The following is a 54,876-nucleotide window of genomic DNA, read 5'->3' as shown; positions in this document are numbered from 1 at the left end:
ATGATGGTGCGGAGCTTTTCTTCCGAGGACCTGTCGCCGCCGTTGACGTCCGGGTGGTGGATTTTCACCAGGTTCTTGTAGGCGTGCTTGATGTCGTCGGATTTGGCGTGGCCGGGAAAGCCCAGCTGCTCGAAGGCGCGCCGGTCGTTCTCGTTGAGCGGCTTCACGCGCTCGGCTGCGGGGCGCTGGGCCTGGCGGTGGCGATAGCGGGCAAAGACCCCGAAGGGATCGCCATATTTGTCGCCGGGGCGGGTGCTGTTCTGCCGGCCGGCGGCGCGGGCGGCGCCGGGATTGCCGGTGGCAAAGCTCGACCGCGACTCCGCCTTGGGCGGGGTGGTCAGGGCCTCGTCCAATTCTTCCTGGCTCATGCCGGCGAAGAAATTGAAGGCCTTGTTATAGTGGCGAACGTGCTCGAGGCAGAAATGGTGATACTGCCCTTCGCTGCGCGGTCCTTTCGGCGCGCGGTATTCGCCGGCCTCTTCGCAGCCTTCCCATTCGCAGGAAAATTCGGCCGGCTCGGGCTTTTCTTCCCGGCGCGGTCGGATGCGGATTGAATCGAAAAGCTTGGATTGCTGTTTCATAGCACCTAGTTAAGTCTTCAAATCTTCAAGCGGAGCCCGCCCCATGTCCGTCAGGGACACCATGATCGCAAAGCTCACCGAGCGGTTCTCGCCTCTCCATCTCGAGGTGATCGACGAATCGAACAAGCATCGAGGCCATGCCGGATGGCGCGAAGGGGGCGAGACCCATTTCCGAGTTAGAATCGCGACCCGCGATTTTGACGGCTTGAGCCGCGTGGCGCAACACCGCGCGGTATTCGAAACGCTGGACGCGGAACTGAAGGACCGTGTCCATGCGCTCAATATCGAGGTTTTGCCGGCTAGTTGAGCCTATCCAAACACTCGGTGTCATTCCCGCGAAAGCGGGAATCTCCGTTTCCAAACAGGGATTCCCGCTTTCGCGGGAATGACACCGTGGATGGGATATGTCTTACCCCCGCATCTCCTCCAAAAATGCCGAAACCTTGGCGGGATCGACATTTTTTTCGATGAAAGCCTGGCCGATGCCGCGGGTGAGAATGAAGGTTAGCGCGCCGCGCGAGACTTTTTTGTCCTGCGCGATGGCGGCCATCAGGGTTTCGGTGGAGCCCAAACTTCCGGGAATGTCAGCCAATGTGGTGGGCAGACCCGATTTTCGCAAGTGCGCGGCGATGCGGCCGGAATCCTGGCCTGGCGCGAGGCCGAGGCGGTTGGAGAAGGTATGGGCGAGAACCATGCCGATGGACACGCCTTCGCCGTGGAGCAAGCGGTCGGAATAGCCGGTGTCCTTTTCGAGCGCGTGCCCAAAGGTGTGGCCGAGATTGAGAAGGGCGCGGACGCCGATTTCCTTCTCATCCTCGATGACCACCCGCGCCTTGTGGGCGCAGCAGCGGGCGATGGCTTCGCCGCGAGCGGGGCCGCCGGCAAAAATTTCGGCGTGATTGGCTTCGAGCCATTCGAAGAAATCTGGATCATCAATGAGGCCATATTTGACGACTTCGGCATAGCCGGCGGCGAACTGGCGCGGGGGCAGGGTGTCGAGGGCCGAGAGATCGGCCAGCACCAGTTTTGGCTGGTGGAAGGCGCCGACGAGATTCTTGCCGTGAGGGGAATTGATGCCGGTCTTGCCGCCGACCGAAGAGTCGACTTGCGCGAGGAGCGAGGTCGGGATCTGCACGAAATCCATGCCGCGGCGGGTGATCGAAGCGGCAAAGCCGGCGAGGTCGCCGATGACGCCGCCGCCGAGCGCGATGACGAGGTCGTTGCGCTCCAGTTTCGCCGCGAGAAGGCCTTCGACCACCGTCCGCAGGTGTTCCCAGCTTTTTGTGCTTTCGCCCGAGGGCAGGGTGATGGTCGAAAAAGTGAGCCCCGAAAATTCGAGGCTCGCCACGAGACGCGGTAGTTGCGCTTTGGCGACTTCGGTATCGGTGACGATACCAAAGCGGCGGCCGGGGAATTTTTCAGCGAGGATCGCGCCGGCATCGTCGATCAGATTGGGACCGATGAGAATGTCATAGGCGCGCTCGCCGAGGGCAACGTGCACTGTGTGGGAAATGTCGGCCATTGACGAAAACTTTCAGCGCAGGTGATGCAGAAGGGCGGAGATGACGTCAGCGGCCACGCTGTCTTGCGGCACGTCGCGGCTCAAAACCGTGATATCGGCCTCGGCATAGATGGGATAGCGGTCCGCGATCAGCTTTTCCAGCGTACCCTTGGGATCGGCGGTCTTGAGCAGGGGCCGATTGGATCGGCGCGAAACGCGTTCGAACAGTACATCGAGATCAGCCTTGAGCCAGACCGAGACGGCGCCGGATTTGACCAGGGCTCTGGTCTCGGGATTAACGAAAGCGCCGCCGCCCGTCGCGAGGACGATGTCGTTTTCCTTGAGCAGCCGCGAAATGACGCGCATTTCGCCGGCGCGGAATTCGGGCTCGCCGCGCTGGGCAAAGATTTCCGGAATGGTCATCTGCGCTGCCTTTTCGATCTCCTCGTCGCTATCGAGGAACCGCCGGCCGAGGCGCGCTGCCAGGCGTCGGCCGACCGTAGTCTTACCCGCGCCCATCATGCCCACGAGAATGAGCGGCCTGCCATTGAGCCTCTCGATGAGGGCCTTGGCGCGCGCCGATCGCGCGGGACTATCCGTTTTGCTCAAGAAAGGCGCCCTCCGAACTTAAGGCCGCTTGAAGCGATACGGCCCAAAGCTGTCAAGCGCAACGCGATTTTGCCTACCGGATGGAAACCTTTCTGTGGCAAAGTTTGATGCGAAAACGCCGGAAAGCTCATGCCGACACTCTTTCGCCTGCTGATCACCCTCCTGTTCCTGGCTGGCCTCGTCTATGCGGGGATGTTTGCGCTCGTCTCCTTCGTCGAGCCCAATCCCAAGGATGTCACCCAGCGCATCCCGACGCGCGAACTCCTAGGCGAAGCTGCGCCGACCCGACCGGTCGGCATGCCGACGCCCAATGTGACCAGCGCTCCAGCGACGCCGGGCCAATGAGCCATCTCGTCGGCGCATTTTTGGAAATGATGAGCGCCGAACGCGGCGCCGCGGCAAACACGATATCAGCCTATCGGCGCGATCTTACAAACTATGCCGGCTTTGTGGCGGGCAAAAAGCAGACCCTCCTCGATTGTCCGCGCGAGACGGTGAATGCCTATCTCGATGGGCTCAAGGCCGAGGGGCTTTCGGCTTCGTCGAGCGCGCGGCATCTTTCCGCGATACGGCAATTTCACAAGTTTCTGTGTGCGGACGGCATGCGAGGGGACGATCCAACGCGCATTGTGGCCAGCCCCAAAACGCGGCGGCCGCTGCCAAAAGTGCTGTCTGTTGCCGATGTCGGCAAATTGCTGGCCCTCGCAGAAGAGGAAGCGAACCAGGACGCGACGCCTGCAAAACAGGAAGCAGCGCTTCGGCTCTATTGCCTTTTGGAACTGCTTTATGCGACCGGCTTGCGCGTCTCCGAACTTGTCGCCTTGAAGCGCGCTGCAGTGATGCGGGAAGGCAGCTTCATTACCGTTACCGGCAAGGGCAACAAGGATCGGATCGTGCCGATGAACGACCGGGCACGTGATGCGGTGCGCAAATGGGCCGAGACCCTGCCCAAGGATGCCAAATGGCTGTTTCCAGCCAAAGGGGAAAGCGGACACCTGGAGCGGCAGGTTTTTGGTCGCGACCTCAAGGCGCTGGCCGGACGAGCGGGCATTTCATCGGACCGCGTCGCTCCCCACGTTCTGCGCCATGCCTTTGCCAGCCATCTGCTCGCCGGTGGCGCGGACTTGCGCGTGGTGCAAATGCTGCTCGGGCATTCCGATATTTCGACGACGCAGATCTACACCCATGTGCTCGACGAAAAATTGCGCAATCTCGTGGAAACACACCATCCGCTGGCCGGTGGATAGGGTCGGGCCGGTGAGAACGGGTGGAAATCCCACGCATTTCCTTTCCAAAACTTGACTCGGCATTGAACCATCGCCACTTTCCGGCCACTTTAGGGCGCAAGAGCCGTGGCCTAGAACAATCCGGGTCCATAACAACGACCCTTACTGGCGGGTGGGATGCTGTCTTATCTCGATTTTGAAAAGCCGGTCGCCGATCTCGAAGCGAAGATCGCCGAACTGAAATCCCTCGCCGCGACCGATCAGGCCGTGTCCATCGACGAGGAAGTGAACCGGCTTTCTGCCCGCGCCGAAGAGGCGCTGGTGGAAATCTACAAAAGGCTCACGCCCTGGCAGAAGACGCAGGTGGCGCGCCATCCGCAGCGTCCGCATTTTTCCGATTATGTATCGACGCTGATCACCGAATGGACCCCGCTTGCCGGCGACCGCAAGTTCGGCGAAGACGCCGCCCTGCAGGCCGGCTTCGGCCGCTTCAATGGGCAGTCCGTGGCCATCCTTGGCCAGGAAAAGGGCAATTCCACCGAGACGCGCCTCAAGCACAATTTCGGCATGGCCAATCCCGAAGGCTATCGCAAGGCCGTCCGCATCATGGACATGGCCGACCGGTTCAATATTCCGGTCATTTCCTTTGTCGATACGGCCGGCGCCTATCCCGGCATCGGCGCGGAAGAGCGCGGCCAGGCCGAGGCCATTGCCCGGTCGACCGAAAAGGGACTCGAGCTCGGCGTGCCCAACATCGCCATCATCATCGGCGAAGGCGGCTCGGGTGGCGCTATCGCCATTGCCACGGCCAATCGCGTGCTGATGCTCGAAAACGCCATCTATTCGGTGATTTCGCCCGAGGCCGGCGCCTCGATCCTTTTCCGCGACGCCGCCAAGGCGCAGGACATGGCGACGGCCCAAAAAATCACGGCGCAGGACCTGCTCTCGTTCAAGGTGATCGACGGCATCATTCCCGAACCGACCGGCGGCGCGCATCGCCACCATGGTCAGGTGATGGATTCGACCCGCGTCGCCATTTCCGACTTTTTGGCCGAATTTGCCGGCAAGTCGCGCCTCGAAACGCGCGAACACCGCCGCGAAAAATTCCTGGCGATCGGCACCAATATCTAGGTCGAGGCTTTTTCGGGCCAAAAGATCAGAACGCGGCTTGTGCAAACAGGCCGCGTTTTTTCTCGTCCAAGCGTCGGGACAAAGATGTGCAAACCTGGCGACAACAAAAAACCCGGCACGAGGGCCGGGTTTTCCAATTCTGTCGCAGATCGCTCTTAGAGGCCGAGGCCCTTGAAACGTTCCTTGAAGCGGCTGACGCGGCCGCCGCGGTCCATCAGCTGGCCCGTGCCGCCGGTCCATGCGGGATGGGTCTTGGGATCGATGTCCAGCTGCAGCGTGTCGCCTTCCTTGCCATAGGTGGAACGGGTGACATAGCTGGTGCCATCGGTCATGACGACGTTGATGGTGTGGTAGTCAGGATGGATGTCGGCCTTCATGGTCTTCGCCTCAAATCAAACGGGCGCCGAGGCGCCCGGAGAGCTGGAAACTTGTTGTTGGCGGCTTCTTACATAATGGAGCCTCAATAGGCAAGGGCGGGGGAGCGGCAATTTTACCCGTTTCCCGGCTGTTGCTCCTATGAAGAGGGGAGCCTATATCCAACCAGCCGTCTTCAGGCGGCTTTGCGCAATCGGAATGCGGCCCCCAATATGACCGATCAAGCCGCCCCGGCGGAAAACACCACCGACAAGGTGATCTCCGTCGCCAAGCTGCAGCGCCGCTTTTCGCCGCTGCGCGCGCTCCTGCCATTCGTGCTCGCCTATCCGGTGCGCCTGACCCTGACGGTGCTGTTCCTCCTCATTTCTACCATTACCTCGCTCGCCATCCCCGCCATGCTCGGTGGCGTGGTCGATCAGGGTTTTGTGGCGCAGAACCTCGACAAGGTGAGCCAATACGGCCTTCTTATAATCGCCATTGCCGCGGTGATGGCCGTGGCGAGCGGGGCGCGCTTCTATTTCATCTCCGTCATCGGCGAACGCGTCCTCGCCGACCTGCGGCAGGCGGCATTCAGCCATCTCCTTCGCCTTGATGCGCGCTATTTCGATACAACGCGCGTCGGCGAGTTGACGAGCCGCCTCAATAATGACGTTGCCATCATCCGCAGCGCCGTGGGGTCGAGCTTCTCGCTGGCGCTGCGCTCCATGGTCACCATTATCGGCGCGTTGATCATGATGATCCTGACGAGCCCGATCCTGACCCTGGCCGTGGTCATCGCCGCGCCGCTCATCCTGATCCCGGTCGTGGGCTATTCGCGGCGCCTGCGCGGCATGTCGAGCAAGACCCAGGATGCGCTGGCGGAACTCTCCGCCATGGCGACGGAAATGCTCGGTGCAACCCGAACGGTAAAAGCCTTTACCCAGGAAACGGTGCAGACCGAGATTTACGATAGCCGCAGCGAAGAGAGCTATCGGGCCGAAGTGCGCCGGCTTGGCGCGCGTGCCATCCTCGTTGCGCTGGTGATCTTTCTTGGCACCGCCGCGCTTGTCGGCCTTGTCTGGTGGGGCGCCAGCGCCGTCTTCGAAGGGTCGGTCACCGCGGGGCAGCTTGCGCAGTTCATGATCTACGCTCTGATGGCTTCCGGCGCCCTCACCAATGTCTCCGAAGTCATGGGCGCCTTGCAGACCGTTGCCGGCTGCACCGAACGCCTTATGGAAATCCTCGCCACCAAGGCCACGATCGAAGACCCCGAGAACCCCGTCGCCCTGCCCGTGCCGTCGCTCGGGACCGTTGCCTTCGAGAATGTCGCCTTTCGCTACGATCCGACCCAGCCCGGCCGCGTGCTCGACGGCGTGAGTTTTTCCGTCGCCAAGGGCGAGACCGTGGCGCTGGTCGGCCCCTCGGGCTCGGGCAAGTCGACCACACTTTCGCTGTTGCAGCGCTTCTACGACGTTACCGGCGGCACCATTCGCGTTGATGGCGTCGATATTCGTGACACGAGGCTTTTCGATCTGCGGCAGCGCTTTGCCTATGTCGAACAGGAGCCGACCATTTTTGCCGGCACGATCGCGGAAAACATCCGTTTCGGCAAACCCGGTGCGACCGACGCCGAAGTGGAAGCGGCGGCCAAGGCGGCGCTGGTCCATGATTTTGTCGTCGACCTACCCTCGGGCTATGACACGATCGTGGGCGAGCGCGGCGTCATGCTTTCGGGCGGCCAGAAGCAGCGTCTCGCCATTGCCCGCGCCATTCTGAAAAATGCGCCGATCCTCTTGCTCGACGAAGCGACGTCCGCCCTCGACGCGCAGAGCGAGCGGCTGGTGCAAATGGCGCTTGAACATCTGATGCAGGGGCGCACGACGCTGGTCATCGCCCATCGTCTCGCCACCATCCGCGACGCCAACAAGATCCTCGTGATGGAAGCGGGCAAGATCATCGACCAGGGCACGCATCAGGAACTGGTGGCCAAGGGCGGTCGCTATGCGGAACTGGCGAAGCTGCAGTTCCGCGGGGATGGCTGGCAGTAAGGCCTGTTATCCACGGTGTCATTCCCGCGAAAGCGGGAATCTCTGTTTGCGAAGACGCTGGCCCGAAGCCTCGCACGGCTCGACCCGTGATTTCCTCAAATCGCTCCACTGGAGCGATTTGACCCGCTGAAGCGGATCGGAAATCACCCTTCTGTCAGCTTGAACTCGATCCGTCGATTACGCCGGAACGCCTCTTCCGTCGTGCCCGGATCAAGCGGGGCAAATTCGCCAAAGCCTGCCGCAACGAGCCGGGCCGGGGCAACGCCCTTGCCGACGAGATATTGCGCCACCGAAATGGCGCGTGCCGCCGAGAGCTCCCAGTTGGACGGGAAACGGGCATTGGAAATCGGGCGGCTATCGGTATGGCCGTCGATGCGCAGCACCCAGTTGATGTCAGCGGGAATTTCCGCCTCAAGCTGCAGGATGGCCTCGGCCAGGGCGTCGAGCTGCGGTGAAGCCGCTGCCGTCAGGTCGGCTTGGCCGGGATCGAACAGCACTTCGGACTGGAAGACGAAGCGATCGCCGACGACGCGCACATCGGCGCGGCCTTCGAGAATCTGCCGCAGGCGGCCGAAGAAGTCGGACCGGTAGCGCGACAGGTCCTGCACGCGCTGGGCCAGCGCCAGATTGAGACGACGGCCAAGATCGGCGATCTGGGTGCGCGATTCCGTGTCTCGCGTCTCCGAGGCTTCCAGTGCCGATTCCAGGGCTGCAATCTGCGTTCTCAGGGCTGCAAGCTGCTGGTTGAGCAGTGCCACCTGCGCATTGGCTTCGTCGGAGAGCTTTTCGGCGCTGATGAGATCTTCCTGGAGGCCGGCAATCGTCTGGTCGCGATCGCCCAGGCCTGCACCGATGCCGGAAAGCTGGCTGGTCAGGCTCTGGTTCTGTGCGTCGGCCGTGGCGAGCGTGGCGGTCAGCGTTGCAAGTTGCGAGGTCAGATCGTCGGAATTGGCGCGTTCGAGCTGCAACAGCTCGGTCAGTTCGGCGATCTGGCTATTGAGCCGGGATAGTGCGGTGTCCCGGCCCTGGATTTCCTGCCCCAGGAAAAACTGGGTGAGCATGAAAAGGCTCAAAAGAAAGATGATGACGAGCAGTAGGCTCGACAGGGCGTCGACGAAGCCCGGCCAGTAATTGGCCTCTACCCTGCGGCGTGAGCGGCTCGATGCCATGGCCTAGTCCCGGCGTCCGGTATTGTCGGTCTCGTTGAGCATGGCCTCGATGAGGTCGCGCAGTTTTCGATTTGTCTCGCTCTGCTCGGTAATATAGGCGCGCAGGTCTTCCTGCTCGGTGCGGATGTGCTTGACGAGACCGTCGATGCCGCGTGCGAGTTCCGCCATGGCGCGAATGGCGTTCTGGGAGGAATTCTGGTTCTGCATCGAGGCCCCGATGCTGTCGATCATGGCCTGCATGTCGGGGCCGCCGGCATTGGCCTGCATGGCGCTGACCGGGTGGTCGAGCTCGGTCATGGAGGTCATCCAGTCTTCGAGATCGGTATAAAAGGCGTTCTGCGCCTGGCTCGTCTGCAGGTCGAGGAAGCCCAGGATCAGCGAACCGGCAAGACCAAAGAGCGAGGACGAGAAGGCGGTGCCCATGCCCGCCAGCGGGGCGGCAAGGCCTTCCTTGAGATTGGTGAAAAGCGAGGCGCTATCGGCCGAGGTCACATCGAGTGCGTTGATGACGCCGGCCACCGAGCCCACGGTTTCGAGGAGACCATAGAAGGTACCCATGAGGCCGAGGAATACGAGCAGGCCCGTCAGGTAGCGCGAGGTGTCCTTGGCTTCGTCGAGGCGATTGCCGACCGAGTCGAGGATCGAACGCATGGAAGTTGGCGTGATCACCGCTTCACCGATGCGCTCGCGCAAAAGCCCGGCGACGGGGGCCAAGAGGACGGGCGGCCGCACCTGGGTCGAATTGCCGTCCTGGAGCGAATTGACCCACTTCACCTCCGGAAACAGCCGGAAAAGCTGCCGGAACGAGAGGAAAATGCCGATGAACAGGGCAAAGAAGATCATCGAATTGATGAACGGGTTCGCCCAGAAGAAGGTCACGATATTGGTGAACAGGATCGCGGCGACGAGAGCGACCAGCACCAGGAAAATGACGATTTTGACGAGGTAAACGGTGGGACTGGCGAGGTGATAGGGATCGTAACCTTGCGTCATCGTGCCTGACCTTTGCCCCGCGCACAGCAAATCAACTGCGCCGAAGAGTAGTGGCGGCAGAATGGCGTGACAATGGAAAAGGTTAACGGCAGAGCGTCATGAAGCGGCTTTGCTGCACACCCCAAGCCGCCGCGTTATTCTCGCGAAAGCGGGAATCTCCCTGCCCGGAAACAGAGATCCCCGCTTTCGCGGGGATGACATCGGGTTTTTCAACGCTTTCGGCAGTCCTCGGTACATACCCCTTGCCGTGGCGAGGGAATGCGTTGGACTTACTGAACCGAGCGAAGCTGCTTGAACAAAGCCCCATGCAGGGTCTCGTTGCCGGCGACGATCTGGCCGTTCCAGACCGAACCGGGCTGACCGGCATAGTCGGTGACAAGGCCACCGGCTTCCTTGACCATAAGCAGGCCCGGGGCCACGTCCCATGGCTTCAAACCAGCTTCCCAGAGGGCGTCGAAGCGGCCGGAGGCGAGCCAGGCCATGTCAACTGCGATCGAGCCCGAGCGGCGAATGCCGGCAACGGCTGGATTGATATGGCTCAGCTGGCGCAATTGCAGCCCGTCATTGGACGTGCCCTGGGTCTTGATGCCGGTGGCGACAACGGCGTCCGAAAGGTGCCGGCGTTCGGCAACGCGCAGGCGCTTGCGGTCGGCGAGCCAGGCGCCGCCGCCCTTTTCGGCGGTATAGAGTTCGTCCAGGATCGGATTGTAGATCACCGAGGCGACGATCTCGTCGCCGCGCTGCAGCGCAATGGCCACGGCAAAGAGCGGGATCGAGTGGAGGAAATTGGTGGTGCCGTCGAGCGGGTCGACGATCCAGGTGTGCTGGCCGTCCGTCCCTGCGACTTCGCCGCCTTCTTCCATCAGGAAGGCATAGGTCGGGCGCGCCTTGCGCAGTTCGTCGTAGACGATCTGTTCGGCGCGCAAGTCGGCCTTGGAGACGAAATCGGCCGGCCCCTTGCGGGAAACCTGCAGGTTTTCCACCTCGTTGAAATCGCGCGACAGCGACTTGCCGGCCTTGATGGCGGCATTGACCATGACGGTGAGAAGGGCGGAACGCGCCATTGTGTACTCGCTTGGCTCAAGCGGTTCATTGAGCGCCGCCGGGATTTTCGTCCCGACGCGGCGCAAGTGGGGCCAGTGCCCTGCCGCTTTAATTGAAAGTTTGGCGGGCTTATTGCCTCAGAACTTGGCTGGGTTCAAGGGTCTTGCGCCGGCTCGGTGGTCGCCGGCTCAGCCGGTTCGGTCTCGGCCGGCATGGCGGCAGGCGCCGGAGCGGGCGGCTTGGCATTGGTCACGCCATTGGGCAGCACGACGCGGCTCGGGGCATTTTCCATGTCGGTTGGCGCCGGAAGGGGCGGGCCAAAGACCTTTGGCGTCGTTGGAATTTCGGCGACGGTTTCGATGCTGGGTGGGGTCGAAGGCCAGAAGCGGGCGCGCTCTTCGGCCCGTGCCAAAGCATCAGGGGGAATGGAAACCAGCAATCGGTCGAGCGAGGGATCGGAAAGCCCCTGACGCCGGGCCAGCGCCCGCCACATGGCTGCGGTTTCGAGGTCGAGCGCTGTGCCCTCGCCCACGGCCATGAGTTTTGCGAGGCGGTTCTGCGCCACGGGATTGCCGCCTTCGGCGGCCTGCTCATACCAACCCGCCGCAGCTTCGACATTTCGCTCGATGCCCTGTCCGAGATAGAGCAGGGTGGCGTAGTCGATCTGGGCGGCGGTCAGGCCCTGTTCGGCGGCAAGGCCAATATAGCGGGCGCCTTCGGCCGCATCGGGGGCGACGCCGGCGCCTTCGATCAGCATCGAGCCATAGTCATATTGGGCTTCGGCAAGCTCAGCGTCGGCAGCTTCCTTCATCAGTTCGGCCGCCGTGGTCAGGCTCGGATCGGCGTAGATGCCTTCGACATGGAGCAGAGCCAGATTGTATTTGGCCGGCGCATAGCCCTTGTCGGCGGCCTCGCGGAACAGTTCGGCAGCCTTTGCGCGGTCCTGCGTCACGCCGGAGCCGTCCTGATAGAACATGCCCAGTTCAAAGATCGCCAGTCGGTCGCCATTTTTGGCGGCAAGCTGATACCAGCCGGCGGCGCGCTCGGTATTTTGCGCCACGCCCAGACCCTTGGCGTAAATCTCGGCGATCAGCGTCTGGGCGGCCGCGTCGCCCTGTTCGGCGCGCGGCAAGGCGAGTTCGAGCGCGGTCAGGAAATACCCGCGTTGAAAGGCGCCAAAGGCGTAGTCGGCGGGCGTCGTCTCGCCAAAAATGGAATTGGAAATGTTCGAGGCTTCTTCCGCATCCGCCTGCGAGCGGTTTTGGGCGAAAACCGGGACGGCAAGGGCCGTGGCAAGGGTCAGCGCCAGCAGCGGCGCGCGCCAAGTCATGCTTTGGCCTTTTCGGCTTTGGCAAAGGCGGCGAGCGAAGCCGCCGGATCTGCCTTGGTCCAGACGCAATCGGAGAGCGCGAGGAATTCGGCTCCCGTCTCGTCTTCGGCATCAGGAGCCGCCGATGGATTGGAATGCACGGCCGGCACTTCAAACGTCTCGACCCACCACTGCGCCAGTTCTGCCGCCTGCGGATCCACGGCGCCGCCGAGCGGGCCGAACATCACATAGTCGACATCGAGCTCGCCAAAGCTCATCGCATCATGGCGCGAGCGCACATTGCCCACCCCGACAATGCCGTCGGGCTTGAGTGCCGAAACCGCGGTACGAATGGCCTTGGTGCCGCCCGTCGTCACATGCACGCCATCGGCGCCGATCGCGCGAGCGAGGGCCACATCGTCTTCGACGAGCACAGCGGCGCCGGCTGCCTGGCCGATCTGTACCAGCCGTTCAGCCAATTCGGCATAGGCGGCGTCATCGAGCGAACCGCGGCGCACCAAGAGGGCGGCGATTTCAGGGCCCGTCAGCACGCTCATCAACTGGCGCGGAAACTGCGCAAGATCCGGATCGGCTGGAGTGATGAGATAGAGCTGAGGGGCCATGGAGGTTCCGGAGATGACGCTGCGTGTCCGTAAGGTGCCATTTTGGCAAGAAAGGGACAGATTTGTCCAACAAGAGGACAGGCTTGTCCAATAGGGCAAGGCGGGAGGGGTGGCAATGTGGGCCACCAAAAGGCCAAAAGAAAAGGCGCGCTCCGGGAGAAGAGCGCGCCAGTCGTGACGTTGGGACGTCAAAAGTGAGTTCAAGCGGCCCGGTCGAGCTCGTTGGTCCATTCGCCGAGGGCGGCGAGTGAGTTCATATGGGCCCGGTGGGCAAAGGCAGCCTGAGCCGCTGGGAAGTTTTCGCGGCGGCCGGCCCAGGTGCGCAGAGCCACGTTCTGCAGGGCGCGACCATAGGAGAAGGTCATCGGCCAGGGCTTGAACGGAATGCGGTTCATGGCCGAGAGATGGGCGGTGGCTTCTTCGTCGGTCTGGCCGCCCGAAAGGAAGGCAATGCCCGGCACGGCGGCGGGAACATGTTCCTTCAAAACTTCAACGGTGCGCTTGGCCACTTCCTCGACCGATGGCCGGTCGCGCGAATTGACGCCGGGCAGCACCATGTTGGGCTTGAGCAGCATGCCCGAGAGGTCGACACCGGCAAGGCGAAGTTCCTTAAAGGTGTTTTCGAGGACTTCCCCTGTCACCTGGGCGCAGCGTTCGAGCGAGTGGTTGCCGGGATCGCCATCGCCGACGACTTCGGGCTCGACCACCGGCACGATGCCGGCTTCCTGGCAAAGGATGGCATAGCGGGCCAAAGCATGGGCATTGGCGCGAATATTGTTGCGGGTCGGGGCCACGTCATTGATGGTGATGACGGCACGCCATTTGGCAAAGCCGGCGCCAAGCTCGGCATAGCGCGTCAGGCGCTGGCGCAGGCCATCGAGACCCTCGGTGATCTTTTCGCCGTTATCGCCGGGCATGGGAAAGGCGCCGCGGTCGACCTTGATGCCGGGAATGGTGTCGACATCGGCGAGAATGGCGCGGAACGGCGTGCCGTCGGCAGCCGATTGTTCCAGCGTCTCTTCGGTCAGGATGACGCCCGAGATATAGTTGCGCATCGCATCGGTCGAGCGGAACAGCATCTCGCGATAATCACGCCGGAGGTCGAGGGAATTGGGCAGGTTGATCTTGGCGAAGCGCTTGGCAATCGTGCCTTCGGATTCGTCCGCGGCGAGAATGCCCTGGCCTTGTGTCATCAGCTTCTGAGCGATGGCATTGAGCGACTTGGTCATCTTCTGTCTGGCGCCTTGGTGTGGGAACGGAGTGCCAGAAGCTTAGACTTTCGCATGGCCCCGTCGATTAGACCTTGGGTTATCAGACGAAAGGATAGTCTTGTATGGTAGATTTTTTGGAACTTGGCAGCATGGTTCTTTCATCGTAATAAAACGATGAAGCTGAGTTCTTCGGCGCAATTCTCCCTAGCAATGGATAACAGATGAGCACGCAACCCCACGTGACCTTCCATGATGGCCGTTCCATCCCCCAGATCGGCCTTGGCGTCTGGCAGACACCCAATGACGTCGCCGTCACCGCCGTCGATGCAGCCCTCAAGGCCGGCTATCGCCATATCGATACCGCCGCAGTCTATCAGAACGAAGAAGGCGTGGGGCGGGGTATTGCCAGGTCGGGCGTCGCCCGCGGCGATATCTTCCTCACCACAAAAGTGTGGAACGACGACCAGGGTTTTGACGAAACGCTCCGCGCCATGGATGCCAGTTTGCAGCGTCTCGGCACCGACTATGTCGATCTCTATCTGATCCACTGGCCCTCGGCTTTTCGCGGCAAATATGTGGAAACCTGGAAGGCGCTGATCCGCCTCAAGGAAGAAGGCAAGGCCCGTTCCATCGGCGTCTCCAATTTTGAAGGCACCTATATCGACGACCTCGCCGACGCGACCGGCGTGCTGCCCGTCATCAATCAGGTCCAGCTCCATCCCCGCTTCCAGCAGCGCAAGCTGCGCGCGGCCTATGAGCCGAAGAAGATCATCACCGAAAGCTGGAGCCCGCTCGGCCAGGGGACGCTGCTCGCCGATCCGGCGATATCGGCCATCGCCCAGCGCCACGGCAAGAGCCCGGCCCAGGTCATCATCCGCTGGCACATCGAAGAGGGTCTCGTGGTCATTCCGAAGTCGGTAACCCCGAGCCGCATCGTCGAGAATTTCGATGTTTTCGATTTTTCGCTTGATGCCGAGGATAAGGCGGCGATCAACGGGCTGGATAGCACTGGCGGCCGTATCGGGTCGGATCCGGTGAGGGCGCAGTTTTGAGCTGACCTCTCCACGATCTGCCTTCTCCCCTTGCGGGAGAAGGTGCCCGAAGGGCGGATGAGGGGTATGCGATGGCCCAAAACGCTCCTCTGCGGAGGATAGAACCCCTCACCCTGATTTTCTGCTGAACGCAGAAAATCTGTCCCTCTCCCGCAAGGGGCGAGGGTGGCGCCGGTGGTGGGAATATGTCCGTGCGCTTACCCCTGGAGCGTCGCCGTCTCGTCCAGCACGCCGGCAATCGACTCGATCACCCTGCTCGCCTCATCGAGCTTCCCCGCGAAAGCCTTTTCCGTCGCTTCCAGTTCATCGGCAATCTGATGCCCGGCCTGGGTGAGGTTCTCGACCTCGGCTTCGAGCGCCGCAATCTTCCGCTGTGCCTCGGTCAGTTCGTCAAGCACAGCGATCCCGGCCATCACCGTCAGCCGGTTGTCGCCAATTTCGCCCACGGCGCCCTTGAGGCCTTCGACCTGGGCATTGAACCGTTCGGCCAAGGCAATGAGGTGCCCCTGCTGGCCCTCCTCGCAGGCCATGCGATATTTGCGTCCGTTGATTTCGACATTGACCTCTGGCATCGGCTACTCCGTTTTCGCCAAGACAGAACGCACGGTTTCCATGGCCTCAACAAGGCGGCGGGAAACTTCGTGGGCGCTGTCGTCGAGCCGCTTGGCGCGGGCGGAGGTCTTGTCGAGCTCGGTCGCCAGCCGCGCGCGTTCCTGCACCAGGCGCTGCGTATCGACCTCGATGCGTTTGAGCCGCTGCAGGCGGCCGGTCATATCAGACAGGCTTTGATCGAGCCGCGCCATGGCATTGTCGAAGCGCTTTGCCGCTGCGGCGAGGCCGTCTTCATCCTGTCCGTCACTCATTGGCCGCAACTACCCCTAACGCAACGTCGATTCAAGCCGACAGACCCTGCCCCAAGCCCGGCCCCATTGCAATCACAGACCGGCAAATCACAAGCAAAACTGGACGCCTCGGGCCTTGGGCGACATTGACAGGCAGGCCGAACCTGTTATGCCTCAACCCGCCTTTGGGAGGAGAGCCACGAGGCCTCTTATCCCCTTACTCCCTGCCTTCTTCAGCATTAGAGAGCGGCCCGCCAGATGACGAACACAGCCCAGCAGAACGAATTGGCCAATGCGATCCGGTCCCTTTCCATGGACGCGGTCGAAAAAGCCAATTCCGGTCACCCCGGCCTGCCCATGGGCTGCGCCGATATCGCCACCGTGCTCTTCACCAAGGTGATGAAGTTCGATCCCGCCGACAGCCACTGGGCCGATCGCGACCGCTTCATCCTCTCGGCCGGCCATGGCTCGATGCTGCTTTATTCCTCGCTCTACCTGCTCGGCTATCCCGACATGAGCATCGAGGACATCAAGAATTTCCGCCAGCTCGGTTCCAAGACCGCCGGCCACCCCGAATTCGGCCATGCCGAAGGCATTGAAACCACTACCGGCCCGCTCGGCCAGGGTCTGGCCAATTCGGTCGGCTTTGCCGTTGCCGAAGCCAAGCTCGCTGCCGAATTCGGCTCCGACATCGTCGATCACCACACCTGGGTGCTTGCCGGCGATGGTTGCCTCATGGAAGGCATTTCCCAGGAAGCGATTTCGCTCGCCGGCCACCTCAAGCTCAACAAGCTCGTCGTGATCTGGGACAACAACAACATCACCATCGACGGCAAGGTCTCCAATGCCGACTCGACCGACCAGATCGCCCGCTTCAAGGCCGTCGGCTGGAACACGATCGAAGTCGACGGCCACGATCAGGACGCCATCGAAAAGGCTCTCAACGACGCCAAGAAGTCGACCGACAAGCCGACCTTGATCGCTGCCAAGACCACGATCGGTTTCGGCGCCCCGAAGAAGGCCGGCACGGAAAAGGTGCACGGCGCTCCGCTTGGCGCGGAAGAACTGGCCGGCGCCAAGGCTGCGCTCGGTATCGATTACCCGGCTTTCGAAATCCCGGCTCACATTCTCAACGCCTGGCGCGCCGCCGCCACCCGTTCGCAGAATGTTCGTGGCGAATGGGAGGCCCGCCTTGCGGCCAATGCCAACAAGGCCGAATTCACCCGCCGCATGTCCGGCAAGCTGCCGGCTGACTTTGCTGCCGTCATGGCCGCCTACAAGGAAAAGCTCGTCGCCGACAAGCCCAAGGTCGCAACGCGCAAGTCGAGCCAGATGGCCCTCGAAGTCATCAACAAGAACGTGCCGGAAACCCTGGCCGGTTCTGCCGACTTGACCCACTCGAACCTGACCAATACGCCCGAGACGCTGCCCTTCCAGGCCGACAATCGTCTTGGCCGCTATATGATGTATGGCATTCGCGAGCACGAAATGGGCGCCGCCATGAATGGCGTGGCGCTCCATGGCGGTCTCATCCCCTATGGCGGCACATTTATGGTCTTCACCGACTATGCCCGCCCCGCCATCCGCCTCTCGGCCCTGATGGAACAGCGCGTCATCTATGTCATGACCCACGACTCCATTGGCCTTGGCGAAGACGGCCCGACCCACCAGCCGGTGGAACACCTCTCCGCGCTCCGCGCCATTCCAAACCTCTTGGTCTTCCGTCCGGCCGATGCGGTTGAAACTGCCGAATGCTGGGAACTGGCGATGACCTCGGAAAAGGCGCCGTCGATCCTTGCGCTCTCGCGCCAGAACCTGCCGGCCGTCCGCACCGAAAACTCAGCCGAGAATAAGTCGGCCAAGGGCGCCTATTCGCTGATCGGCCCGGCTGACGCCGATGCCATCATCTTCGCCACCGGTTCGGAAGTCGCCATTGCCGTCGAAGCCCAGAAGACCCTCACCGAGCAGGGCATCAAGGCCCGCGTCGTTTCGGTGCCGTCCATGGAGCTCTTCGCCAAGCAGTCCGACGCCTATAAGGCCGAAGTGCTCGGCACGGCCAAGGCCCGCGTTGCCGTCGAAGCCGGTATCGAAATGAGCTGGAACAAGCTCCTTGGCGACAAGGGTCGTTTCGTCGGCATGCACTCGTTCGGCGCTTCCGGTCCGATCGATGCGCTCTATGCCCACTTTGGGATTACGTCCAAGGCCGTTGTTGAAGCCGTCACCGCACAGTTGTAAGAGAGCCGCGCCTCCCTTTCTCTTTCTCCCCCTCCAGGAGCGTTAAAACATGGCAGTTCGCGTCGCCATCAATGGTTTTGGCCGTATTGGCCGTAATGTCCTGCGTGCCATCATCGAGTCCGGCCGCACCGATATCGAAGTCGTTGCCATCAACGACCTCGGCCCGGTCGAGACCAATGCGCATCTCCTGCGCTTCGATTCCGTCCATGGCCGCTTCCCGCATACCGTGACGGTATCAGGTGACACCATCGATGTCGGCCGCGGCCCGATCAAGGTGACCGCCGAGCGTGACCCGGCAAACCTGCCGCATGCCGCCATGGGCGTCGACATCGCGCTCGAATGCACCGGCATCTTCACCTCGAAGGAAAAGGCCTCGGCTCACCTCAAGGCCGGCGCCAAGAAGGTGATCATCTCCGCTCCCGGCGATGGCGCGGACAAGACCATCGTCTACGGCATCAACCACGCTTCCCTCACCAAGGAAGACGTCGTCATCTCGAACGCCTCGTGCACGACCAATTGCCTCGCGCCGCTGGCCTATGTGCTGCACAAGGAATTCGGCATCGAGAAGGGGATGATGACCACCATCCACTCCTATACCGGTGACCAGCCGACCCTCGACACCATGCACAAGGATCTCTATCGCGGCCGCGCTGCAGCCCTCTCGCAGATCCCGACCTCGACAGGCGCTGCCAAGGCCATTGGCCTGGTGCTGCCCGAACTCAAGGGCAAGCTCGACGGCGTCTCGATCCGCGTGCCGACCCCGAACGTCTCCTGCGTCGACTTCAAGTTCATTGCCAAGCGCAATGTGACCGCCGACGAAATCAATGCCGCCGTCAAGAAGTACGCCAATGGCGAACTCAAGAACGTGCTCGGCTTCACCGACCAGCCGAACGTCTCGATCGATTTCAACCACGATCCGCATTCTTCGACCGTGGCGCTCGATCAGACCAAGGTTATGGACGGCAATTTCGTGTCGGTCCTCTCCTGGTATGACAACGAATGGGGCTTTTCGAACCGCATGGCCGACACGGCCGTGGCGCTGGGCAAGACGCTCTAAGCGTTTTTCGCCAACTGGAATTGAAGAGGGCGCCGCGAAGCGCCCTTTTTGTTTTGGGCTTTTGGCCACTGTCACCGCATCTGGTTTTCCAGCCACGATGTCATTCCCGCGAAAGCGGGAATCCCTGTTTGAAACGGAGATCCCCGCTTTCGCGGGGATGACACGGTGAAAGTCGAAATGGCGTTGCAAGGGCGACCATTTGGCCAATCGTCTTGTTGCCACGCTCTTGGCATAAGCATCGGGAAAACCATCCCCGTCCGGGCTTTGCCATGCGTTTTGTTTCTGCCCTCGTTCTTGTCGCCGCCATCCTGACAGCACCTGTTTTCGCCGCCGAAGATGCTGAAACCGGCCTTGCGGTGACCTTGCCGGATACGTTCGTGGTCGAGGAGGCATCATCCCCGCCGCCCTATAATGTCACTTTCGGTGTCAAATCCGCCTCGGACGATCCGGCGCCGCTGACTGGCGAAAAATACCTCTGCCAAGTCAGCTTCCAGTCCGTGCCGGGCAATGCCGGGCTGACAATGGAAAAAATCAACGAGCAGATCGGCTCGCCCGGCTGGATCGCCATGGCCAAGGACGGCATGTCGGCGATTTTCGATTTCGTGTCCGACGCCTCATTCGAACTCGACGGCTATAAGGGTCACGAATTCATCGGCAAGCCCAAGCAGAAGAATGCCGAGCATGTCCGGCTGGTGCTCTCCATGGTCGAAACCGCTAGGGGCCGCACCGCCATTTCCTGCGTCACCGACGCGGATCGGCTGGATGCGGTGCTCCCCAGCTTCCACACCATCCGAGACGGCGTCACCCCGCCGGTCTGATTTCTCAGACCTCTCCCCCATCGTCACCACCGGGTTTGTCTCGGTGGTGCCAAGCCATCCGCAGGATGGCGGGGGCGGAGGCGAGATGGATTGCCGGGACAAGCCCGGCAATGACGAAGACTGAGGGTTTGCGGCTTCAATCGTCCGCCCCTCACTTGCTTTCCCCGCTCGCATTTGCTGCAAATGCGATGCGTGTCGGGAGAAGCGTTTTGAGCCTCAATCAGTCCTATCGGTGGCGTGGTCTTGACCTCAAGACCCTGGAACATTGCCACGTCATGGCCAATGGCCGCGACACGCGCATCCGCGGCGCCATCATCGGCGACGACTTCGGGCTGTTTTACCGCATAAAACTCGACGAGAACGGCCATACTCGCACACTGAAAATCGAGCGAGCCGACGGCAAGGCGCTGGAGCTCTTTTGCGATGGGCAAGGCGGCTGGTCGGATGACCGCGCCGAGCCGATCTCGGGCCTAAAAGGCTGTGTCGATGTCGATATCTGGCCGACGCCGATGACCAATTCCCTGCCGATCTGGCGGACAGAGTGGCAGGACGGAAAACCGCAGAAGTTTGCCATGGTCTGGATCGATGCGACGACCATGGAGGTGCGCCGCGCTGAGCAGGTCTATACGCGGATCGATGAAGGGCACCTTCGGTTTCAGTCGGACGATTTTGAAGCCGTGCTGGCGGTGGATGGCGATGGGCTCGTGACGGACTATCCCGGGTTGTTCGCGCGGGACTGAGCTTGCCGACACCCCCTCCCACCCTCCCCCATCAAGGGGGAGGTGCCCCATCGAGTGTTTGGCACAATCTCCCCAAAACCACAGTCCCTTCACCTCCCCCTAGATGGGGGAGGCCGGGAGGGGGTGGGCAGCGCGCGCCGACCTAGCTCATCCGCACCACCATCCCCGCCGTTCGCGCCCTTGCTTCCGGCGTCCCCAAGCAATTGCTCACGCTCTCATATCCCGGCGAACCCGCCACAGCCAAAACCTCAAACGGCACGCTGTGATTGGGCGGACAGAAAAGGATCGCGTGTCCGGCGCTGACCGCATCGAGGTCCAGCACCGCACTCGACCGCGTCATAACCACCAGCGGCGCATCGCCCTCGCTCCGCCGCCGCAGCCAGCCGCCAAGCGCCAGTTGTGTTGCTTCATCCAGGCCGTCTTCGACGAGATCGATCACCCGTGGTCGATCCTCCGAAACCATCCCAGCCACCACGGCTCTCAACGCGGGACTGTCCACGGCCCCATCCTCCAGCAGCCATTCGAGTGCGCGCAAGGCGGCAGCCGGGATTTCACTGGGTTCGCCGCGATCGAGCCCCACGAACCCGCCGCCCAGCGTCTCGGCCAGTGCTATGGCAAGCCGCGTCTTGCCGCTGCCCAGTGGCCCCACGAGATAGGTCACCGGCGCGAGGCGCTTCAATTCAAACAGTTCGCCATTCCATGGCCATGGCAGGGTCAGCGACAGGGCCGGCGGGCTAGCTATCAGATCGGCGAGATCAGGCGCCCGCCCGCCGCTGAGATCATTGCGCCAGATGCGCACCCGCTCGATGGCCTCCAGGAGGCCCGTTAAGTTGCCCTCAAGTCGGCTCTGGTGTTCGGCAAGGGCTTTGTCGAGGTCGTGGCTTTTGCCCGCAAGCACGGCCGCAATCTGCGATAGGCTCAACCCAAGCGTCCGCAGCGCTACGATTTGTCTGATCCCGGCCATCTGCTTCGGACCATAATGCCGCCAGCCATTGGCATTGCGGATGGGCGTGATAAGGCCACGCTGCTCGTAGAGCCTTAAGGCCTTGGCCGAAATGCCGAGCGCACGGGCGGCTTCGGCGGGCGAGAGAACCTGTTCGGGATGGGTCAAGGGGAATCACCTCCGGTTTTGACCCCGCCACAAATCAGGGTGGCCCCAGGGGACAGGTCAAGCCCCGTCAACGCCCTGTCACCAAACCACCCTATTTTCGCAGATGTCAGCAAGGCTTGGAGCGAATCATGTTCCATCTCACCCGTCGCTTTCATTCGGCCCTGCCACTGGCCTGGCTTCTCGCCGGGCTTTTGGACAGTCTCATCCTCCTCGCGCTCCCTGCCGGTGTGATGCTGGCCTATCTCCTGCGGCGCCACCGGCGCATCATCGGGCTTGTCGGCACCGCGCCCTGGGCGAGCCTCGGCTTTGCCCGTCATGTCATGGTCGATGATCTCGTTCGCCTCGCCGCCTGGACGGCGCTGAGCCCGCTGGTCTTCCTTTTCGGCCGGCAACTGCGTCTGGTTCTTATTGGGAGCTGACGAGAATCTTCGTCTCAGCGCTTTTCCGATCCCTCTGCCTCTGATAGGCCAAGGCCCAAGTTTCGTATCTCTTCGGAGCCTGGCCATGACCGCGCAATTCAAGACTCTCGACGAACTCGACCTCAACGGCAAGGTCGTGCTCCTCAGGGCCGACCTCAATGTTCCCGTGGCCGATGGCAAGGTGACCGATGCGACGCGCATCGAGCGTCTCCTGCCCACCATCCGCGAAATCATGCGTCACGACGGCAAGGTCGTGCTGCTCTCCCATTTCGGCCGGCCCAAGGGGAAGGTTGATCCCGAATTCTCGCTCGAGCAGGTGTGCTCGGCGGTTGCCGATATCACCGGCCATCCCGTCGGTTTCGTCGCTACCGACTGGGTCGATGTTTCGGGCGCCAAGCAGGCGATTGCCGAGGCTCCTGCCGATGCGATCCTTGTGCTCGAAAACACCCGTTTCCATCCGGGCGAAGAAGCCAATGACGCCGAGCTTGCCAAGCGCATGGCGAGCCTGGGCGATGTCTATGTGAACGACGCCTTCTCCGCCGCGCACCGTGCCCACGCATCGACCGAAGCCCTGGCTCACCTTCTCCCCGCCGCAGCCGGCCTTGCCATGCAGGGCGAGCTCGAAGCGCTCGAAAAGGGCCTTGGCAAGCCAAAGAAGCCGGTCGTCGCCATTGTCGGCGGCGCCAAGGTTTCTTCGAAGATCGACCTTCTCGAAAACCTCGTCACTAAGGTGGACGGCCTCGTCATCGGCGGCGGCATGGCCAATACGTTCCTCTTCGCCCAGGGTTTTGGTGTCGGCAAGTCGCTCTGCGAGAAGGATCTTGCTGATACCGCCCGCCGCATCATGGACAAGGCCGACAAGGCTAATTGCGCCATCATCCTGCCGGTCGATGCCGTGGTTTCCTGGCATTTCAAGGCCAATTCGCCGACCCGCCTTTATGGCGTCGACGCCGTCGATCCCGATGGCATGATTTTGGATATCGGCCCCTCCTCGATCGAGCGCATCAATGGCGCCATCGACGATGCCCACACCGTCATCTGGAATGGCCCGGTCGGCGCCTTCGAAATGGAGCCTTTTGACGCGGGCACCGTGGCCATTGCCAAGCACGTCGCCAAGCGCACCCATGACGGCCACCTGATCTCGGTTGCCGGTGGCGGCGATACGGTCAGCGCGCTGGCCCATGCCGGCGTCAAGGATGCCCTGACCTATGTGTCGACCGCCGGCGGCGCCTTCCTCGAATGGATGGAAGGCAAGCCCCTCCCGGGCGTCGAGGCGCTGAAGAAGTAAAGTTTCCGATTTCGGAAACTTTCTCTTGCTTCACATCAGGCCGCCAGATAGTTTCTTTTTAGTGAAACTGTCTGGCGGCCTTTCATGTCTCTGACGCTCTATCTCCATCCGCTCGCCTCCTTCTGCCACAAGGTGATGATTGCGCTCGAAGAGGCGCAATTGCCCTATAGCCCGGTCATCGTCGATTTTGGCGATCCTGCCTCCGCGCGGCAGGTGTCTGACCATTGGCCCGTCGGCAAAATCCCGCTGCTCCACGATGGGGCAGGCGGCCGACATGTGGCCGAAACCACCATCATTCTCGAATACCTCGCCCAGCGTCATCCGAGCATGGCAAAACTCTGGCCGACCGATGCGGAGACGCTCCTCGAAGCGCGGCTCTGGGATCGGTTTTTCGATCTCTACGTGCAGCAACCGATGCAGAAGATCGTCATCGACCGCATTCGTCCGCCCGGCGCCAATGACCCGCATGGCGTCGCAGAGGCGCGCGAAAATCTGCACACCGCCTATGGCATGATCGAAGAGCACATGACCGATCGTGAATGGGCCGTGGGCACCGCGTTTTCCATCGCCGATTGTGCCGCCTTTCCGGGCCTCTTCTTCGCCGGCGTGGTGGAACCGTTCCCTGCCTCGGCCACGGCGCTCAGCGCCTATTTCGAGCGGCTCTTGGCTCGCCCGTCTGTTGCTTCCATGCTTGCTCAGGCGCAGCCTTATTTTACAATGTTTCCCTATCGCGACGCCATGCCGGCGCGCTTCCTGCCGGGGGCCTGATGTCAGCCGATCTCGATACCGTCTTCCAGGCCCTCGCCGATCCCTATCGGCGCGCCATGGTTTCGCGCCTCGTCGAATCCGGCCCGACCTCGATGAAGGAACTGGCCGCGCCCTTCGATCTCGGCCTGCCTTCGACCCTGAAGCACCTAAAAGTGCTGGAAAATGGCGGCATCATCACTTCGAAAAAGGAGGGTAGGGTGCGCACCTTCTCCATCTGCGAAGAGGGGCTTAATTCCCTCCGCACCTGGCTCGATGCGCATCAGCGCCATCTTGAAACCGGCTTTGATCGCCTCGCCGCCGCCATGGCTGCCAATCCCGAGGATAAATCCAATGGCCAGTGATCCCGCCCATTCGCGCTTCACGCTCGATCGCGTCCTGCCCGGCTCACCCGCTCACGCCTTTCGTTTCTGGTCCGATCCAAAACTGAAAAATCTCTGGGCCGGCTGTCACCCCGATTGGACCGAGCGCGAAGTGCGCCACGATTTCCGCATTGGCGGCCACGATTTCAGCCGCCTCGCCGATCCCATACGCGTCGAGCACGAAGTCGACATTGCCTATCTCGACATCGCGGCGCCGGATCGCATCGTCTATAGCTACGCCATGCGCGTCGACGGAAAACCGCTGTCCGCCTCGCTCGTCACCCTGCTCTTCCGCCCGCACAATCGCGGCAGCCTGATGCGTTATGACGAACACCTGCTGCTGCTCGATGGCAGCGACGGCGCCGCGGCGCGGGAAATCGGCACCGGCCATGGTTTTGACCGGCTGGAAGCCGTCATGGCAGAGAGCCTTGCCGCCATGTCATAAAAGCGCATCGGCGCACACACATTCTTGTGGGTTGCCGTTTGCGCGAGGCAGGGGAAGCGCCTATATCTCTTGGGCTGCCCGGTACGTGAGGACACACATATCCCCGGGGCCTTAATCGATCCTAAGGGAGCTGTCCCTGACCAGGCCCGTGGGCTTGGACATACGGCGCCCACCTACGTGAGTAGGTTCCCGGGATCGCTCGTCCCACGGCCAGGGCGGCACCTATTCCTCTATTTCCCAGAGACAGGCGCGCATGGTGGAAGACGGAATCGAGGCCGAAAAGGCCCTCCTGCGCAAAACCGCACGGGCGCGCCGCGAGGCACTCGCCCCCGAATTCCGCGCCGAGGCTTCCAGCGCCATTTCCTTCCACTTCTTCGACAAGATCGCCTTCGCCCCCGACGACGCCATTGCGGGCTATTGGCGCATTCGCGACGAAGCCGATTGTCAGCCCATTCTGGTGCGGCTGATGGATGGTGGGCAGACCGTCATTCTGCCGGTGGTCAATGGCCCCGAAGAACCGCTCGAATTCCGCATCTGGGGTGCGGATGCGCCGCTTTACGAAGCCGGGTTCGGCACCCTCGCGCCGTCTGACCTGGCGCCCCGCGCCGAGCCCGATATCATCCTCATGCCGCTTCTCGGTTTCGACAAGGTCGGTACGCGGCTCGGCTATGGCGGGGGCTATTATGACCGCACCCTCGCCGCGCTCCGCAAAAGGCCGATGCTGATCGGCCTCGCCTTCTCAGCGCAGGCCTTCGACAACATTCCGCGCGAACCCCACGATATTCCGCTCGATGCTGTTGTCACCGAAAACGGGGTCGAATTCTTCGAGGCCAATTTATGAAATTGCTTTTTCTGGGTGACGTGGTCGGCAAGTCCGGCCGCGACGCCGTCGCCGAACGCCTGCCCGGGATCATCGCCACCTATGGTTTTGATTTCGTCGTCATCAATGGCGAAAATGCCAGCCATGGCCGCGGCCTGACCGAATCCCATTTCAAGGGCCTGCGCGATGCGGGCGCCGATATCGTGACGCTGGGCGATCACGCCTTCGACCAGCGCGAGGCCCTTTCTTATATCGAGCGCGAAAATACCCTGCTCCGCCCGATCAATTTCGCTCCCGGCGCGCCCGGCCGCGGCGCCATGATGGTCGAAGGCCGCAATGGCCATCGCGTTCTCGTCGTCAATGCCTTGGGCCGTGTCTTCATGCAGCCCATGGACGATCCCTTCCGCGCGGTAGAAGCCGCCCTTGCCGCCGCGCCGCTCGGCGAAGTCGTCGATGCCGTGATCGTGGATTTCCACACCGAGGCGACCTCGGAAATCCAGGGGATGGGCTTCTTCCTCGACGGCAAGGCAACGCTGGTCGTGGGCACCCATACCCATATCCCGACTTCAGATCATCGCATCCTCAGGGGTGGCACGGCCCTTATGGCCGATGCCGGCATGTGCGGGGACTTTGACTCCATCATCGGTGTCGATGCCGAAGAACCGCTCAACCGATTTCTCACCGGCATTCCCAATGGGCGCTTCACCCCGGCCGAAGGCGAAGCGACGCTTTGCGGCGTGGCGGTCGAGACTGATCCCCGGACAGGTCTAGCCAAAAAGGTCCAGCCGGTGCGGATCGGCGGCACGCTGAACCAGGCTTTTCCCGATTTTTGAGGGTTTTGGGACAAGCCCGCCAACGGGCGCCGACCTCGTCCCCTCCACGATGACACGGTGCAAATCGGAGGGATGGCGGGCCTCTCCAATCCGCACACCCTTCCATTTTTCCCCGTCGCCCCCTATAAGCACCTCCAAAATTCGAAAAATCCGAGGTACCGAATGGCAGGCCATTCACACGCCAAGAACATCATGCACCGCAAGGGCAAGAGCGATGCCGTCCGCTCGAAGATCTTCTCCAAGCTCGCCCGCGAAATCACTGTGGCTGCAAAGATGGGCATGCCGGACCCGGCCTTTAACGCCCGTCTGCGCCTGGCCGTTGCCAATGCCCGCGCCCAGTCCATGCCCAAGGACAATATTGACCGCGCCATCAAGAAGGCCCAGGGCAGCGATGGCGAGAACTATGATGAAATCCGCTATGAAGGTTACGGCCCCGGTGGCGTTGCCGTCATCGTCGAGGCGCTGACCGACAATCGCAACCGCACCGCCTCCAACGTGCGCTCCTACTTCTCCAAGAACGGTGGCGCCCTGGGCGAAACCGGTTCGGTCGGCTTCATGTTCGACCGCGTCGGCGAAATCACCTATCCGCGCTCCGCCGGCTCGGACGACAAGGTCATGGAAGCCGCCATCGAGGCTGGCGCCGACGATGTCGAGAGCGACGAGGAAGGCCACTATATCTACACCTCCTTCGAAGCCATGGTCGAAGTGTCCTCGGCCCTCGAAAAGGTGCTGGGCGAGGCAGAGGCTGTAAAGGCCATCTGGAGGCCGCAGAACGAGACCCCGATCGACGCCGAAAAGGGCGCGACGCTGATGAAGCTGATCGCTACGCTCGAAGAAGACGATGACGTGCAGAACGTCTATTCGAACTTCGACATCAGCGAAGAAGACGCGGCCAAGATCGCTGGATAAACCACCCTTTCATCGTCACCACCGGGCTTGTCCTGGTGGTCCATGCTTCCAAAGAACTGGATTGCCGGGACAAGCCCGGCAATGACGACAACGGGGACTGGAAGAGACTGAAGGGCGGCACTGCCGCCCTTTTTCACGCCCGCAACACCAGTTCCTCGCTCTCTATTTCTCCTCGCCTTTTGTTCCACCGACCATCAGGATGGGCCTTTGGTGTGAACGTGGAGGGATTATGCTGGTCGTTCTCAATGGCTATCCTGGCGTGGGAAAGCTCACGATTGCGCAGGAGCTGGCATCACTGCTCGGCGGGCGGCTGCTGGATATTCACACCGTCTACAATGTCGCCTTTGCGCTCACCGAGTTCAAATCGCCTGAGTTCATGGCAGCGGTGGAACAGATCGAGGCGATCGCCTATGGCCTCGTGCGCAGGCTGTCCGACCGGACGCCTGTTGTCATGACAACAGTGCTTGCCGGTGAAAGTGCTTGGGGCGACGCGGAATGGAGCCGCATTGCCGACCTTGGCCGGGATCGGTCGCCTTTCTGTGTGGTGCACGTGCATTGCGATCTCGACGAGAATATTCGTCGCATAGAAGCCGAGGGGCGGGGAGCCAAGAGAAAGCCACGCGACCCGGACATGGCACGCAGAAACCACCGGGAAGCCAAACCTCTCCTGGGCAGCGACGCAGCCAACCTGCTCAAGATTGATGTGACGCGGCTTTCACCCGCCGCGGCGGCAGAGGCCATCGAAAACTGGCTCAGCCGGCTCACCTGACCCCAAGAGCGCTCAAGCCGATTTTCTAAGATCGACCGGCGGCTGATCGAGCGTGTGTACGATTGCCGCTTGATTGCGCCCCGAATGCTTGGCGCCATAGAGCCGCTGGTCGGCAATATGGAAAAGCTCGGTGAAATTGGTCATTCCGTCAAAAACGGCGCCGCCTATGCTCACGGTCAGCGCATAGGCCTGGCCGCGCGGCGAAAACTGGGCCAGTTGCACCGCACGCCGCACGCGTTCGGCCATTTGCTCGGCGTGGCTCTGGTCGACACCGGGCAGGAAAACGCCGAACTCTTCCCCGCCCATGCGACCGATGAGATCACCGGCGCGCAGGACCGAGCGGATCGATCGCGCCAATATGGTCAGGGCCTCGTCACCCGCGTCATGGCCATGCAGGTCATTGATGGCTTTAAAGTTGTCGGCGTCGATGATCAGCAGGGCGCCGGTCTGCGGCCCGACACTGCTCGAAAGGTGCGTTTCCACCTTGGCGGTAAAGGCACCGCGATTGAGACAGGCGGTCAGGCTATCGGTGCGCGCGACAAGGCCCAGCCGACGGTTCATGATGGCGAGTGAGCGAATGCGCATGGAGAGAAAGAAAAACAGCGGCACGGCCAGCAGCAGCGGCAGCACCGTTGCCGAGAGCATGGCCCGGTGCAGCGCCGCGGGGCCGAGATCGGCAAAGGTCACGGCATTGTAGATCAGCGCGATGACGACGCAGGCCAAGGGACCAAAGAGGGTCCAGCGGGCAACGCTGGACCAGCTTTGCAAACCATTAACCGCGCGCGGTGACATCATGCTGGCAACCCCCTTGGTTCGTTATAGATGACGCGAAAAAATAATAGCAAAGCCGACGCTCAGGCCGCCTGGGGCAGGGCGACGCGATCGCGGCCACTCTGTTTGGCACTATAGAGGCGTGCGTCGGCCTCACGGTAAAGGGCCCTGAAAACAATGGGCTTTTCGTGCGCCGCGCCCCCAATGCTGACGGAAAGCGGGCAGGTGATCCCCTCGGGCATAAAGTCGATATCGGCAATGGCCCGACGCACATCGTCGGCAATGCCTTCGGCGCTGGCAAGATCTATATCGGGCAGGTAGATGCCGAATTCCTCGCCGCCCAGGCGCCCGACAAGACCTGAGGGAGGAATGGTCAGGCTCAGGGCATGGGCAATATCGCGCAGCGCTTCGTCGCCCTGGTCATGGCCGAAGCGATCATTGACGGATTTGAAGTGGTCGGCATCGATCACCAGCAGCACGCCGCGGCGGTGCGGCGCGGCACAGTATTTTTCCACGGCCGCCGAAAAGGCGCGGCGGTTGAGAATATTGGTGAGGCCGTCGATCGTGGCGAGCCGGGTCAGCTGCGCATTGGCATGGCGCATGCGCTCGGTGCCGATGGCAAAGGTCAGGATCATCGGGCCGCCGAGACAGATCGGCATAACTATGGAAATGAGCAGCCCGGGCATGTTCACGCCGGCAGAAAAGGTCGCCATGAAAACTACGGTCGCTATCACGGAGATAACGACCGAAAGCCCCATCATCAGAAATGTCTTACGGAAAATCCAAAGCCACGCCTGCTTCGGTAGCGCCGTTGCTAGCCCCGTCATCGTGAATCAGTATCCCTGCGTCCCTCCCCGACACTAGGACCCCGTTTCTGAATTCCCCGTTTCTCCAATGGGTAAATTTTGAGCTATCACAACTCGTTGGTGTCCTGAAGTTTCTGTTTTGTTCACTAGGGCCTTGGTAGGTTCGCCGAAACTGCTAGAAGGATTGCCATGAGCAAGAGTGTTCGAATCATTGGCATCGACCCGGGGCTGCGCCGCTGCGGCTGGGGCATTGTCGATGCGCTCGACAATCGCCTGAGCTTTGTTGCGGCCGGAACGGTGACGCCGCCGATCGATGGCATGCTGGCCGATCGCCTCGCCATGCTGGCCGCCGGCCTCAAGGAAGTGTTGACACAGCACCAGCCCGAGGAAGCGGCGGTCGAAGAAACCTTCGTCAATGCCGGCGCGCGTTCGGCGCTGATCCTGGGCCAGGCGCGCGGCGTCGCGCTCGTCACCCCCGCCCAGCATGGGCTGTTCGTCGCCGAATATGCCACCAATCTCGTCAAGAAATCCGTGGTCGGCACTGGCCACGCGGAAAAGAAACAGGTCGAACTGATGGTGCGCACCTTGCTGCCGACGGCCAATTTCAAGGGCGCCGACGCTTCGGACGCCCTGGCGGTCGCCATCTGCCACGCCCATCATCGGGTTTCCGCACGTCGCATGGGAGCGCTTCTATGATCGGCAAGCTCAAGGGCCTGGTCGACAGTTTTGGGGACGATTGGGTTCTCATCGATTGCGGCGGGGTCTGCTATGAGGTTCACTGTTCCACTCGCACGCTGCAATCCCTGCCGCGCGTCGGCGAGGCCACGGTGGTCTTCATCGAGACCATTCTGCGCGAGGATCTCATCCGCCTCTTCGGCTTTGCCAGCGAAGCGGAAAAATCCTGGTTCCTGCTGCTGACCACCGTGCAGGGGGTGGGCGCCCGCGTCGCGCTCGCCATTCTCTCTGTGCTCTCGCCTTCCGAGCTTTCGAGCGCCATTGCCCTCCAGGACAAGGCCATGGTCGGCCGCGCCAATGGCGTCGGCCCGAAGCTGGCCGTGCGCATCGTCACCGAACTCAAGGGCAAGGTCCCCGCCATCGGCGGCATCGACGCCGGCACGCTGGGCCTGCAGACGGCTCTCGGCGAAGGTGTTGCGCGCAGCAATGTCGCCGACGCCGTCTCCGCCCTCACCAATCTCGGCTATTCCAGCGCCCAGGCTTCGGCGGCCCTGGCGCGCGTGGTGGCCAAAGAGGGTGAGGACACAGCTACGGAAAAGCTCATTCGCCTGGGGCTCAGGGAATTGAGCCAATAAACTTCCTTGCACAACTCCTCATTCCTTACTATTTTTAGAAGTAAGGAATTTTTGGAGCGCAGGAATGGTCGGGTCAAAAAAGGAAGCCTATATCGGTCGGATGACCAGCAAGGGCCAGACCACCGTGCCCAAGGAAGTGCGGGATTTTCTTGGTCTCAGCGAGGGGGCGCAAATGGAGTGGATCATGGATGACGGCAAGGCCATCGTAAGGCCGCGGACCTTGCGGGCTGTCGATCTCGCAGGTTTTCTCGGCAAGCCGCCTAACGGGCGGCGGGCCAGCGTTGAAGACATGGACGAAGCGATTGGGGAAGCGATCGTCGAACGGTTCGAGCGTGCGACGCGCAAATGATCGGCGCCGATACCAATGTCCTGCTGCGTCTCGTTGTTGACGATGACGCGGCCCAGCATGAGCAGGCCAAACAATTCTTCGCTGCGCGCTCGGCTAATGATCCGGCGCACATCAGCCTGATTGTCGTGGCCGAGTTTTCCTGGGCCCTTCGGCGCCTCTATGCCTATGATAGGGACCAGATCGCCGATGTCGTTCTGGCCCTGCTGCAAAGCCCGGATCTGATCGTCGAACGGCGCGATCTGGTCGAAGAGGCCGCGCAGTTGTCGCGCCAGCCGAAGGTTGGTTTGGCCGACACCCTGATCGCCCGCCTCGCCGTTGCCGATGGCTGTCGCTCTGTCGTGACCTTCGACAAGGACGCCGCCAAGCGTATCCCCGGAATGGAACTTCTCGCGTGACCGACTTCACCTCCCCCGCCGCTGGCCGCGACGATAGTCTCGACGTTTCGCTGCGCCCCTCCGGCTTTTCCGATTTCGTCGGTCAGGCCGATGCGCGGGCCAATCTTGAAGTCTTCATCGAGGCCGCCAAGAAGCGCGGCTCGGCGCTCGATCACGTGCTCTTCGTCGGCCCGCCGGGTCTGGGTAAGACCACTCTGGCGCAGATCATCGCCAAGGAACTCGGTGTCGGTTTTCGAGCGACCTCCGGTCCGGTCATCGCCAAGGCCGGCGACCTCGCAGCGCTCCTGACCAATCTCGAAGAGCGCGACGTGCTCTTCATCGACGAAATCCATCGTCTCAACCCGGCGATTGAAGAAGTCCTCTACCCAGCGATGGAAGACTTCCAGCTCGATCTCATCATCGGCGAAGGTCCGGCCGCGCGCTCGGTCCGTATCGACCTCGCCAAATTTACCCTTGTCGGCGCCACCACCCGCGCGGGTCTCCTCACGACACCGCTTCGCGACCGTTTCGGAATTCCCGTCCGGCTCAATTTTTACACCCCACAAGAGCTGGTGCAGATCGTCACGCGCGGCGCGCGCCTCATGGGCACACCCATGTCGCCCGACGGCGCTTTGGAGATCGCGCGACGCTCGCGGGGCACGCCGCGCATTGCCGGCCGCCTGCTGCGACGCGTCATTGACTTTGCCCTTGTCGATGGGGCGTCAGAAGTTAACAGTGTGCTAGCCGATAAGGCACTTCTTCGCCTCGATGTTGACGCGCGCGGGCTCGATCAATTGGATCGCCGCTACCTCACCACCATCGCCGATTTCTACAATGGCGGCCCGGTCGGCATCGAGACCATCGCCGCGGCATTGAGCGAGCCGCGCGATGCCATCGAGGAAATCGTCGAGCCCTATTTGCTGCAGCAGGGCTTCATACAGCGCACCCCGCGTGGCCGCATGCTCACCGCTATCGCCTTCCAACACCTCAATAAAACCGTGCCGCAGGGTTTTGTCGGCATGCAGGCCAGCCTCTTCGAAGAAGCCGGAGACGAGGACTGAGCATGGCGCCACTCCTGCAGCGCCTTCTTAGTCTTTTCGGTGCTCATAGCTGGATCGACGGCGATGATATCACCGTCCGTCGCTATGCGCCGAATCTGCCCAACTGGCCGCAGCACCTCGAACTGCGCATCGCCATGCTCAGCGACTTTCATTTCTCCGAGCCGTGGATCGGGCTACAAGCCCTTGAAGCGATTGTCGAAAAAACCAACGCACTAAAGCCCGATATCATCCTGCTTGTGGGCGATTTCGAAGATGGCCCGCGCTTCAGTCAGCCTGTCGCGCCTGACGATTGGGCCCGCGGCCTCGCTCGCCTGCAAGCGCCCCTCGGCGTCCATGCCGTTCTCGGCAATCACGATTATCCACGTATCATCGCCAAGCGGCATCGTTTTCTGGCTGAGCCTGCGGCAAAGATCGCGCTCGAGAAAGTCGGCATTCCGGTCCACATAAATGACGCTATTCCAATGGCTTGGAGCGGGAAAAACTTCTGGCTGGCAGGCCTTGGTGACCAGTGCACGGAGTACGAAAATGGCTCACCGCTGGCCGATCTAGATGCTACGCTGACCAAGGTGACTGACGACGCTCCCGTCATCCTCATGGCCCATGAGCCCGATATTTTTCCCGAGGTCCCGGCCCGTGTGGCACTGACCCTGTCGGGCCACGTCCATCGCGGCCAGATCCGCTTCTTCGGCTTTGCCCCGGTTGTGCCCTCGCGCTATGGCCGGCGTTATCTTCATGGCCATATCGTTGAAAACAATCGGCATCTCATCGTTGGTGCGGGTCTAGGCCATTCCGGCCTGCCGCTACGCTTCGATGCGGCGCCAGAAATCGTCCTCATAGAATTGGGAGGCCAAGCGTGACCGCTCGCCATGTCCTGAGCTTTCCCATTGGGGAAGGGCGCTTCAATTTCCGCGTTGCCGGGATCATCATTGCGGATGGTCACGTGCTGATCTGCCGCGAGGACGATGACGACTATGCCATGCTGCCCGGGGGGCGCGTCGAACTGGGCGAGGACAGCCTTCTCAGCCTCACCCGTGAGATTGCCGAGGAGATCGCCATGCCGGCCGAAATCGGCTCGATGATCGCCACTTCGGAAAGTTTTTATCGCCGCGAAGGCGAGGATTTTCACGAGCTCGGCTTTTTCTATGGCGTGACGCTGCCGGGGCAGGGGCCGAATGGCAATTCTCCCTGGCTTGAGCGGCAGGACGAGGGGCATGACCTGCAATTCCATTGGGTGCCGCTAGCCGGCGATGAACTCGAAAAATTCAACCTGCTGCCGCGCTGGTTGCCAAAATTCCTGCGCGATCTGCCCAAGACGCATATCCATGTGATCTATGACGAGCGCGGGACATGAGCACGCATCGTTTTCCCGTTCGCATCTATTACGAAGACACCGACTTCTCCGGCTATGTCTATCATGCGGCCTATCTAAAGTTCTTCGAGCGGGGGCGTACCGAGTTTCTGCGCGATCTCGGCATCCATCATTTCGAGCTGATCGAAGACGGCATTGCCTTTGCCGTGCGCAAGATGGAGATCGACTTTCTGAGCGCCGCCAGGATTGACGATCTTCTTAATGTCGAGACCAGAGTTGCCGAGGCGACGCCGGTCCGGCTCGTGCTCGAACAGACAATTCTGCGTGAAGATACCGTTCTTACAAAGGCACGCGTTCTGGTCGTGGCCATCAAGACCACAGGCGGCCCGGTGCGGCTGCCGGCTGGATTACGGGCCCTGTTGCAGGGCGAAACTTGAGGGCGGTCGCCTCGGGAATCGCTTTGTTAACCACTTGGTCACCATAATCGAGTCAAAGGAGCGATTGCGCTACGGAGCGGGCCGAGAGGCCTGTTTTGCAGGGCATTTCTCTTAATTTTGACAGATTCCGCCCCCATCGCACAAAGCATGGGGCCGGGCGCTTGGGCCGGGCCGAAAGGATCACTTCATGGAAGTCATGGATGCAGTGGGAGCGGCCGCTCCACATGCCGACCTGTCCATTTGGGGACTGTTCTGGGCGGCCGACATCGTCGTCAAATCGGTGATGCTGGGCCTGCTCGGTGCCTCGGTCTGGTGCTGGGCCATCATCGTCGACAAGACCATCGCCTATCGCCGCGTCAGCGCGGAAATGAACAATTTCGAAAAGACCTTCTGGTCCGGCCAGTCGCTGGAAGAGCTTTACAAGCAGCAGTCGGAAAAGGCCTCCGGTGGCATGGGCGCCGTCTTCGTCGCCGCCATGAAGGAGTGGAAGCGCAGCCATGAGCAGAACGCGGCGAGCTTTGTCGGCATGCAGCAGCGCCTCGACAAGGTGCTCGATGTCGCCATTTCGCGCGAAAGCGAGTTTCTGGAAAAGCGCCTGGGCTTCCTCGCGACGGTCGGTTCAGCCGGTCCGTTCATCGGCCTGTTCGGCACCGTCTGGGGCATCATGAACGCTTTTACCAATATCGCGGCATCGTCCTCGACCAACCTCGCTGTGGTCGCCGGCCCGATCGCCGAAGCGCTGTTCGCGACCGCCATCGGCCTCGTCGCTGCTATCCCTGCCGTTATCGCCTATAACAAGCTTTCTGCCGACTCGGCCAAGATGATCGGGCGCCTCGAAGGCTTTGCCGACGAGTTCTCGACCATTCTCAGCCGCCAGCTCGAAGCCCGGAGCCGCTGATATGGGCATGGGTGTAGCAGGTGGCGGAGGCGGGGGTGGCGGACGCCGCCGTCGCGGCCGCCGGAAAGCGGTGATGAGCGAAATCAACATCACGCCCATGGTGGACGTGATGCTGGTGCTGCTGATCATCTTCATGGTCGCCGCGCCTATGATGACGGCCGGCGTGCCGGTAGACCTGCCGCAGTCGGCCGCTGCCGACATGCCGAGCCAGACCCAACCGATCACCGTCGCAGTCACGCCCGAGGGCGCCATCTATGTCGATGAGACGCCGGTGGACGAGGCAAGCCTCGTGACGACCGTTGCGGCTCTTGCGACTCCGGAAGACCGAATTTTCCTCCGCGGCGACACCACGGCCAATTATGGCAGCGTGATGCGCGTCATGGGTCTGCTTTCGGCTGCCGGCTATTCCAAGATTGGGCTCGTCACCGAGCGCAGGGAATAGGTCCGCGGCATGCGTACTGGCGTCGCCGTCTCAGTTTCAGCGCATGTGTTGCTGATTGTGCTTGGTCTGATCAGTCTTGGATCGACCGAGCCGCTGACGCCTGTCACCGCGTCGATTTCGGTGGATCTCGTTCCCATCGAAGAATATTCCAATATCCGCGCCGGCCAGCTCGACAGCACTGTCGTCGAAACTGACACGCCGTCGATCGTTGAAAGCGATCAGCCCGCCGAACTGGCGCAGCCCACCGGCAATACGCAGGAAGATCAGCCAACGCCATCGCCTGCCGATATCCCGACGCCGCAGCCGGTGACCGAGACGGCCCCGGCGCCCGAACCCGCGCCGCAGCCGGAGCCGGTTCCAGAACCTACGCCTGAACCGGAGCCGGCCCCCGAGCCTGCTCCGACCCCGGAACCCGCGCCGCAGCCTGCCCCGACGCCCACTCCGCCGACGCCGCAGACGCGTCCGCAGCCTGCGCCCACGCCAGCACCGACCCCGGAGCCCGAACCGGCTCCGGAACCGACGCCTACGCCCGCCCCTGAGCCGACCCCGGAACCCGAGCCTACGACACCTGCTGTCGCGGCGCCGACCCCGGCTGCCCGTCCGAGCAATCTGGCTCAACTGCGTCAGCAATTCGCTGCCGCTGAAGCTGAGCGCAAGAAGCGCGAGGAAGAACAGCGCCAGCGTCAGGCCGCTGCTGCCGCTGCGCAAAACCAGTCGCAATCGCAGACCCCGCGGCCGACCCAGCCTGGGCCAACCCAGCTCGATTCCGATCTTGCCGACGACATCGCTTCGATCATCAACAATGCCCCCACGACCGGTGGCACAACTGGTCAGGGTGGTTCTCCGACCTTGGGTGACACCACCGGCACCTCGGCCCGTCTCAGTCAGACGGCCATTGACGGGCTCGTGGCGCGCATCAAGAATTGCTGGAACCTGCTACCGAGCGATTTCAATTCCGGTATGAACGTCACCCTGCGCGTTTCGATGAACCAGGACGGTAGCGTCAACGGCACGCCGCAGATCGTTTCGGCCGACCAGACCCCCGCCGGCCAGGCCATTGCCCGCGCCGCCCAGCGTGCCGTCGTCCAGTGCGGTCCCTATACGATGCTGTCTGCGGACTCCTTCAGCGAGTGGCGCTCGATCGAAGTGGAGCTCCGCCCATGATGTTTTTCCGCGCGCTCGCTGCTTCATGCCTCGCGGTATTGTTCGCCGCCAGCCCGGTCCAGGCCCAGGAGGTCAGCCAGGCGGAGATCGGGGGTTTCCTTCAGCAGGTGAAGTCGTGCTGGGCGCTGACGCCTGACGATGCTGCCTCCGGTCTCAGCGTAAAAATCCGCATGGAGCTCGACCCCGCCGGGGCTATCCTGAGGACCGAAATCATCGACGCCAATAAGTCCGCAGCCGGGCGACACATCGCAACGGGTGCCATTCGTGCACTGGAACGATGCGCGCCCTATTCCTTTTCTGCAGAGACGTACGAGCAATGGAAGACGCTCGAGATCGAACTGCAACCGTGACCTTGAATTTGCCCTGTTGCTGGCCAAAAACCGGCCAAACGGCGAAATTGGAGACAACCAACTCATGACGCTTCTTACCCGTCGCTCTGCGCTCAAGCTTGGCCTGGCCGGTGGCGCCCTGCTGGCAACCTCTCCCATGGCTATGGCGCAGCTGCGCATCGTGGTGGAGGGGGCCAATTTTCAGCCCCTGCCGATCGCCATCCCGGACTTTGCCTCGTCGGACCCGACCTTTGGGCGCGAGATCGCCGACATCGTGCGCAACAACCTGCGCCGTTCGGGCCTCTTCCTGCCGCTCGATCCGGCTTCGCTGCCGGTCCAGGCGGGCGATGTCAACGGCACGCCCGATTTCAACGTCTGGCGCACGGCGAATGTCGATGCGCTGGTCATGGGCTCGGTCGAGCGCGGCGGGCAGATTTCCTCCTCCGTCCGCGTCTGGGATACCCAGCAGGCCGCGCAGGTCGTGGGCAAGAGCTATAATACCGATCCCAATTCGGCGCGCCGCATCGGCCATATCGTCTCCGACGCCATCTATGAGCAGCTGGCCGGCGGTACGGGCTATTTCGATACCCGCGTCATCTACACTGCCGAAAGCGGCCCCAAGGCCAACCGCACCCGTCGCCTCGCCATCATGGATCAGGACGGCGCCAATGTGCAGTATCTGACCGACGGGGCGTCCATGGCGCTCACGCCGCGCTTCTCGCCCAATGGCGATCTCGTCACTTATATGAACTTTGCCGATGGCAATCCGCAGGTCTATCTGCTGCAGCTCTCCTCGGGTCGCCAGCAGCGTCTGGCCAATGTCGGCGCCATGACCTTCGCTCCGCGCTTCTCGCCCGATGGCGGCACGGTCGCCTTTTCGGTGGAGCAGGGCGGCGCAACCAATATTTATGCCGTCAGCACCAATGGCGGCCAGCCTGCACAGCTCACCTCCGGCGCGGCCATTGACACTGGTCCGTCTTACTCGCCCGATGGCGGCCGCATCGTCTTCGAAAGCGACCGTGGCGGCTCGCCCCAGATCTACATGATGGGTGCCGGCGGCGGTAACGCGCAGCGCATCAGCTTCGGTCAGGGCAGCTATTCCACTCCGGTCTGGTCCCCCAAGGGCGATCTCATCGCCTTTACCCGCCAGTCGGGCGGCCAGTTCCACATCGGTATCATGGCCCCCGATGGCTCGGGGGAGCGCCTCCTCTATTCGAGCTACCATGCCGAAGGTCCAACCTGGGCGCCCAATGGCCGCGTCATCATGTTCTTCCAGGACCCGGGCGGCAATGACGGCCCGCGCCTGATGAGCGTCGATATCTGGGGCCGCAATCCCCAGACCATCGCGACGGAAAGCTACGCTTCGGACCCGTCCTGGTCGGGGCTGCGGAGCTGATTTGGGAGGGGGCTGCGGCCCCCTTTTTCGTCTCTGAGACCCACGTCGCTTAACCTTAACGTGATCGGCCGTTGAGCCTGTTGCCCAAGTGCAACATCACGAAAAAGCCCGGATTCCCGCCACACTCGCGCCTGAATAGGCAAAGATTAACCATTCTGGCGAACCCGTTTTTAAGATTAAGCGCGGTAAATGCTGCACTTAAGATTGTTGCCTTTTTGGAGCTACCCGTGGCCATTCCCGCACCATTTTCGACCGCGTTGCGCGCTGCCGCGATGCTGTTTTTCGTCGTCGTCGTCGCTGCCTGTTCGCGCAGTTCCAATGATGCTGTCGGTCTTACCGGCGCCGGTAATCTCGGCCCGGGTGGTGGTGCTCCGGGCAGCCAGCAGGAATTCATCGTCACCGTCGGCGACCGCGTTTTCTTCACGACCGATTCGAGCTCGTTGACCTCGGAAGCCATGGCTACCCTCGACAAGCAGGCCGCCTGGCTCAACCAGTACCAGAACTATCGCGTGATGATCGAAGGCCATGCCGACGAACGCGGGACCCGCGAATACAATATCGCCCTCGGCGCCCGCCGCGCCTCGGTGGTCGTGAACTATCTCGTTTCCAAGGGTGTCAACGGCCAGCGCATCACCAGCCAGTCCTTCGGCAAGGAGCGTCCGGTCGCCATCTGCAACGACATTTCCTGCTGGAGCCAGAACCGCCGCGCGGTCACGGTGGTCCAGTAAAAATCGGGGCGGCAGAATGCCGCTACCGCATCGGATTTCCCGAAAACCGCCAACACTTTTCGGTCCGATGCTCAAAATTCCAGTCGCAAGAACTGGAGGCAAGGAACGCCCGGTGCCACGAAAGTGGGCCGGGTGTTTTGTTTTGACCAAAATTGGCCTTTATCAAGAGGCCAAAGATACCCATCTTGTCGCGCATCGACCCATTGGAGAAAACGGCGTGAAGTTCGGAACGTTCAACAGAAAGGCGCGCGCCGGTTTGTGCGCCATCGCCATCGGGCTGGGGCTCCTGCCCGCGGCAAATGCGCAAACCCTTCCTCCCGCCGAATTGGGCGGTCTCTCCTTCACCAATACCCAACCCGAACGCGTTCTCGTGGCCCAGGCCGATCAGGCCCAGGTGCTGGTGCGCATGCAGCAGCTCGAAGAGCAGATTCGCCTGCTCAACGGCCAGATCGAGGGCCTGACTTTCCAGCTCACCCAGATGCAGGAAATCGTCAACCGCATGCAGGAAGACAATGAGTTCCGCTTCCAGCAGCTGGAAGGCGGTGCTGGGGGAAAAACTGAGGCGGCGACCCAACCTGGTGGCGTGACGCCGCCCGCGGTGTCGCCGCAGACCCAAGTCCAGGCCCCGACCGGTGAAGATGCCGTACCGCTGACCCAGATCCCCGAACAGGGCGTCAAGCCGCTGCCGGGTGAGGCCGAATTCGATCCGACCTTTGACGATCAATCGGCCTTGCCGATGGATGATCTTGGCAATTCGTCCGATCCGCTGGTGGGCACCGGGCAGACCGGTGGCATTGACCTGACCACCGGCCAGCCGCTTGATCTCAGCTACAATCCGGCCACGGTTTCGACCGGCGATGCCGATGCCGATGCGCAGTTTGCCGCCGGCTACGAGGCCTATGCGTCCGGCGACTATGCCTTTGCCGCCGATCAGTTCGACCAGTTCGTGTCGCTCTATCCCGACAATCCGCAGGTGCCGGAAGCTGCCAATTTCCTCGGCGATGCGCTTCTTACCCAGGGTTCCTACGATCAGGCGGCCGAAGTGCTGCTCGATACGTTCCAGAAGCATCCCAATAGTCCCCGCTCGCCCGATCTCCTGCTGAAGCTCGGCATGGCGCTTTCCGGCGCCGGTGAGCGCGAAACCGCCTGCCGCACCTTCAACGAGGTCGACAAGCGCTATACGACCCAACCTCCGGCTTTCGTCGCGCGGCTTGCCGAGGAGAAAGCCAAGGCCGAATGCCCGCCAGCCTGACCCCGGATCTCGCTGATCAGGCGACGCTGGCAAATCTGTTTGCGCCCATCTCAGGCGAGGCCGTCATTGGTCTCGCCGTTTCCGGCGGCCCCGATAGTCTGGCGCTCATGCTCCTCGCCCATCGCTGGCTTTCGGGCGTCGAAACATCTCCCGGGATCGTCGTCTATAGCCTCGACCATGGTCTTCGGCCCGAGGCCGCCGACGAGGTCGCCATGGTCGCGGCCGAAGCGGCAAAGCTCGGCTTCGAATTTCGGGCACTCAAATGGAGCGAGGGCCATCCTGAAACAGGCCTTCAGGAAGCGGCGCGACAGGCCCGCTACCAGCTCATCGGTGAGGCGATGGCCGCGGACGGGGCAAAGGTCCTGCTGACCGCCCATCATCGCGCCGATCAGGCCGAAACCATTTTGATGCGTTTGGCCCATGGCAGCGGGCTCGATGGCCTAAAGGGCATGGTGCCATTTTCCGAGGTCGAAGGCGTACGGGTTTTCCGGCCGCTGCTCGATGTCGAGCCGGCCGCGCTTGGCGTGATCGTGGAAGAGGCGGGTCTTGTGCCCGCGCATGATCCTTCCAACAGTGACAATACGTATGAACGCGTCCGCTGGCGCCGTCTCTTGCCATCGTTGGCGCAGGAGGGGCTTGATGGCGCGGCCCTGTCGCGTTTTGCCGCCCGTATGGCCGAGGCGGATCAGGCCCTGGCCCAACTCGCCGATGCCGCCTTTGCCGAACTGGTTGTAGTCGATGGTTTCGGCGCGGCTTCCCTGCCACTCGAAGCCCTGAACCAGCTTGGACCAGCAACGGGTCGCCGTGTGCTGAGCCGCATCCTTGCCGTTGTCGGCGGACGGCAGAAGCCGCGTGCCCTCGGGCAGGTCGAGCGGCTCTTTGAACAGATCACCACCAATGCATTGCCCCGCGGCACGACCTTGCTCGGCACCGTCATCCGCATCAAGGACGGTTTTGTGACCATTGCTCGTGAGCCGGGCAGGACGCTGCCCGAGGACCAGACCTTGCCGCCCGATGCCGTGCTGGTCTGGGACGAGCGTTTCGAGATCACCAATGCGTCGGTCGAACCTGGCTTTGTCGCCTCCGCCACCGATTTCTTCCCGCGCCACCGTCTCGAAGAAGTCTTGGGGTTTAAGGTGACGACACCGGCCGAGGCGATCCGAACGGCACCCATTGTGCGCGATGCAAACGGAGCGGTGCTGTCGCTGGGTGGCTGGTCGTTCGATGATCGGATCAAGGTGAGGGTGCTGGTGGATTAGCCACCGCCCCCATCCATCGTCATTGCCGGGCTTGTCCCGGCAATCCATCTCGCTTCCCTCCCACACCGCGTCATTCCCGCGAAAGCGGGAATCCCGCTGCCGTTAAACAGAGATCCCCGCTTTCGCGGGGATGACACCGTGGTTTGGGGCGGGATGGACTTATCCATCTTATCCCCGCCCCCAATTATGCCCTCATAATAGTCCCATCCAACCTCGCACGGACGGTCTGCAGACGACAGTAGCGAGGGGGCCCGGCGCTGGATCGTCTCCAGCGTACGTTCGGGGCTGGCCGCCTGCGACGAGCGATCAATGGTCGCCGATAGTTCCCGCCCGAAAAGAGGGCACTCCGGAGCGGTATCCGCTTCATCTACAAAATACTTCGAGGCGAATGCCGCTCCGGGGTCCGTCCACCAAACTAGTCCCGCGACATATCGTCGGCGGGAGCGAGATGCTATGATAGAACAGGTACTCCCGCCGGAACCGCCTCAGGCCATATCCCGTTAACCCCGTCGCGACAAAATGACTGGACGTAAAGGCCGGGACGCCGCAGGTGTTGCCCTTGTAACGCCCCAATGACGGTCTTACATTCGGCCTAATGCTGCCGCGTCGCGCGCTGGCTTCCTCCGGGACAGGATTGATGAACGGAAATTTCCGCAACTTTGCCATCTGGCTAGTCATTCTCTTTATGCTGATGGGCCTGTTCCAGGTCTTTCAGTCATCTACGCGCACCATGTCGGTGGGCGAAAAGAGCTATAGCCAGTTCGTGACCGACGTCGACGCGGGTCGCGTTTCCAGCGTGACCATTACCAATGACGTCGTTTCCGGCGTTCTCAACGACGGCACGCGGTTCGAGACCATCGTTCCGGCCGGCGCTGACATGATCTCACGCCTCGAGGCGCAGGACGTGTCGATCACGGCCCGCGCGCCGGAATCGAGCCCGTTCTGGTCGATCCTGCTCTCGTCCTGGCTTCCGTTCATCGTCATCATCGGTGTGTGGTTCTTCTTCATACGCCAGATGCAGGGCGGTGGCCGTGGCGGCGCCATGGGCTTTGGCAAGTCGCGCGCCAAGCTTCTTACCGAAACTCAGGGCAAGGTGACGTTCGAAGACGTCGCCGGCGTCGATGAAGCCAAGCAAGACCTCGAAGAAATCGTCGAATTCTTGCGCGATCCCGGCAAGTTCCAGCGCCTGGGCGGTCGTATTCCGCGCGGCGTGCTGCTCGTCGGCCCTCCGGGTACCGGTAAGACGCTGCTCGCCCGCTCGGTTGCCGGCGAAGCCAATGTGCCGTTCTTCACCATTTCCGGTTCCGACTTCGTCGAAATGTTCGTCGGTGTCGGCGCCAGCCGCGTCCGCGACATGTTCGAGCAGGCCAAGAAGAATGCCCCGTGCATCATCTTCATCGACGAAATCGACGCCGTCGGTCGCCAGCGTGGCGCCGGTCTTGGCGGCGGTAACGACGAACGCGAACAGACCCTCAACCAGCTTCTCGTCGAGATGGACGGCTTCGAAGCCAATGAAGGCATCATCCTGATCGCCGCGACCAACCGCCCCGACGTGCTCGACCCCGCGCTGCTGCGTCCGGGCCGTTTCGACCGTCAGGTCGTCGTGCCGAACCCGGACGTGTCGGGCCGCGAAAAGGTTCTGAAGGTTCACGTCCGCAAGGTGCCGCTGGCTCCCGACGTCGACCTCAAGGTTCTGGCTCGCGGTACCCCGGGTTTCTCGGGCGCAGACCTGATGAACCTCGTCAACGAAGCTGCCCTGATGGCGGCGCGCAAGAACAAGCGCTTCGTCACGCATCAGGAATTCGAAGACGCCAAGGACAAGATCATGATGGGCGCCGAGCGCCGCACCATGGCCATGACCGATGACGAGAAGAAGCTGACTGCCTATCACGAAGCTGGCCATGCCATCATCGCGCTCAAGGTTGCCGGCATTGATCCGATCCACAAGGCCACCATCATCCCGCGCGGCCGTGCGCTGGGCATGGTGATGACCCTGCCTGAAAATGACAGCTACTCGTTCAGCCGTGAGAAGGCTCTAGCCCGCCTCACCATGCTGTTCGGTGGTCGCGAAGCCGAAATCATCAAGTTCGGTCCGGCAAAGGTCACTTCGGGCGCTTCGGGCGATATCCAGATGGCGACGAGCCTTGCCCGGTCTATGGTGATGGAATGGGGCATGAGCGAAAAGCTCGGCCGCGTGCGCTATAAGTCCAATGATCAGGAAGTGTTCCTCGGCCATTCGGTTACCCAGTCCCAGCACATGTCGGATGACACCGCCAAGCTGATCGACCAGGAAGTGCGCAAGCTCATCGAAGATGGCGAAGCCTCGGCCCGCAATATCCTGACGACCTACAATGACCAGTGGGAAGCCATCGCTCAGGCGCTGCTTGAATTCGAGACGCTGACCGGCGACGAACTCCGCGCCCTGATGGATGGCAAGCAGCCGACGCGCCCTGAAGACGGCGGTCCCGCCGTACCGAAGGCGACCGGCGTGCCGACCGCCGGCAAGTCGGGCAAGAAGCGGCCGGATGCGCCGCCGGAACCGGGCATGGAGCCGCAGCCCGAGAGCTGAGGCTAGTTTTCCAAGGGCCACCCAAGGGTGGCCCTTTTCTTGTTCAATTGACTGCGCTACTTGCCACGAAAGTGGTATTAAGCTTTCAAGACCAGTATCGGGGGGACCGCGATGGCCCGTAAATATTTCGGCACGGACGGCATTCGGGGCATGGCCAATGGCGACAAGCTGACGCCCGATCTCGCCATGAAGGTCGGCATGGCTGCCGGCACCAAGTTCGTCCGCGGCGAGCACCGCAATCGCGTCGTCATCGGCAAGGATACGCGCCGCTCGGGCTATATGCTGGAAAATGCCTTGGGTGCGGGTTTTACCGCGGTGGGCATGGATGTCTATTTCCTCGGGCCGATGCCGACGCCGGCCGTCGCCATGCTGACCCGTTCGCTGCGCGCGGATCTCGGCGTAATGATCTCCGCCTCGCACAACCCTTATGAAGACAATGGCATCAAGTTCTTCCGTCCCGACGGCTACAAGCTCAGCGACGAGGTCGAAGCCGAGATCGAGCGACTGATCGAGACCGATACGTCAAAACTCTTGGCACATGGCATGGAAATCGGCCGCGCCTATCGCGACGAGGAAGCTCGTACCCGCTATATCGAATATGCCAAGCGCACCCTGCCACGCGGAGTCGATCTCTCGGGCCTGCGCGTGGTCCTCGATTGCGCCAATGGCGCCGCTTACAAGGTCGCTCCGGTGGCGCTCTGGGAGCTGGGCGCCGAGGTGATCGCCATCGGCGTCGAGCCCAATGGCTATAATATCAATCACAAGGTCGGCTCCACCGCACCAGAGGCCGTTGCGGCCAAGGTCAAGGAAGTGCGCGCCGATATCGGCATCGCGCTCGATGGCGACGCGGATCGTGTCATCATCATCGACGAGAAGGGCAATGTGGTGGATGGCGACCAGTTCATGGCCGTTATCGCCCAGAGCTGGCTCGAACGCGAAATGCTGGTCGGTGGCGGCATCGTCGCCACCATCATGAGCAATCTCGGCCTCGAACGCTATCTGACCGGCCTCGGCCTCACGCTCGAACGCACCCAGGTGGGTGACCGCTATGTGCTCGAAGCCATGCGCTCCAAGGGTTTTAACGTCGGCGGCGAACAGTCCGGCCACATCATCCTTTCCGATTTCACCACAACGGGCGATGGCCTTGTGGCGGCGCTGCAATTGCTCTCGGTGCTGAAGCAACAGAACATTCCGATTTCGGAGATCTGCCACCGCTTCGAAAAAGTGCCGCAGCTTCTGCGCAATGTTCGCTTCAAGTCCGGCAAGCCGCTCGACGACAAGCACGTCAAGCAGGCAATTGCCGATGCGCAGTCGACCCTCGGTAGCGCCGGCCGCCTCGTCGTGCGCGCCTCCGGCACCGAGCCGGTGATCCGCGTCATGGGCGAAGCGGACGATGCGGCGCTGGTCGAAAATATCGTCGGCCAGGTCGAAGCGGCCATCCGGCAGATCGCGTAGGGCTTCGTTAGGGTTAAAATCTAGGGTTAAGCGAGCTTTAACGAGTTTGTCCGATATTTGCCATGAACCGACCAAGCGTCGTGGCAACTAAAGGACTGAACCCATGCGCAAGCTCATTGCTGCGTTCCTGTTGACCGGAACAGCAGTGGCAGGCCCGGCAATTGCCGCGGACCTTCCCTACTACCCGCCTGTGATCGAAATTCCTGATGTCGACTACGGCGTCTCGGGCAGCTTCTACCTGCGCGGCAGCGCCGCCGGCAATGCCATGTGGGGCCGGGAAGTTTTCCACCCGACCGCCACGCCCCGCACCTTCGCCATCACCGATTACGGCTATGGCTACTCCGTCGGCGCCGGTGTCGGCTATGAAACCGGCACGGGTCTCCGCGTCGACGCCACGGTCGACTATCTCGCCAATGACAATATGCGCGCCACGATCAACGATACTTCGGGCAACCTGACCAACGGCGTGCACAGCCTGCAGTTGCGCTCCACTGTCGTTCTGGCCAACGCCTATTACGATTTCGGCTTCGGCGAGATGGGCTATGGCGCTGCTGGCGGCGCTTTCGGTTATGTCGGCGCCGGTGCCGGTCTTGCCTTCAACGATGTTATCACCACGGGCCCCGGCCCGGCCGATACGCACGGCACCAATACCAGCCTCGCGGCTGCCGGTATGGTCGGCGTCGGCTATGACTTCGGCCACATCGTTGCCGACGTCGGCTATCGCGGCCTCTATATTGATCAGGTCGCCAACAACACTGCCGTTGCGCCCTATTCGATAAATGGTGCTTGGGTCCACGAAGTGCGCGGCACGCTGCGCTACCGCTTCAACTGATCTCCAGTCAGTCTTCCCATGCAGCGGCGCTCACCCGAGGTGGGCGCCGTTTCTTTTGCGCCGTGGACAACAGGCCGCCGCAATGATTTCGTCGATTGAGGGACATTGGAGGACACGGTCGTGAAGATTCTGGTTATCGGCGCCGCCGGCATGGTTGGACGCAAGCTCACGGCGGCGCTGCTCAAGGCGGGGCAGGTCGCTGGTCGCGATATTTCGGCCCTGGTGCTTGCTGACATTGTCTCGCCCGAAGCCCCGAAGGCGGCAATCCCCATCGAAACCCACGCCGTCGACCTTTCCGCACCCGCTGCCGCGGAGCAGTTGATTGGCGCGCGTCCCGATCTCATCTTTCATCTCGCTGCCATCGTGTCCGGCGAGGCCGAAGCCGATTTCGAAAAGGGCTATCGCATCAATCTCGATGGCACGCGGCATTTGCTGGAGGCGATCCGGCTTGCCAGCCGGCAAGGCGCCTATGCGCCCCGTCTGGTCTTTACCTCGTCCATCGCGGTTTTCGGCGAGCCCTTGCCGGCGAAAATTCCCGATGAATTCCCCCTGACGCCGCTCACCAGCTACGGCACGCAAAAAGCGATCGGCGAGCTGCTGCTGGCCGATTATTCCCGCCGCGGTTTTGTCGATGGCGTGGGCATTCGTCTGCCGACCATCGTCGTCCGGCCTGGAAAACCCAACAAGGCCGCTTCGGGCTTCTTTTCCGGCATCATCCGCGAGCCCCTCACCGGTGTCGAGGCGGTCTTGCCGGTCGATACGAATGTCCGTCACTGGTTTGCCAGCCCGCGTGCGGCGGTGAGCTTCCTGCTGCACGCAGCCCAGATGGACACGTCCGGTCTCGGACAGCGCCGTTCTCTGACCATGCCGGGCCTTGCCGCGACGGTTGGCGACGAAATCGAGGCCCTGCGGCGCATTGCCGGGGACAAGGCGGCAAAACTCATTCGCCATGAGCCCGACCCGGTCATTGCCCGCATCGTTGCCGGGTGGCCACAGGCCTTTTCGGCCAAGCGTGCCGAAGGCCTCGGCTTTGTCGCCGAAAGCCGTTTCGACGACATCATTCGTGCCCATATCGAGGATGAACTGGGCGGCCAGATTGGCTGAGACATTGCCAGGCCCGTAAGAGCGCACCTATAACCCGGCCATGACCACGTCCTATCTCAACCTCACGCCCGATTTTGATCTCTCCGCGCGCAACACGCTGGCGCTCAAGGCCCGATCACGCTGGGGCGCCATGCTGGAAGCCGCCGATCAGGTGCCTGCGCTGTTTGCCCTGGCGCGCGAACGCGGTCTGCCTCTACGCATCCTTGGCGGCGGCAGTAATGTGGTGCTTTCCGCAGATTTCGTCGGGATCACGGCCGTGGTCGCGACCACCGGCCGTACTGTCATCGATGAGGCCGAGGACTATGTTCTGGTCGAGGCGGCGGCCGGGGAAACCTGGCATGATTTCGTCGTCTGGACTGTCGGGCAGGGTTTTGGTGGCATCGAAAACCTTGCGGGTATTCCCGGCACAGTCGGCGCGGCGCCGGTGCAGAATATCGGCGCCTATGGCGCGGAAGTGGCCGACGTCTTCTACAGTCTCGTGGCTTTCGATACAGCAGACAAAACCCTACATACCTTCACCGCCACCGACTGTGCTTTCGCCTATCGTGATAGCGTCTTCAAGCGGGAGGCGGGGCGCTATGTGGTGCTGTCATTGCGATTGCGGCTGCCGCGTCCCTGGAAGCCCAATCTGCGTTTTGCTGGGCTTGCCGAGCTGGCCGATCAGCCCTCGCTCGAGCCCCGAACCGTGATGGACCGCGTCCTTTACCTGCGTGGATCCAAATTGCCCGATTGGCGCGTTACGCCCAATGCCGGGTCATTCTTTCAGAATCCCATCGTCACCCTCGACGAAGCGGCACCGGTCCTCACCGCCTTCCCGGCGGCCCCCAATTTCCCGCAGGCAGATGGGCGGACCAAGCTGTCGGCCGGCTGGCTGATCGAGCAGAGCGGCCTCAAGGGGTTTCGCATGGGGCGCGCCGGCATCTCCGAGCGCCATGCCTTGGTCGTCGTCAATCTCGGTGATGCCGATGCCGGCGATATCGCCGCCCTCGCAGCGCATGTAAAAGCGACGGTGAAAGCGCGCTTCGGCATTGCCCTGCACGAAGAGCCGGTCTTTCTCTAAAGCGCGTCGCGATCCCCTGGGATTCGCTCGATGCGCTTTAGCGCCTTGTTTTCACGCATGTCTTTGTCCCGAAACCGGCGACCACTTTCGGGAGACATGCTCTAGGCAGCGGCAGCAGCAGGCCGCATGAAATCGTCAAGCGGAACTGGCCGGCCGAAGAGAAAGCCCTGATAGGCCTGACAGCCATTCTGGGTCAGGAAATTGACCTGTTCGCGCGTCTCGACCCCTTCTGCGAGCACGTCGAGCTCCAGGTCCAGCCCCATCTGGACGATGCTGCGCACTAGAGCCGCGCTACGCTTGTTGTCCATCATCGACTGCACAAAACTGCGGTCGATCTTCAACTGCGTCAGGGGCAATTGTCGGAGATAGCCGAGGGACGAATAGCCGGTGCCGAAATCATCGAGCGCCATGCCGATGCCTACGGCGCGCAAAACATGCATCTTGGCGGTGACCAGTTCTGGATTGGCGACCATCACGCTTTCCGTCAGCTCGATCTTGAGCCGGGTCGGGTCGATGCCAAAGGTCTCGATCAGGTTCAGCACAGAGCGCTCGAAACCGTCTTCGAGAAATTGACTGGCGCTCACATTGACCGAGAGCGTCAGGTGTCGCGTTTCCTCGTTCTTGGCCCAGTCCGCCAGCGTCTGCATTGCCTGCTGCAGTACCCAATAGCCGATCCGGCCCATGAGGCCGGCCTGTTCGGCGGCAGGAATGAACTCGGCGGGCGAAATCAGCTTGCCGCCGGTCGGCGTCCAGCGGAGCAAGGCTTCTGCGCCAATGCGACGGCCGTTGCGATCGACCTGCGGCTGATAATAGAGCTCGAACTCTTCGCGCCAGAGCGCGTCGGCCAGGTTGCGCGCCAATCTATCGGTACGCTCTATCTCGGCCTGCAGCGCATAGACACAAAGAGCGCTGAGCGCCGTAGCGATGATGGAATTCACCCACACGCCATAGATCCTGATGTCGTCGGCAATGGGCTGGGCGAAGGGCAGCGCATAATGCGTGCTGGAAAGGGCAATGAAACCCAGCAAGCTCGCGCCGATCAGAACCGCCTGGATCGGCGAGCGCTTGGTCTTGAAGTTGATATAGCCGACGAGGGCCAAGGGCAGCAGGAACAGATGGGAGACGCGCGGCAAGTCGCTATTGGGCACGTCGAACATCAGGCACAGGCCAAGCACGAAGGCCAGCAGGACAAACTGGGTAACATATAGCGAGGTGGTGACCCGGCCCGCATTGGCCAATTTCAAGCTGACAAGGCACAATAGCGTCAGAAAAATCTGTCCGAGGGACAGCATTGGCTGTCCTTGGACCGCAAACACCATTGCCCAGAACACAGACAAAGCCGACACTGCCGCCGCAGAGATCTTGTAAGCCAGGATCAGCCGGGAGGAGTATTTGGTCGTATCCGTCATCGTTCGGGGCCGAGACGTTGGTTTCACGCGCAGCTCTCGCTATTTTCGGTGTCGTGTCAGACCATTGGGCCTGACGGGATTGGCCGACACAATAGCAGACAGAATTTAAGACATCTTGTGCTGGACTAATATGGTTCGATGTCTTCGCCTATGGTGTCCAAAATACTACGCGAAGCTGTGGCTTTAGCATTGTTGTGGTTCCACAGTTGGTTCAGCAAACCTTTGCTTTCAAAGCTCTTGGGGAGCGAGGTCTAGGCCACTGGCTCAACGCGTGCTTCAAGCGCTGGCAAATTCTCTAACGGCGCATTCAAGAACTTCGGCTCTGACCTCGCCGGTGTAGACCCCATTCAGCCGCTCGATCAGCATTGCAACGGCGCGGTGCGCCAGTGCAGAAGGAGCGACGCCAACCCTCGTCAGGGTGGGGCGCACATAGCGCATTTCCGGCTGGTCACCGAAGACGGCGACGGCGATGTCCTCGGGGACGCGGATATTGTGATCGTGCAGACGCGCCAGTCCGGCCATGGCCATGAGATAATTGGCGAAGAAGATGGCGCTCGGCATGTTGCCGCGGCGGTGTTCGACCAGCCAGTCGACCGCCTCTTCGCCCGAAGGCGCAAGATAGGTCCCTTCATAGCGCAGGTCGGCGCTCGGCGGAGCGCCGTGGTCGGCCAAGCCTTTTTCAATGCCATCGGCCCTCGCCATCGCTTCGGCGAAATGAGCGGGGCCGGTGACGTGGGCCACGCGACGATGGCCCTTTTGGGCGAGAAGCTTCCCCATGGCATAGCCCCCGCCAAAATCGTCGATCTTGACGCTATCCACGGCGCGATTGGGCAGGTCACCAATGAAGACGGTCGGGATGTCGAGCTTGAGCAGTTCGTCATGCATGCGGTGGAGCGCAAAGTCGCCCACGATGAGGCCGTCGACTCGCTTGTTGCGAATCTGCCTGAGATATTCGCGGTTATGGTCCTGCGGATGTCCGCCCGGCACGTCGGAGTTGAAGATCATGGTGTCGAGCCCGATCGCTTCGAGGTCCGACTGCGCCGTTTTGACGAGCTCCGGATAAAAGGGGTTGCGGATATCGGGGATGAGCAGGGCGACGATATTCGTGCGGCCGGTTCGTAGGCTCTGGGCTTGCGGATTGGGCACATAACCCATCTCGTCGATCGCCGCGAGGACGCGGGTGCGAAGATGCTCTGAGACGCGGTCTGCGTGATTGAGCACGTGCGAAACGGTAGTGCGGGAGACGCCGGCGCGTTCGGCAACCTTGGAAATCGTTGTCATAGAGGGATCGCTATCATTGCCAAAATCGATTTGCAAATTGATTTGTGAATGCATTTGCAAATGCGAAATTGCTTGTTATGGTGCCCTTGTCGGATGGCGACCAGACGCTGTCGACGGGATGGGAATGGGTTAGCACGGACAAGAAGCCGGCAGTCCATCCACCTTCGGGAGGACATCGATGCTGCACTTCGACTCTACCACATAGGGCCTCGCCCGCCGTCTTCTTCTTCATCGCAAATGTCTCTCGCAGTCGCCGCCCGGCGCTGCGCAGTTACGTCTTTGCTTCATCGGGCCATTGCGACGGGCGCCTAGTGGCGCGCGACCGGATGGTTGCTGCCTCAACGCTGCGGAATACCACATGAACGCTCCCTTTTCCGGCCTCGACGTCAATCTGGGCAATCTTTACCGCCTGTCTCAAGCCAAAACCCGCTCTATTTCACCGGAGAATTTCACCGGTGAAAAGGGCAGGGGCGGCATGGCCACCGAAGGAACCGGAGCGGATTGCGCCCGGGGCCTCGGCCAGGGCTGGAAGGTATCGCCCTCCATCCGTATCGAAGCCCATGAAACCCGCGTTCTCGCCGATATCGAAGGACCGGGCGCCATCCAACAGATCTGGCTGACCACAGCCAATCTGCGCTGGCGCGACCTGATCCTGCGCATCTATTGGGACGATCAGGAGCATCCTTCCGTGGAGGCGCCGGTGGGCGACTTCTTCTGCTCGGGCTGGAACCGCTTTGCGCAGGTCACCTCGCTCGCCGTCTGCGTCAATCCGGGCCGCGCCTTCAATTGCTACTGGCAGATGCCATTCAAGAAGCGCGCCCGCATCACCATCGAAAACCGCGATCCCGACGATTTCGGCATCATCTATTACCAGATCAACTATGCGCTCGCGGAAGTGCCAGATGACGCCGCCTATTTCCACGCGCAGTTCCGCCGCACCAATCCGCTGCCGTTCAAGGAGGATTACACCATCCTCGATGGCGTGAGCGGGCAGGGTCAATATGTGGGCACCTATATGGCCTGGGGCGTCAACAATGCCGGCTGGTGGGGCGAGGGCGAGATCAAATTCTTCATGGATGGGGACAAGCAATTCCCCACCATCTGCGGCACCGGCACCGAGGACTATTTCTGCGGCGCCTATAATTTCGACGGCGGCGTCGTCGATGCCACCATGGACAGCCGCTATCGCGAATTCACCACGCCCTATGCCGGCCTGCCGCAGGTCTTGCGGCCCGACGGCACCTATCAGAGCCAGACGCGCTTCGGCATGTATCGCTGGCACGTCCACGATCCGATCCGCTTCGACAGCGATCTGCGGGTGACCATCCAGGCTCTCGGCTGGCGCACGGAAAAGAAGGATCGGCGCTACCTGCCGTTGCAGGATGACATCGCCTCGGTCGCCTTCTGGTACCAGACCCTGCCCACGGCGCCGTTCTCGCAACTGCCCGACCGCGACTATCTCGAGATCATCTGACCATGCACCTCCTCCGCTTCATTGCTGGGCGGCTCGTGGTCTATGCGCTGGTGATCGTCTTCGCGCTCACCGTGCTGTTCTTCGTGCCGCGTCTTGGCCCCACCGATCCGGTGGAGGCCATGCTGGCCAAGGTCGCCTCGCAGGGCGCCTATATGGACCCCGCGCAGGTCGACAAGCTGCGCCAGTCGCTCATCGACACTTTTGGGCTCGGTGGCTCGCTCTGGGAGCAGTACGGCGCCTTCGTCAATCGCATCGTGTTCAGCGCCGACTTTGGCCCATCGCTCTCCATGTATCCCACCCCGGTGATGGAGCTGATCTGGAATGCGCTGCCCTGGACTTTTGGCCTGCTGCTGAGCTCGACGCTGATCGCCTGGATCCTGGGCAATTTCGTCGGCCTGCTCTCCGGCTGGCGGCCCAATTCGAATAGTTCGCGAGTGATGGAGGGGATCGCGATCTGCCTCTATCCGATCCCCTATTACATCCTCGCGCTCGTGCTATCGATCCTCTTTTCCTATGTCTGGAAGATATTTCCGCTCACCACCACCATTCGCGGCGCGCCATGGAGTTGGGAGTTGGTCTCCAGTATAGTCTGGAACTCGTTCCTGCCGGCCATGTCGATCGTCATTGTGGTGTTCGGCTGGTGGGTGATCAGCGTCAAGGCGCAGACATCAGCCCTGAAGGAAGAGGAGTTCGCGCGCTATGCAAGGCTGAAAGGCCTCAGCGATGGGCGCATCCTCACCGCTTATATCCTGCCCAATGCCCTCCTGCCGCAGATCACCTTTCTCGCCCTGCAGATCGGGCTGATGTTCAACGGCTCGCTGATCACCGAAATCCTGTTCGATTATCCGGGCCTTGGGCTGCTGATTTACACGGCCGTGTTGCAGGGCGACTTCAACCTGCTGATGGGCACGATCAGCCTTTCGGTGATCGCCGTCGCGACCGCGACCATGATCATCGACCTCATCTATCCCCTTCTCGATCCTCGTATCCGGCACAGGTAGACCGATGCGCAGTTTCTTTACCCATGCGCCGTTCCGGCTCTATCTCGGCCTTCTGCTCCTGGCGGTGTGTATCGTCGTTGGCGGGATTCTGCCCTGGCTGGCGCCCGGCGATCCGCTCGTCTGGTATTCGGCTCCGCGCAACCAGAACCCCAGTGGCGCCTATTGGCTGGGGACGACCAGTCTCGGTCAGGACGTCTTCTGGCTCCTCACCTATGCTCTGCGCAATTCGATCATCCTCGGGCTGATCGTTGCCGGGCTGTCGACGGTCATCGGCGTCTTCCTCGGCCTTGCCGCCGGCTATGCCGGGGGCTGGCTCGATCGGGTGCTGAGCTTTTTCATGGATGCACTGCTCTGCATTCCGACGCTGCCCATCCTGATTCTGATGGCCGCGCTCTTCGGCGGTCAATTGGCGCTACCCATCGTCGGCCTGCTGCTAGTGGTCTTCAACTGGCCCTATCCGGCCCGACAGGTGCGCGCCGTGGCGCTGACGATGCGCGAGCGCGAATTCATCAATGTCGCCTGGTTCTCGGGAGAATCCAGCT

60 protein-coding genes and 1 other RNA gene (2 of these 61 running past the window's edge) are annotated in these 54,876 nt (G+C 61.8%); 44 read left to right on the top strand and 17 right to left on the bottom strand.

Annotated features, from left to right (window positions below; translation table 11 throughout):
- Positions 1 to 581 carry the 5' portion of a J domain-containing protein gene (locus J7557_RS14530; protein WP_291420771.1) on the bottom strand. 46 nt of this gene lie to the left of the window's left edge, so only the first 581 of its 627 coding nucleotides appear in the window; the start codon lies at positions 579 to 581; the stop codon falls past the left edge of the window.
- Positions 582 to 624: 43 nt separating this feature from the next.
- Here J7557_RS14530 and J7557_RS14525 point away from each other — a divergent pair, with 43 nt between their 5' ends.
- Positions 625 to 888, top strand: coding sequence for a BolA family transcriptional regulator (locus J7557_RS14525; protein WP_291420770.1), 264 nt, complete (start codon positions 625 to 627; stop codon positions 886 to 888).
- Positions 889 to 990: 102 nt separating this feature from the next.
- Here J7557_RS14525 and aroB read toward each other — a convergent pair whose 3' ends face one another.
- Positions 991 to 2,103, bottom strand: a complete 1,113-nt coding sequence (gene aroB / locus J7557_RS14520) for a 3-dehydroquinate synthase (RefSeq protein ID WP_291420769.1) — start codon at positions 2,101 to 2,103, stop codon at positions 991 to 993.
- 12 nt (positions 2,104 to 2,115) lie between these two features.
- Positions 2,116 to 2,691, bottom strand: a complete 576-nt coding sequence (locus J7557_RS14515; protein WP_291420768.1) for a shikimate kinase — start codon at positions 2,689 to 2,691, stop codon at positions 2,116 to 2,118.
- Between the two features lie 129 nt (positions 2,692 to 2,820).
- Between J7557_RS14515 and J7557_RS14510 the strand changes: the two genes are divergently transcribed.
- From J7557_RS14510 to J7557_RS14500, 3 genes are all read left to right on the top strand, one after another.
- Entirely contained in the window at positions 2,821 to 3,036 is a 216-nt protein-coding gene (locus tag J7557_RS14510; protein WP_291420767.1) for a hypothetical protein, read from the top strand.
- The gene (locus J7557_RS14505) at positions 3,033 to 3,938 is read left to right on the top strand and encodes a site-specific tyrosine recombinase XerD (protein WP_291420766.1); all 906 of its coding nucleotides are present in this window, start codon (positions 3,033 to 3,035) and stop codon (positions 3,936 to 3,938) included. Before J7557_RS14510 ends, J7557_RS14505 begins: the two co-directional genes overlap by 4 nt.
- Before the next feature lie 156 nt (positions 3,939 to 4,094).
- A complete protein-coding gene (locus J7557_RS14500; protein WP_291420765.1) occupies positions 4,095 to 5,048 on the top strand; it encodes an acetyl-CoA carboxylase carboxyltransferase subunit alpha in 954 nt (317 codons plus the stop codon).
- Between the two features lie 155 nt (positions 5,049 to 5,203).
- On the opposite strand, the gene rpmE is transcribed toward J7557_RS14500, so the two are convergent.
- Positions 5,204 to 5,425 carry a 50S ribosomal protein L31 gene (gene rpmE, locus J7557_RS14495; protein WP_035086754.1) on the bottom strand — a complete coding sequence of 74 codons (222 nt, stop codon included), beginning with the start codon at positions 5,423 to 5,425 and terminating at the stop codon, positions 5,204 to 5,206.
- Positions 5,426 to 5,635: 210 nt separating this feature from the next.
- Between rpmE and J7557_RS14490 the strand changes: the two genes are divergently transcribed.
- Positions 5,636 to 7,450, top strand: a complete 1,815-nt coding sequence (locus J7557_RS14490) for an ABC transporter transmembrane domain-containing protein (RefSeq protein ID WP_291420764.1) — start codon at positions 5,636 to 5,638, stop codon at positions 7,448 to 7,450.
- 143 nt (positions 7,451 to 7,593) lie between these two features.
- Here the strand turns inward: J7557_RS14490 and J7557_RS14485 are convergent, their stop codons facing one another.
- From J7557_RS14485 to J7557_RS14460, 6 genes are all read right to left on the bottom strand, one after another.
- Positions 7,594 to 8,619 carry a peptidoglycan -binding protein gene (locus J7557_RS14485; RefSeq protein WP_291420763.1) on the bottom strand — a complete coding sequence of 342 codons (1,026 nt, stop codon included), beginning with the start codon at positions 8,617 to 8,619 and terminating at the stop codon, positions 7,594 to 7,596.
- Positions 8,620 to 8,622: 3 nt separating this feature from the next.
- A complete protein-coding gene (locus tag J7557_RS14480; RefSeq protein ID WP_291420762.1) occupies positions 8,623 to 9,612 on the bottom strand; it encodes a flagellar motor protein MotA in 990 nt (329 codons plus the stop codon).
- 269 nt (positions 9,613 to 9,881) lie between these two features.
- Positions 9,882 to 10,676: an inositol monophosphatase family protein gene (locus J7557_RS14475; protein WP_291420761.1), complete on the bottom strand. Its 795-nt coding sequence runs from the start codon at positions 10,674 to 10,676 to the stop codon at positions 9,882 to 9,884.
- A 134-nt stretch (positions 10,677 to 10,810) separates the two neighbouring features.
- Positions 10,811 to 11,986, bottom strand: a complete 1,176-nt coding sequence (locus tag J7557_RS14470) for a tetratricopeptide repeat protein (RefSeq protein ID WP_291420760.1) — start codon at positions 11,984 to 11,986, stop codon at positions 10,811 to 10,813.
- A complete protein-coding gene (locus tag J7557_RS14465) occupies positions 11,983 to 12,588 on the bottom strand; it encodes a thiamine phosphate synthase (protein ID WP_291420759.1) in 606 nt (201 codons plus the stop codon). Before J7557_RS14465 ends, J7557_RS14470 begins: the two co-directional genes overlap by 4 nt.
- Positions 12,589 to 12,788: 200 nt before the next feature.
- Entirely contained in the window at positions 12,789 to 13,817 is a 1,029-nt protein-coding gene (locus tag J7557_RS14460; RefSeq protein ID WP_291420758.1) for a class I fructose-bisphosphate aldolase, read from the bottom strand.
- A gap of 203 nt (positions 13,818 to 14,020) precedes the next feature.
- On the opposite strand from J7557_RS14460, the gene J7557_RS14455 reads away from it, so the two are divergent.
- Positions 14,021 to 14,851: an aldo/keto reductase gene (locus J7557_RS14455; RefSeq protein WP_291420757.1), complete on the top strand. Its 831-nt coding sequence runs from the start codon at positions 14,021 to 14,023 to the stop codon at positions 14,849 to 14,851.
- Between the two features lie 197 nt (positions 14,852 to 15,048).
- On the opposite strand, the gene J7557_RS14450 is transcribed toward J7557_RS14455, so the two are convergent.
- Both J7557_RS14450 and J7557_RS14445 read right to left on the bottom strand, forming a co-directional pair.
- Entirely contained in the window at positions 15,049 to 15,423 is a 375-nt protein-coding gene (locus J7557_RS14450) for a cell division protein ZapA (protein ID WP_291420756.1), read from the bottom strand.
- Positions 15,424 to 15,426: 3 nt separating this feature from the next.
- Positions 15,427 to 15,714 carry a DUF4164 family protein gene (locus J7557_RS14445; protein WP_291420755.1) on the bottom strand — a complete coding sequence of 96 codons (288 nt, stop codon included), beginning with the start codon at positions 15,712 to 15,714 and terminating at the stop codon, positions 15,427 to 15,429.
- A 237-nt stretch (positions 15,715 to 15,951) separates the two neighbouring features.
- On the opposite strand from J7557_RS14445, the gene tkt reads away from it, so the two are divergent.
- The 4 genes from tkt to J7557_RS14425 all read left to right on the top strand — a co-directional run bounded on the left by tkt (position 15,952) and on the right by J7557_RS14425 (position 20,543).
- Positions 15,952 to 17,928, top strand: a complete 1,977-nt coding sequence (gene tkt, locus J7557_RS14440) for a transketolase (RefSeq protein WP_291420754.1) — start codon at positions 15,952 to 15,954, stop codon at positions 17,926 to 17,928.
- Between the two features lie 49 nt (positions 17,929 to 17,977).
- On the top strand, positions 17,978 to 18,985 hold the full coding sequence (gene gap / locus J7557_RS14435; RefSeq protein ID WP_291420753.1) for a type I glyceraldehyde-3-phosphate dehydrogenase: 1,008 nt from the start codon (positions 17,978 to 17,980) through the stop codon (positions 18,983 to 18,985).
- A 269-nt stretch (positions 18,986 to 19,254) separates the two neighbouring features.
- Complete coding sequence (locus J7557_RS14430; protein ID WP_291420752.1) at positions 19,255 to 19,803, top strand: hypothetical protein; 549 nt, start codon at positions 19,255 to 19,257, stop codon at positions 19,801 to 19,803.
- A 209-nt stretch (positions 19,804 to 20,012) separates the two neighbouring features.
- Positions 20,013 to 20,543 (top strand): putative glycolipid-binding domain-containing protein, encoded by a 531-nt coding sequence (locus J7557_RS14425; RefSeq protein WP_291420751.1) that lies wholly within the window; start codon positions 20,013 to 20,015, stop codon positions 20,541 to 20,543.
- Positions 20,544 to 20,685: 142 nt separating this feature from the next.
- On the opposite strand, the gene J7557_RS14420 is transcribed toward J7557_RS14425, so the two are convergent.
- On the bottom strand, positions 20,686 to 21,654 hold the full coding sequence (locus tag J7557_RS14420; RefSeq protein ID WP_291420750.1) for a MerR family transcriptional regulator: 969 nt from the start codon (positions 21,652 to 21,654) through the stop codon (positions 20,686 to 20,688).
- Positions 21,655 to 21,782: 128 nt separating this feature from the next.
- Here J7557_RS14420 and J7557_RS14415 point away from each other — a divergent pair, with 128 nt between their 5' ends.
- From J7557_RS14415 to J7557_RS14370, 10 genes are all read left to right on the top strand, one after another.
- A complete protein-coding gene (locus tag J7557_RS14415) occupies positions 21,783 to 22,073 on the top strand; it encodes a hypothetical protein (protein ID WP_291420749.1) in 291 nt (96 codons plus the stop codon).
- Positions 22,074 to 22,158: 85 nt separating this feature from the next.
- The gene (gene pgk / locus J7557_RS14410; protein ID WP_291420748.1) at positions 22,159 to 23,361 is read left to right on the top strand and encodes a phosphoglycerate kinase; all 1,203 of its coding nucleotides are present in this window, start codon (positions 22,159 to 22,161) and stop codon (positions 23,359 to 23,361) included.
- Positions 23,362 to 23,445: 84 nt separating this feature from the next.
- On the top strand, positions 23,446 to 24,129 hold the full coding sequence (locus J7557_RS14405; RefSeq protein WP_291420747.1) for a glutathione S-transferase family protein: 684 nt from the start codon (positions 23,446 to 23,448) through the stop codon (positions 24,127 to 24,129).
- The gene (locus J7557_RS14400; RefSeq protein ID WP_291420746.1) at positions 24,129 to 24,470 is read left to right on the top strand and encodes a helix-turn-helix transcriptional regulator; all 342 of its coding nucleotides are present in this window, start codon (positions 24,129 to 24,131) and stop codon (positions 24,468 to 24,470) included. Before J7557_RS14405 ends, J7557_RS14400 begins: the two co-directional genes overlap by 1 nt.
- Positions 24,460 to 24,933, top strand: a complete 474-nt coding sequence (locus J7557_RS14395; RefSeq protein ID WP_291420745.1) for an SRPBCC domain-containing protein — start codon at positions 24,460 to 24,462, stop codon at positions 24,931 to 24,933. Before J7557_RS14400 ends, J7557_RS14395 begins: the two co-directional genes overlap by 11 nt.
- 68 nt (positions 24,934 to 25,001) lie before the next feature.
- A non-coding RNA gene (gene ssrS, locus J7557_RS14390) (6S RNA) lies at positions 25,002 to 25,159 on the top strand.
- Between the two features lie 27 nt (positions 25,160 to 25,186).
- Positions 25,187 to 25,774 carry a 5-formyltetrahydrofolate cyclo-ligase gene (locus J7557_RS14385; protein WP_291420744.1) on the top strand — a complete coding sequence of 196 codons (588 nt, stop codon included), beginning with the start codon at positions 25,187 to 25,189 and terminating at the stop codon, positions 25,772 to 25,774.
- The gene (locus J7557_RS14380; protein WP_291420743.1) at positions 25,771 to 26,586 is read left to right on the top strand and encodes a TIGR00282 family metallophosphoesterase; all 816 of its coding nucleotides are present in this window, start codon (positions 25,771 to 25,773) and stop codon (positions 26,584 to 26,586) included. The genes J7557_RS14385 and J7557_RS14380 overlap by 4 nt, the downstream gene beginning before the upstream one ends.
- Before the next feature lie 162 nt (positions 26,587 to 26,748).
- On the top strand, positions 26,749 to 27,495 hold the full coding sequence (locus J7557_RS14375) for a YebC/PmpR family DNA-binding transcriptional regulator (RefSeq protein WP_291420742.1): 747 nt from the start codon (positions 26,749 to 26,751) through the stop codon (positions 27,493 to 27,495).
- 229 nt (positions 27,496 to 27,724) lie between these two features.
- A complete protein-coding gene (locus J7557_RS14370) occupies positions 27,725 to 28,264 on the top strand; it encodes an AAA family ATPase (protein ID WP_291420741.1) in 540 nt (179 codons plus the stop codon).
- 12 nt (positions 28,265 to 28,276) lie between these two features.
- Here the strand turns inward: J7557_RS14370 and J7557_RS14365 are convergent, their stop codons facing one another.
- Together J7557_RS14365 and J7557_RS14360 are read right to left on the bottom strand one after the other, a co-directional pair.
- Entirely contained in the window at positions 28,277 to 29,059 is a 783-nt protein-coding gene (locus tag J7557_RS14365) for a GGDEF domain-containing protein (protein ID WP_291420740.1), read from the bottom strand.
- A 59-nt stretch (positions 29,060 to 29,118) separates the two neighbouring features.
- Positions 29,119 to 29,796, bottom strand: coding sequence for a GGDEF domain-containing protein (locus tag J7557_RS14360; protein ID WP_291420739.1), 678 nt, complete (start codon positions 29,794 to 29,796; stop codon positions 29,119 to 29,121).
- 234 nt (positions 29,797 to 30,030) lie between these two features.
- Here J7557_RS14360 and ruvC point away from each other — a divergent pair, with 234 nt between their 5' ends.
- The 21 genes from ruvC (at position 30,031) to murB (ending at position 49,169) form a co-directional block, all read left to right on the top strand.
- Positions 30,031 to 30,537: a crossover junction endodeoxyribonuclease RuvC gene (ruvC, locus tag J7557_RS14355; RefSeq protein WP_035086831.1), complete on the top strand. Its 507-nt coding sequence runs from the start codon at positions 30,031 to 30,033 to the stop codon at positions 30,535 to 30,537.
- Positions 30,534 to 31,151: a Holliday junction branch migration protein RuvA gene (gene ruvA, locus J7557_RS14350; protein WP_291420738.1), complete on the top strand. Its 618-nt coding sequence runs from the start codon at positions 30,534 to 30,536 to the stop codon at positions 31,149 to 31,151. Before ruvC ends, ruvA begins: the two co-directional genes overlap by 4 nt.
- Positions 31,152 to 31,215: 64 nt before the next feature.
- Positions 31,216 to 31,500, top strand: coding sequence for an AbrB/MazE/SpoVT family DNA-binding domain-containing protein (locus tag J7557_RS14345; protein ID WP_291420737.1), 285 nt, complete (start codon positions 31,216 to 31,218; stop codon positions 31,498 to 31,500).
- Positions 31,497 to 31,895 (top strand): PIN domain-containing protein, encoded by a 399-nt coding sequence (locus J7557_RS14340; RefSeq protein ID WP_291420736.1) that lies wholly within the window; start codon positions 31,497 to 31,499, stop codon positions 31,893 to 31,895. The genes J7557_RS14345 and J7557_RS14340 overlap by 4 nt, the downstream gene beginning before the upstream one ends.
- Entirely contained in the window at positions 31,892 to 32,935 is a 1,044-nt protein-coding gene (gene ruvB, locus J7557_RS14335; RefSeq protein ID WP_291420735.1) for a Holliday junction branch migration DNA helicase RuvB, read from the top strand. The genes J7557_RS14340 and ruvB overlap by 4 nt, the downstream gene beginning before the upstream one ends.
- Positions 32,936 to 32,937: 2 nt before the next feature.
- A complete protein-coding gene (locus J7557_RS14330; protein ID WP_291420734.1) occupies positions 32,938 to 33,792 on the top strand; it encodes a metallophosphoesterase in 855 nt (284 codons plus the stop codon).
- Positions 33,789 to 34,286 (top strand): NUDIX domain-containing protein, encoded by a 498-nt coding sequence (locus J7557_RS14325; RefSeq protein ID WP_291420733.1) that lies wholly within the window; start codon positions 33,789 to 33,791, stop codon positions 34,284 to 34,286. Before J7557_RS14330 ends, J7557_RS14325 begins: the two co-directional genes overlap by 4 nt.
- Complete coding sequence (ybgC, locus tag J7557_RS14320; RefSeq protein WP_291420732.1) at positions 34,283 to 34,681, top strand: tol-pal system-associated acyl-CoA thioesterase; 399 nt, start codon at positions 34,283 to 34,285, stop codon at positions 34,679 to 34,681. The genes J7557_RS14325 and ybgC overlap by 4 nt, the downstream gene beginning before the upstream one ends.
- Positions 34,682 to 34,868: 187 nt before the next feature.
- Positions 34,869 to 35,579, top strand: coding sequence for a protein TolQ (gene tolQ, locus J7557_RS14315; RefSeq protein ID WP_244446376.1), 711 nt, complete (start codon positions 34,869 to 34,871; stop codon positions 35,577 to 35,579).
- A 1-nt stretch (position 35,580) separates the two neighbouring features.
- Entirely contained in the window at positions 35,581 to 36,021 is a 441-nt protein-coding gene (gene tolR, locus J7557_RS14310) for a protein TolR (protein ID WP_291420731.1), read from the top strand.
- A 9-nt stretch (positions 36,022 to 36,030) separates the two neighbouring features.
- Positions 36,031 to 37,185 (top strand): hypothetical protein, encoded by a 1,155-nt coding sequence (locus J7557_RS14305; RefSeq protein WP_291420730.1) that lies wholly within the window; start codon positions 36,031 to 36,033, stop codon positions 37,183 to 37,185.
- A complete protein-coding gene (locus tag J7557_RS14300; RefSeq protein WP_291420729.1) occupies positions 37,182 to 37,535 on the top strand; it encodes a hypothetical protein in 354 nt (117 codons plus the stop codon). The genes J7557_RS14305 and J7557_RS14300 overlap by 4 nt, the downstream gene beginning before the upstream one ends.
- A gap of 64 nt (positions 37,536 to 37,599) precedes the next feature.
- Positions 37,600 to 38,910 carry a Tol-Pal system beta propeller repeat protein TolB gene (tolB, locus tag J7557_RS14295; protein ID WP_291420728.1) on the top strand — a complete coding sequence of 437 codons (1,311 nt, stop codon included), beginning with the start codon at positions 37,600 to 37,602 and terminating at the stop codon, positions 38,908 to 38,910.
- A gap of 227 nt (positions 38,911 to 39,137) precedes the next feature.
- Positions 39,138 to 39,638 (top strand): peptidoglycan-associated lipoprotein Pal, encoded by a 501-nt coding sequence (pal, locus tag J7557_RS14290; RefSeq protein ID WP_291420727.1) that lies wholly within the window; start codon positions 39,138 to 39,140, stop codon positions 39,636 to 39,638.
- Between the two features lie 217 nt (positions 39,639 to 39,855).
- Positions 39,856 to 40,890, top strand: a complete 1,035-nt coding sequence (gene ybgF, locus J7557_RS14285) for a tol-pal system protein YbgF (RefSeq protein WP_291420726.1) — start codon at positions 39,856 to 39,858, stop codon at positions 40,888 to 40,890.
- On the top strand, positions 40,875 to 42,149 hold the full coding sequence (gene tilS / locus J7557_RS14280; protein WP_291420725.1) for a tRNA lysidine(34) synthetase TilS: 1,275 nt from the start codon (positions 40,875 to 40,877) through the stop codon (positions 42,147 to 42,149). The genes ybgF and tilS overlap by 16 nt, the downstream gene beginning before the upstream one ends.
- A gap of 637 nt (positions 42,150 to 42,786) precedes the next feature.
- On the top strand, positions 42,787 to 44,718 hold the full coding sequence (gene ftsH / locus J7557_RS14275; protein ID WP_291420724.1) for an ATP-dependent zinc metalloprotease FtsH: 1,932 nt from the start codon (positions 42,787 to 42,789) through the stop codon (positions 44,716 to 44,718).
- Between the two features lie 111 nt (positions 44,719 to 44,829).
- Positions 44,830 to 46,173 (top strand): phosphoglucosamine mutase, encoded by a 1,344-nt coding sequence (glmM, locus tag J7557_RS14270; RefSeq protein WP_291420723.1) that lies wholly within the window; start codon positions 44,830 to 44,832, stop codon positions 46,171 to 46,173.
- A 103-nt stretch (positions 46,174 to 46,276) separates the two neighbouring features.
- Complete coding sequence (locus J7557_RS14265) at positions 46,277 to 47,005, top strand: hypothetical protein (RefSeq protein WP_291420722.1); 729 nt, start codon at positions 46,277 to 46,279, stop codon at positions 47,003 to 47,005.
- A gap of 120 nt (positions 47,006 to 47,125) precedes the next feature.
- Positions 47,126 to 48,109 carry a D-erythronate dehydrogenase gene (denD, locus tag J7557_RS14260; RefSeq protein WP_291420721.1) on the top strand — a complete coding sequence of 328 codons (984 nt, stop codon included), beginning with the start codon at positions 47,126 to 47,128 and terminating at the stop codon, positions 48,107 to 48,109.
- Positions 48,110 to 48,149: 40 nt separating this feature from the next.
- Complete coding sequence (murB, locus tag J7557_RS14255) at positions 48,150 to 49,169, top strand: UDP-N-acetylmuramate dehydrogenase (protein WP_291420720.1); 1,020 nt, start codon at positions 48,150 to 48,152, stop codon at positions 49,167 to 49,169.
- A 101-nt stretch (positions 49,170 to 49,270) separates the two neighbouring features.
- Here the strand turns inward: murB and J7557_RS14250 are convergent, their stop codons facing one another.
- Both J7557_RS14250 and J7557_RS14245 read right to left on the bottom strand, forming a co-directional pair.
- The gene (locus J7557_RS14250) at positions 49,271 to 50,461 is read right to left on the bottom strand and encodes a bifunctional diguanylate cyclase/phosphodiesterase (protein WP_291420719.1); all 1,191 of its coding nucleotides are present in this window, start codon (positions 50,459 to 50,461) and stop codon (positions 49,271 to 49,273) included.
- A 393-nt stretch (positions 50,462 to 50,854) separates the two neighbouring features.
- Complete coding sequence (locus J7557_RS14245; RefSeq protein WP_291420718.1) at positions 50,855 to 51,859, bottom strand: LacI family DNA-binding transcriptional regulator; 1,005 nt, start codon at positions 51,857 to 51,859, stop codon at positions 50,855 to 50,857.
- A 358-nt stretch (positions 51,860 to 52,217) separates the two neighbouring features.
- Here J7557_RS14245 and J7557_RS14240 point away from each other — a divergent pair, with 358 nt between their 5' ends.
- The 3 genes in view from J7557_RS14240 to J7557_RS14230 are tightly spaced (at most 4 nt apart) and all read left to right on the top strand, a layout consistent with a single transcriptional unit that may run on beyond the window.
- Entirely contained in the window at positions 52,218 to 53,333 is a 1,116-nt protein-coding gene (locus tag J7557_RS14240; protein ID WP_291420717.1) for a glycoside hydrolase family 172 protein, read from the top strand.
- 2 nt (positions 53,334 to 53,335) lie between these two features.
- A complete protein-coding gene (locus tag J7557_RS14235) occupies positions 53,336 to 54,334 on the top strand; it encodes an ABC transporter permease (RefSeq protein WP_035085705.1) in 999 nt (332 codons plus the stop codon).
- Positions 54,335 to 54,338: 4 nt separating this feature from the next.
- Positions 54,339 to 54,876, top strand: partial view of an ABC transporter permease gene (locus J7557_RS14230; RefSeq protein ID WP_291420716.1) — the 5' portion only. Its footprint extends 302 nt past the window's final position; 538 of the gene's 840 nt are visible here — the first part of the coding sequence; its start codon is at positions 54,339 to 54,341; its stop codon lies off the right edge, out of view.

The organism is Devosia sp., from assembly GCF_017744655.1.
Taxonomy (GTDB): domain Bacteria; phylum Pseudomonadota; class Alphaproteobacteria; order Rhizobiales; family Devosiaceae; genus Devosia.
This window is presented reverse-complemented; position numbering and strand designations above follow the sequence as displayed.

What these genes read in the sequence shown, in the direction of transcription:
- tolB (WP_291420728.1), top strand. Translation starts at nt 37,600, where the DNA reads ATGACGCTTCTTACCCGTCGCTCTGCGCTCAAGCTTGGCCTGGCCGGT.
- J7557_RS14430 (WP_291420752.1), top strand. Translation starts at nt 19,255, where the DNA reads ATGCGTTTTGTTTCTGCCCTCGTTCTTGTCGCCGCCATCCTGACAGCA.
- glmM (WP_291420723.1), top strand. Translation starts at nt 44,830, where the DNA reads ATGGCCCGTAAATATTTCGGCACGGACGGCATTCGGGGCATGGCCAAT.
- J7557_RS14465 (WP_291420759.1), bottom strand. Translation starts at nt 12,588, where the DNA reads ATGGCCCCTCAGCTCTATCTCATCACTCCAGCCGATCCGGATCTTGCG.
- J7557_RS14370 (WP_291420741.1), top strand. Translation starts at nt 27,725, where the DNA reads ATGCTGGTCGTTCTCAATGGCTATCCTGGCGTGGGAAAGCTCACGATT.
- J7557_RS14475 (WP_291420761.1), bottom strand. Translation starts at nt 10,676, where the DNA reads ATGGCGCGTTCCGCCCTTCTCACCGTCATGGTCAATGCCGCCATCAAG.
- J7557_RS14455 (WP_291420757.1), top strand. Translation starts at nt 14,021, where the DNA reads ATGAGCACGCAACCCCACGTGACCTTCCATGATGGCCGTTCCATCCCC.
- J7557_RS14380 (WP_291420743.1), top strand. Translation starts at nt 25,771, where the DNA reads ATGAAATTGCTTTTTCTGGGTGACGTGGTCGGCAAGTCCGGCCGCGAC.
- J7557_RS14245 (WP_291420718.1), bottom strand. Translation starts at nt 51,859, where the DNA reads ATGACAACGATTTCCAAGGTTGCCGAACGCGCCGGCGTCTCCCGCACT.
- aroB (WP_291420769.1), bottom strand. Translation starts at nt 2,103, where the DNA reads ATGGCCGACATTTCCCACACAGTGCACGTTGCCCTCGGCGAGCGCGCC.
- J7557_RS14485 (WP_291420763.1), bottom strand. Translation starts at nt 8,619, where the DNA reads ATGGCATCGAGCCGCTCACGCCGCAGGGTAGAGGCCAATTACTGGCCG.
- J7557_RS14395 (WP_291420745.1), top strand. Translation starts at nt 24,460, where the DNA reads ATGGCCAGTGATCCCGCCCATTCGCGCTTCACGCTCGATCGCGTCCTG.
- J7557_RS14340 (WP_291420736.1), top strand. Translation starts at nt 31,497, where the DNA reads ATGATCGGCGCCGATACCAATGTCCTGCTGCGTCTCGTTGTTGACGAT.
- J7557_RS14470 (WP_291420760.1), bottom strand. Translation starts at nt 11,986, where the DNA reads ATGACTTGGCGCGCGCCGCTGCTGGCGCTGACCCTTGCCACGGCCCTT.
- rpmE (WP_035086754.1), bottom strand. Translation starts at nt 5,425, where the DNA reads ATGAAGGCCGACATCCATCCTGACTACCACACCATCAACGTCGTCATG.
- tolR (WP_291420731.1), top strand. Translation starts at nt 35,581, where the DNA reads ATGGGCATGGGTGTAGCAGGTGGCGGAGGCGGGGGTGGCGGACGCCGC.
- pgk (WP_291420748.1), top strand. Translation starts at nt 22,159, where the DNA reads ATGACCGCGCAATTCAAGACTCTCGACGAACTCGACCTCAACGGCAAG.
- J7557_RS14480 (WP_291420762.1), bottom strand. Translation starts at nt 9,612, where the DNA reads ATGACGCAAGGTTACGATCCCTATCACCTCGCCAGTCCCACCGTTTAC.
- J7557_RS14490 (WP_291420764.1), top strand. Translation starts at nt 5,636, where the DNA reads ATGACCGATCAAGCCGCCCCGGCGGAAAACACCACCGACAAGGTGATC.
- tilS (WP_291420725.1), top strand. Translation starts at nt 40,875, where the DNA reads ATGCCCGCCAGCCTGACCCCGGATCTCGCTGATCAGGCGACGCTGGCA.
- gap (WP_291420753.1), top strand. Translation starts at nt 17,978, where the DNA reads ATGGCAGTTCGCGTCGCCATCAATGGTTTTGGCCGTATTGGCCGTAAT.
- J7557_RS14330 (WP_291420734.1), top strand. Translation starts at nt 32,938, where the DNA reads ATGGCGCCACTCCTGCAGCGCCTTCTTAGTCTTTTCGGTGCTCATAGC.
- J7557_RS14375 (WP_291420742.1), top strand. Translation starts at nt 26,749, where the DNA reads ATGGCAGGCCATTCACACGCCAAGAACATCATGCACCGCAAGGGCAAG.
- J7557_RS14460 (WP_291420758.1), bottom strand. Translation starts at nt 13,817, where the DNA reads ATGACCAAGTCGCTCAATGCCATCGCTCAGAAGCTGATGACACAAGGC.
- J7557_RS14250 (WP_291420719.1), bottom strand. Translation starts at nt 50,461, where the DNA reads ATGCTGTCCCTCGGACAGATTTTTCTGACGCTATTGTGCCTTGTCAGC.
- J7557_RS14500 (WP_291420765.1), top strand. Translation starts at nt 4,095, where the DNA reads ATGCTGTCTTATCTCGATTTTGAAAAGCCGGTCGCCGATCTCGAAGCG.
- J7557_RS14385 (WP_291420744.1), top strand. Translation starts at nt 25,187, where the DNA reads ATGGTGGAAGACGGAATCGAGGCCGAAAAGGCCCTCCTGCGCAAAACC.
- tolQ (WP_244446376.1), top strand. Translation starts at nt 34,869, where the DNA reads ATGGAAGTCATGGATGCAGTGGGAGCGGCCGCTCCACATGCCGACCTG.
- J7557_RS14445 (WP_291420755.1), bottom strand. Translation starts at nt 15,714, where the DNA reads ATGAGTGACGGACAGGATGAAGACGGCCTCGCCGCAGCGGCAAAGCGC.
- ftsH (WP_291420724.1), top strand. Translation starts at nt 42,787, where the DNA reads ATGAACGGAAATTTCCGCAACTTTGCCATCTGGCTAGTCATTCTCTTT.
- J7557_RS14240 (WP_291420717.1), top strand. Translation starts at nt 52,218, where the DNA reads ATGAACGCTCCCTTTTCCGGCCTCGACGTCAATCTGGGCAATCTTTAC.
- ruvA (WP_291420738.1), top strand. Translation starts at nt 30,534, where the DNA reads ATGATCGGCAAGCTCAAGGGCCTGGTCGACAGTTTTGGGGACGATTGG.
- J7557_RS14415 (WP_291420749.1), top strand. Translation starts at nt 21,783, where the DNA reads ATGTTCCATCTCACCCGTCGCTTTCATTCGGCCCTGCCACTGGCCTGG.
- tkt (WP_291420754.1), top strand. Translation starts at nt 15,952, where the DNA reads ATGACGAACACAGCCCAGCAGAACGAATTGGCCAATGCGATCCGGTCC.
- ybgC (WP_291420732.1), top strand. Translation starts at nt 34,283, where the DNA reads ATGAGCACGCATCGTTTTCCCGTTCGCATCTATTACGAAGACACCGAC.
- J7557_RS14360 (WP_291420739.1), bottom strand. Translation starts at nt 29,796, where the DNA reads ATGATGGGGCTTTCGGTCGTTATCTCCGTGATAGCGACCGTAGTTTTC.
- J7557_RS14405 (WP_291420747.1), top strand. Translation starts at nt 23,446, where the DNA reads ATGTCTCTGACGCTCTATCTCCATCCGCTCGCCTCCTTCTGCCACAAG.
- J7557_RS14365 (WP_291420740.1), bottom strand. Translation starts at nt 29,059, where the DNA reads ATGATGTCACCGCGCGCGGTTAATGGTTTGCAAAGCTGGTCCAGCGTT.
- J7557_RS14305 (WP_291420730.1), top strand. Translation starts at nt 36,031, where the DNA reads ATGCGTACTGGCGTCGCCGTCTCAGTTTCAGCGCATGTGTTGCTGATT.
- J7557_RS14345 (WP_291420737.1), top strand. Translation starts at nt 31,216, where the DNA reads ATGGTCGGGTCAAAAAAGGAAGCCTATATCGGTCGGATGACCAGCAAG.
- J7557_RS14450 (WP_291420756.1), bottom strand. Translation starts at nt 15,423, where the DNA reads ATGCCAGAGGTCAATGTCGAAATCAACGGACGCAAATATCGCATGGCC.
- J7557_RS14300 (WP_291420729.1), top strand. Translation starts at nt 37,182, where the DNA reads ATGATGTTTTTCCGCGCGCTCGCTGCTTCATGCCTCGCGGTATTGTTC.
- murB (WP_291420720.1), top strand. Translation starts at nt 48,150, where the DNA reads ATGACCACGTCCTATCTCAACCTCACGCCCGATTTTGATCTCTCCGCG.
- J7557_RS14400 (WP_291420746.1), top strand. Translation starts at nt 24,129, where the DNA reads ATGTCAGCCGATCTCGATACCGTCTTCCAGGCCCTCGCCGATCCCTAT.
- J7557_RS14265 (WP_291420722.1), top strand. Translation starts at nt 46,277, where the DNA reads ATGCGCAAGCTCATTGCTGCGTTCCTGTTGACCGGAACAGCAGTGGCA.
- J7557_RS14510 (WP_291420767.1), top strand. Translation starts at nt 2,821, where the DNA reads ATGCCGACACTCTTTCGCCTGCTGATCACCCTCCTGTTCCTGGCTGGC.
- ruvC (WP_035086831.1), top strand. Translation starts at nt 30,031, where the DNA reads ATGAGCAAGAGTGTTCGAATCATTGGCATCGACCCGGGGCTGCGCCGC.
- J7557_RS14505 (WP_291420766.1), top strand. Translation starts at nt 3,033, where the DNA reads ATGAGCCATCTCGTCGGCGCATTTTTGGAAATGATGAGCGCCGAACGC.
- J7557_RS14525 (WP_291420770.1), top strand. Translation starts at nt 625, where the DNA reads ATGTCCGTCAGGGACACCATGATCGCAAAGCTCACCGAGCGGTTCTCG.
- J7557_RS14235 (WP_035085705.1), top strand. Translation starts at nt 53,336, where the DNA reads ATGCACCTCCTCCGCTTCATTGCTGGGCGGCTCGTGGTCTATGCGCTG.